This is a genomic window from Paraburkholderia sp. BL25I1N1 (genome assembly GCF_003002025.1).
GTDB lineage: Bacteria > Pseudomonadota > Gammaproteobacteria > Burkholderiales > Burkholderiaceae > Paraburkholderia.
Genome location: NZ_PVZB01000012.1, coordinates 1 through 55,466 on the forward strand (window position 1 = coordinate 1; position 55,466 = coordinate 55,466).

Annotated in this window: 59 protein-coding genes and 1 pseudogene (1 of these 60 running past the window's edge); 27 read left to right on the top strand and 33 right to left on the bottom strand. The window is 60.6% G+C overall.

Annotated features, from left to right (window positions below; all coding sequences use genetic code 11):
• Positions 1-460: 460 nt before the first annotated feature.
• The 10 genes from B0G73_RS18590 to B0G73_RS18635 form a co-directional block, all read right to left on the bottom strand.
• Entirely contained in the window at positions 461-772 is a 312-nt protein-coding gene (locus B0G73_RS18590) for a DUF4148 domain-containing protein (RefSeq protein WP_106282784.1), read from the bottom strand.
• Positions 773-1,038: 266 nt separating this feature from the next.
• A complete protein-coding gene (locus tag B0G73_RS18595; protein WP_106282785.1) occupies positions 1,039-1,347 on the bottom strand; it encodes a helix-turn-helix transcriptional regulator in 309 nt (102 codons plus the stop codon).
• Positions 1,348-1,517: 170 nt separating this feature from the next.
• A complete protein-coding gene (locus B0G73_RS18600; protein ID WP_258193358.1) occupies positions 1,518-2,372 on the bottom strand; it encodes an SDR family NAD(P)-dependent oxidoreductase in 855 nt (284 codons plus the stop codon).
• A gap of 116 nt (positions 2,373-2,488) precedes the next feature.
• Positions 2,489-3,400, bottom strand: coding sequence for a LysR family transcriptional regulator (locus B0G73_RS18605; RefSeq protein ID WP_106282787.1), 912 nt, complete (start codon positions 3,398-3,400; stop codon positions 2,489-2,491).
• Between the two features lie 177 nt (positions 3,401-3,577).
• The gene (locus B0G73_RS18610) at positions 3,578-4,549 is read right to left on the bottom strand and encodes an aldo/keto reductase (protein WP_106282788.1); all 972 of its coding nucleotides are present in this window, start codon (positions 4,547-4,549) and stop codon (positions 3,578-3,580) included.
• A gap of 93 nt (positions 4,550-4,642) precedes the next feature.
• Positions 4,643-5,434, bottom strand: a complete 792-nt coding sequence (locus tag B0G73_RS18615) for an IclR family transcriptional regulator (protein WP_106282789.1) — start codon at positions 5,432-5,434, stop codon at positions 4,643-4,645.
• Positions 5,435-5,470: 36 nt separating this feature from the next.
• Entirely contained in the window at positions 5,471-6,280 is an 810-nt protein-coding gene (locus B0G73_RS18620) for a sugar phosphate isomerase/epimerase (protein ID WP_106282790.1), read from the bottom strand.
• Positions 6,281-6,324: 44 nt separating this feature from the next.
• On the bottom strand, positions 6,325-7,191 hold the full coding sequence (locus B0G73_RS18625) for an intradiol ring-cleavage dioxygenase (RefSeq protein WP_106282791.1): 867 nt from the start codon (positions 7,189-7,191) through the stop codon (positions 6,325-6,327).
• Between the two features lie 10 nt (positions 7,192-7,201).
• Positions 7,202-8,287 carry a maleylacetate reductase gene (locus B0G73_RS18630; RefSeq protein WP_106282792.1) on the bottom strand — a complete coding sequence of 362 codons (1,086 nt, stop codon included), beginning with the start codon at positions 8,285-8,287 and terminating at the stop codon, positions 7,202-7,204.
• Positions 8,287-8,886, bottom strand: coding sequence for a nuclear transport factor 2 family protein (locus tag B0G73_RS18635; protein ID WP_106282793.1), 600 nt, complete (start codon positions 8,884-8,886; stop codon positions 8,287-8,289). The genes B0G73_RS18630 and B0G73_RS18635 overlap by 1 nt, the downstream gene beginning before the upstream one ends.
• A 199-nt stretch (positions 8,887-9,085) precedes the next feature.
• On the opposite strand from B0G73_RS18635, the gene B0G73_RS18640 reads away from it, so the two are divergent.
• A complete protein-coding gene (locus B0G73_RS18640; RefSeq protein WP_106282794.1) occupies positions 9,086-9,841 on the top strand; it encodes an SDR family NAD(P)-dependent oxidoreductase in 756 nt (251 codons plus the stop codon).
• A 59-nt stretch (positions 9,842-9,900) separates the two neighbouring features.
• Positions 9,901-11,301 (top strand): MFS transporter, encoded by a 1,401-nt coding sequence (locus B0G73_RS18645; protein WP_106282795.1) that lies wholly within the window; start codon positions 9,901-9,903, stop codon positions 11,299-11,301.
• Positions 11,302-11,329: 28 nt separating this feature from the next.
• Here B0G73_RS18645 and B0G73_RS18650 read toward each other — a convergent pair whose 3' ends face one another.
• Positions 11,330-11,716 (bottom strand): MerR family transcriptional regulator, encoded by a 387-nt coding sequence (locus tag B0G73_RS18650; RefSeq protein WP_106282796.1) that lies wholly within the window; start codon positions 11,714-11,716, stop codon positions 11,330-11,332.
• A gap of 86 nt (positions 11,717-11,802) precedes the next feature.
• On the opposite strand from B0G73_RS18650, the gene B0G73_RS18655 reads away from it, so the two are divergent.
• Both B0G73_RS18655 and B0G73_RS18660 read left to right on the top strand, forming a co-directional pair.
• The gene (locus tag B0G73_RS18655; protein ID WP_106282797.1) at positions 11,803-12,711 is read left to right on the top strand and encodes an alpha/beta fold hydrolase; all 909 of its coding nucleotides are present in this window, start codon (positions 11,803-11,805) and stop codon (positions 12,709-12,711) included.
• 25 nt (positions 12,712-12,736) lie between these two features.
• Positions 12,737-13,636 carry an alpha/beta fold hydrolase gene (locus B0G73_RS18660; protein ID WP_106282798.1) on the top strand — a complete coding sequence of 300 codons (900 nt, stop codon included), beginning with the start codon at positions 12,737-12,739 and terminating at the stop codon, positions 13,634-13,636.
• A gap of 49 nt (positions 13,637-13,685) precedes the next feature.
• Here B0G73_RS18660 and B0G73_RS18665 read toward each other — a convergent pair whose 3' ends face one another.
• A complete protein-coding gene (locus tag B0G73_RS18665) occupies positions 13,686-14,588 on the bottom strand; it encodes a LysR substrate-binding domain-containing protein (protein ID WP_106282999.1) in 903 nt (300 codons plus the stop codon).
• 138 nt (positions 14,589-14,726) lie between these two features.
• On the opposite strand from B0G73_RS18665, the gene B0G73_RS18670 reads away from it, so the two are divergent.
• The 6 genes from B0G73_RS18670 to B0G73_RS18695 all read left to right on the top strand — a co-directional run bounded on the left by B0G73_RS18670 (position 14,727) and on the right by B0G73_RS18695 (position 20,623).
• Positions 14,727-16,049 carry an FAD-binding oxidoreductase gene (locus B0G73_RS18670; protein ID WP_106282799.1) on the top strand — a complete coding sequence of 441 codons (1,323 nt, stop codon included), beginning with the start codon at positions 14,727-14,729 and terminating at the stop codon, positions 16,047-16,049.
• A gap of 29 nt (positions 16,050-16,078) precedes the next feature.
• On the top strand, positions 16,079-16,819 hold the full coding sequence (locus B0G73_RS18675) for an amino acid ABC transporter ATP-binding protein (protein WP_106283000.1): 741 nt from the start codon (positions 16,079-16,081) through the stop codon (positions 16,817-16,819).
• Positions 16,820-16,868: 49 nt separating this feature from the next.
• Positions 16,869-17,687 (top strand): ABC transporter substrate-binding protein, encoded by an 819-nt coding sequence (locus B0G73_RS18680; protein WP_106282800.1) that lies wholly within the window; start codon positions 16,869-16,871, stop codon positions 17,685-17,687.
• Between the two features lie 80 nt (positions 17,688-17,767).
• Positions 17,768-18,556, top strand: a complete 789-nt coding sequence (locus B0G73_RS18685; RefSeq protein WP_106282801.1) for an amino acid ABC transporter permease — start codon at positions 17,768-17,770, stop codon at positions 18,554-18,556.
• Positions 18,557-18,583: 27 nt separating this feature from the next.
• Positions 18,584-19,921 carry an FAD-binding oxidoreductase gene (locus B0G73_RS18690; RefSeq protein ID WP_106282802.1) on the top strand — a complete coding sequence of 446 codons (1,338 nt, stop codon included), beginning with the start codon at positions 18,584-18,586 and terminating at the stop codon, positions 19,919-19,921.
• Between the two features lie 9 nt (positions 19,922-19,930).
• A complete protein-coding gene (locus tag B0G73_RS18695; RefSeq protein ID WP_258193359.1) occupies positions 19,931-20,623 on the top strand; it encodes an SDR family NAD(P)-dependent oxidoreductase in 693 nt (230 codons plus the stop codon).
• A gap of 388 nt (positions 20,624-21,011) precedes the next feature.
• Here B0G73_RS18695 and B0G73_RS18705 read toward each other — a convergent pair whose 3' ends face one another.
• Both B0G73_RS18705 and B0G73_RS18710 read right to left on the bottom strand, forming a co-directional pair.
• Positions 21,012-22,301: an MFS transporter gene (locus B0G73_RS18705; RefSeq protein WP_106282804.1), complete on the bottom strand. Its 1,290-nt coding sequence runs from the start codon at positions 22,299-22,301 to the stop codon at positions 21,012-21,014.
• A gap of 75 nt (positions 22,302-22,376) precedes the next feature.
• The gene (locus B0G73_RS18710) at positions 22,377-23,777 is read right to left on the bottom strand and encodes a M20 family metallopeptidase (RefSeq protein ID WP_106282805.1); all 1,401 of its coding nucleotides are present in this window, start codon (positions 23,775-23,777) and stop codon (positions 22,377-22,379) included.
• Between B0G73_RS18710 and B0G73_RS18715 the strand changes: the two genes are divergently transcribed.
• Positions 23,758-24,819: a LysR family transcriptional regulator gene (locus B0G73_RS18715; protein WP_258193360.1), complete on the top strand. Its 1,062-nt coding sequence runs from the start codon at positions 23,758-23,760 to the stop codon at positions 24,817-24,819. The two genes, B0G73_RS18710 and B0G73_RS18715, sit on opposite strands and share 20 nt — an antisense overlap.
• 32 nt (positions 24,820-24,851) lie before the next feature.
• Here B0G73_RS18715 and B0G73_RS18720 read toward each other — a convergent pair whose 3' ends face one another.
• From B0G73_RS18720 to B0G73_RS18730, 3 genes are all read right to left on the bottom strand, one after another.
• On the bottom strand, positions 24,852-25,325 hold the full coding sequence (locus B0G73_RS18720; protein ID WP_106282806.1) for a hypothetical protein: 474 nt from the start codon (positions 25,323-25,325) through the stop codon (positions 24,852-24,854).
• A gap of 582 nt (positions 25,326-25,907) precedes the next feature.
• On the bottom strand, positions 25,908-27,485 hold the full coding sequence (locus tag B0G73_RS18725) for a methyl-accepting chemotaxis protein (RefSeq protein ID WP_106282807.1): 1,578 nt from the start codon (positions 27,483-27,485) through the stop codon (positions 25,908-25,910).
• A gap of 280 nt (positions 27,486-27,765) precedes the next feature.
• Positions 27,766-28,275 (bottom strand): Lrp/AsnC family transcriptional regulator, encoded by a 510-nt coding sequence (locus B0G73_RS18730; protein WP_106282808.1) that lies wholly within the window; start codon positions 28,273-28,275, stop codon positions 27,766-27,768.
• 159 nt (positions 28,276-28,434) lie between these two features.
• Here B0G73_RS18730 and B0G73_RS18735 point away from each other — a divergent pair, with 159 nt between their 5' ends.
• Together B0G73_RS18735 and B0G73_RS18740 are read left to right on the top strand one after the other, a co-directional pair.
• Positions 28,435-29,451 carry a 1-aminocyclopropane-1-carboxylate deaminase gene (locus B0G73_RS18735; RefSeq protein ID WP_106282809.1) on the top strand — a complete coding sequence of 339 codons (1,017 nt, stop codon included), beginning with the start codon at positions 28,435-28,437 and terminating at the stop codon, positions 29,449-29,451.
• 128 nt (positions 29,452-29,579) lie between these two features.
• The gene (locus tag B0G73_RS18740) at positions 29,580-29,783 is read left to right on the top strand and encodes a hypothetical protein (RefSeq protein ID WP_258193361.1); all 204 of its coding nucleotides are present in this window, start codon (positions 29,580-29,582) and stop codon (positions 29,781-29,783) included.
• A 304-nt stretch (positions 29,784-30,087) separates the two neighbouring features.
• Here the strand turns inward: B0G73_RS18740 and B0G73_RS18745 are convergent, their stop codons facing one another.
• A complete protein-coding gene (locus B0G73_RS18745; RefSeq protein WP_106282810.1) occupies positions 30,088-30,810 on the bottom strand; it encodes an IS6 family transposase in 723 nt (240 codons plus the stop codon).
• Positions 30,811-31,051: 241 nt separating this feature from the next.
• Entirely contained in the window at positions 31,052-31,963 is a 912-nt protein-coding gene (locus B0G73_RS18750; RefSeq protein ID WP_106282811.1) for a LysR family transcriptional regulator, read from the bottom strand.
• Positions 31,964-32,064: 101 nt separating this feature from the next.
• On the opposite strand from B0G73_RS18750, the gene B0G73_RS18755 reads away from it, so the two are divergent.
• Positions 32,065-32,391 (top strand): nuclear transport factor 2 family protein, encoded by a 327-nt coding sequence (locus B0G73_RS18755; protein ID WP_106282812.1) that lies wholly within the window; start codon positions 32,065-32,067, stop codon positions 32,389-32,391.
• Positions 32,388-33,170, top strand: coding sequence for an SDR family oxidoreductase (locus tag B0G73_RS18760; protein WP_106282813.1), 783 nt, complete (start codon positions 32,388-32,390; stop codon positions 33,168-33,170). The genes B0G73_RS18755 and B0G73_RS18760 overlap by 4 nt, the downstream gene beginning before the upstream one ends.
• A 196-nt stretch (positions 33,171-33,366) precedes the next feature.
• Here the strand turns inward: B0G73_RS18760 and B0G73_RS18765 are convergent.
• A pseudogene (locus tag B0G73_RS18765) lies at positions 33,367-34,027 on the bottom strand (IS6 family transposase).
• Positions 34,028-34,527: 500 nt separating this feature from the next.
• On the opposite strand from B0G73_RS18765, the gene B0G73_RS18770 reads away from it, so the two are divergent.
• From B0G73_RS18770 to B0G73_RS18790, 6 genes are all read left to right on the top strand, one after another.
• Positions 34,528-35,160 (top strand): cytochrome b/b6 domain-containing protein, encoded by a 633-nt coding sequence (locus tag B0G73_RS18770; RefSeq protein ID WP_258193362.1) that lies wholly within the window; start codon positions 34,528-34,530, stop codon positions 35,158-35,160.
• Between the two features lie 2 nt (positions 35,161-35,162).
• Positions 35,163-35,936: a molybdopterin-dependent oxidoreductase gene (locus B0G73_RS18775; RefSeq protein WP_106282814.1), complete on the top strand. Its 774-nt coding sequence runs from the start codon at positions 35,163-35,165 to the stop codon at positions 35,934-35,936.
• A 48-nt stretch (positions 35,937-35,984) separates the two neighbouring features.
• A complete protein-coding gene (locus B0G73_RS18780; RefSeq protein ID WP_106282815.1) occupies positions 35,985-36,596 on the top strand; it encodes a DUF5666 domain-containing protein in 612 nt (203 codons plus the stop codon).
• Positions 36,597-36,834: 238 nt separating this feature from the next.
• On the top strand, positions 36,835-37,299 hold the full coding sequence (locus B0G73_RS40055; RefSeq protein WP_181196582.1) for a hypothetical protein: 465 nt from the start codon (positions 36,835-36,837) through the stop codon (positions 37,297-37,299).
• A 154-nt stretch (positions 37,300-37,453) separates the two neighbouring features.
• On the top strand, positions 37,454-37,861 hold the full coding sequence (locus B0G73_RS18785; protein WP_106282816.1) for a nuclear transport factor 2 family protein: 408 nt from the start codon (positions 37,454-37,456) through the stop codon (positions 37,859-37,861).
• A 231-nt stretch (positions 37,862-38,092) separates the two neighbouring features.
• Complete coding sequence (locus B0G73_RS18790) at positions 38,093-38,509, top strand: alpha/beta fold hydrolase (RefSeq protein ID WP_106282817.1); 417 nt, start codon at positions 38,093-38,095, stop codon at positions 38,507-38,509.
• A 7-nt stretch (positions 38,510-38,516) separates the two neighbouring features.
• On the opposite strand, the gene B0G73_RS18795 is transcribed toward B0G73_RS18790, so the two are convergent.
• From B0G73_RS18795 to B0G73_RS18810, 4 genes are all read right to left on the bottom strand, one after another.
• Positions 38,517-38,960 (bottom strand): VOC family protein, encoded by a 444-nt coding sequence (locus B0G73_RS18795; protein WP_106282818.1) that lies wholly within the window; start codon positions 38,958-38,960, stop codon positions 38,517-38,519.
• Between the two features lie 93 nt (positions 38,961-39,053).
• Positions 39,054-39,860, bottom strand: coding sequence for a TetR/AcrR family transcriptional regulator (locus B0G73_RS18800; protein WP_106282819.1), 807 nt, complete (start codon positions 39,858-39,860; stop codon positions 39,054-39,056).
• Positions 39,861-39,948: 88 nt separating this feature from the next.
• Positions 39,949-40,860, bottom strand: coding sequence for an SMP-30/gluconolactonase/LRE family protein (locus B0G73_RS18805; RefSeq protein ID WP_106282820.1), 912 nt, complete (start codon positions 40,858-40,860; stop codon positions 39,949-39,951).
• Between the two features lie 50 nt (positions 40,861-40,910).
• Positions 40,911-41,675 (bottom strand): enoyl-CoA hydratase/isomerase family protein, encoded by a 765-nt coding sequence (locus B0G73_RS18810; RefSeq protein WP_106282821.1) that lies wholly within the window; start codon positions 41,673-41,675, stop codon positions 40,911-40,913.
• Between the two features lie 359 nt (positions 41,676-42,034).
• Between B0G73_RS18810 and B0G73_RS18815 the strand changes: the two genes are divergently transcribed.
• The 5 genes from B0G73_RS18815 to B0G73_RS18835 all read left to right on the top strand — a co-directional run bounded on the left by B0G73_RS18815 (position 42,035) and on the right by B0G73_RS18835 (position 47,632).
• The gene (locus B0G73_RS18815; RefSeq protein ID WP_106282822.1) at positions 42,035-43,372 is read left to right on the top strand and encodes an MFS transporter; all 1,338 of its coding nucleotides are present in this window, start codon (positions 42,035-42,037) and stop codon (positions 43,370-43,372) included.
• Positions 43,373-43,422: 50 nt separating this feature from the next.
• A complete protein-coding gene (locus B0G73_RS18820) occupies positions 43,423-45,810 on the top strand; it encodes a xanthine dehydrogenase family protein molybdopterin-binding subunit (RefSeq protein WP_106282823.1) in 2,388 nt (795 codons plus the stop codon).
• A complete protein-coding gene (locus B0G73_RS18825) occupies positions 45,807-46,667 on the top strand; it encodes a xanthine dehydrogenase family protein subunit M (RefSeq protein ID WP_106282824.1) in 861 nt (286 codons plus the stop codon). The genes B0G73_RS18820 and B0G73_RS18825 overlap by 4 nt, the downstream gene beginning before the upstream one ends.
• Positions 46,668-46,681: 14 nt before the next feature.
• The gene (locus B0G73_RS18830) at positions 46,682-47,155 is read left to right on the top strand and encodes a (2Fe-2S)-binding protein (protein WP_258193363.1); all 474 of its coding nucleotides are present in this window, start codon (positions 46,682-46,684) and stop codon (positions 47,153-47,155) included.
• 162 nt (positions 47,156-47,317) lie between these two features.
• A complete protein-coding gene (locus tag B0G73_RS18835) occupies positions 47,318-47,632 on the top strand; it encodes an EthD family reductase (protein WP_106282826.1) in 315 nt (104 codons plus the stop codon).
• 338 nt (positions 47,633-47,970) lie between these two features.
• On the opposite strand, the gene B0G73_RS41900 is transcribed toward B0G73_RS18835, so the two are convergent.
• Positions 47,971-48,222 (bottom strand): alpha/beta hydrolase, encoded by a 252-nt coding sequence (locus B0G73_RS41900; RefSeq protein ID WP_374957020.1) that lies wholly within the window; start codon positions 48,220-48,222, stop codon positions 47,971-47,973.
• Between B0G73_RS41900 and B0G73_RS40540 the strand changes: the two genes are divergently transcribed.
• Positions 48,119-48,409 carry a hypothetical protein gene (locus B0G73_RS40540; protein ID WP_181196583.1) on the top strand — a complete coding sequence of 97 codons (291 nt, stop codon included), beginning with the start codon at positions 48,119-48,121 and terminating at the stop codon, positions 48,407-48,409. The genes B0G73_RS41900 and B0G73_RS40540 overlap by 104 nt on opposite strands.
• Here B0G73_RS40540 and B0G73_RS18845 read toward each other — a convergent pair.
• The 8 genes from B0G73_RS18845 to B0G73_RS18880 form a co-directional block, all read right to left on the bottom strand.
• Positions 48,396-49,466 carry an SDR family oxidoreductase gene (locus B0G73_RS18845; protein WP_106282827.1) on the bottom strand — a complete coding sequence of 357 codons (1,071 nt, stop codon included), beginning with the start codon at positions 49,464-49,466 and terminating at the stop codon, positions 48,396-48,398. The two genes, B0G73_RS40540 and B0G73_RS18845, sit on opposite strands and share 14 nt — an antisense overlap.
• Positions 49,467-49,538: 72 nt before the next feature.
• On the bottom strand, positions 49,539-50,618 hold the full coding sequence (locus tag B0G73_RS18850) for a maleylacetate reductase (RefSeq protein WP_106282828.1): 1,080 nt from the start codon (positions 50,616-50,618) through the stop codon (positions 49,539-49,541).
• Positions 50,615-51,478: an intradiol ring-cleavage dioxygenase gene (locus B0G73_RS18855; RefSeq protein WP_106282829.1), complete on the bottom strand. Its 864-nt coding sequence runs from the start codon at positions 51,476-51,478 to the stop codon at positions 50,615-50,617. Before B0G73_RS18855 ends, B0G73_RS18850 begins: the two co-directional genes overlap by 4 nt.
• 21 nt (positions 51,479-51,499) lie before the next feature.
• On the bottom strand, positions 51,500-51,784 hold the full coding sequence (locus B0G73_RS18860) for a YciI family protein (protein ID WP_106282830.1): 285 nt from the start codon (positions 51,782-51,784) through the stop codon (positions 51,500-51,502).
• 30 nt (positions 51,785-51,814) lie between these two features.
• Positions 51,815-52,723 (bottom strand): NAD(P)-dependent oxidoreductase, encoded by a 909-nt coding sequence (locus B0G73_RS18865; protein WP_106282831.1) that lies wholly within the window; start codon positions 52,721-52,723, stop codon positions 51,815-51,817.
• A gap of 4 nt (positions 52,724-52,727) precedes the next feature.
• The gene (locus B0G73_RS18870) at positions 52,728-53,798 is read right to left on the bottom strand and encodes a 2,3-butanediol dehydrogenase (RefSeq protein WP_106282832.1); all 1,071 of its coding nucleotides are present in this window, start codon (positions 53,796-53,798) and stop codon (positions 52,728-52,730) included.
• Between the two features lie 57 nt (positions 53,799-53,855).
• Positions 53,856-54,827, bottom strand: coding sequence for an ABC transporter permease (locus B0G73_RS18875; RefSeq protein ID WP_106282833.1), 972 nt, complete (start codon positions 54,825-54,827; stop codon positions 53,856-53,858).
• A protein-coding gene (locus B0G73_RS18880; RefSeq protein WP_106282834.1) for an ABC transporter permease crosses the window boundary here: on the bottom strand, positions 54,824-55,466 show its 3' portion. Its footprint extends 311 nt past the window's final position; 643 of the gene's 954 nt are visible here — the last part of the coding sequence; its start codon lies beyond the right edge, outside the window — the gene reads right to left on this strand; it ends in the stop codon at positions 54,824-54,826. The genes B0G73_RS18875 and B0G73_RS18880 overlap by 4 nt, the downstream gene beginning before the upstream one ends.

The following is a 55,466-nucleotide window of genomic DNA, read 5'->3' on the forward strand; positions in this document are numbered from 1 at the left end:
ATCTCTGCACCAACCTCCTGGTCCGGGACATTCGCTATACGCGCGATCTGCAACACGGGCTGAGCTGGGACATTTATGCAGGCGAAACCGATCAGACTGCATGTCACCAGCCTTAACACCCTCCCCGGGAGCATTGCAGCTCGCCGAAGCGCCGGACACCTGGTCGTAAGCATGTCAGATTCCCGGAAAATGCCCAAGAGTCTAGCGTTAATGCCGCTCACTGTTGGCGGACGTCGGGCGAAAGATGGCCTCGTACGCGGACTGTTCGTTCTGCGCTGCTGGAACTACGTCCTCGGGAGATGGATGCAACTCTCAGATCTGATCTAGTAGCTTACCCGCGTCATACCGAAGAAAGTAGCGATCCGAGTGCCGCAATATTGTCGACGAACGGAGCGATGGCGTCGAACGACCGGAAGTGGCGGTCCCGTGACATCCGAGTCAGATCCGCGATCTCTCGGTCTCAGCCGGGCTGAAGGTGCTGGCACTCCGTTTGGAACCAATAATCGACCAGGCGCTGCGCCGCTTGTAGATCATCCGGGTAATACGGATCATTAAACCAGGGTGACGGGTCGTAGCCCGCTTTCCTTAAGGCGGCGAGTTCGCTTTGGTGCTGCGCCATCGTAGGGGGCGCGTTTGTCTTGAGTGCCGCCAGGTCGCGGCACTCGATCGGAGTGAGGTGCGGCCCGGCATACGGCATGCCACCAGCGACACAGCCGGCGAGCAAAATCACCAGGACGGGAAGTATTGACCGCGTTCCAGGCCGATTTCTCATAGTACGTCTCCTTTCCTGCGCCGCGTCGTGAACCAACTCGTAGTGCCTTCTCGCCCAGTTTGCGCCCTTCGGCCCTATCGCGCTCCTTCGGTCGATTCACCGCAGGAGACGCAAGCATCGTTCCTCCCGGCTATGGCGGAGGTTGGTCAGCGAGGCTGCGCCGCGAATAGGTTCGCCGGCTGCGTTCACAGGTAAAGCGGCCATCCGTCTTACCGGCAGTGGACCAGAAAGACCATGCGTCCGTATCACTGATTTTTGTATCCTCCTTACCGGGAAAAAGGAGTCCTTGCGGAGTCAGCAAGGCAGATTTCAGTCAAAAAGTCGATAACTCCATGAATGGCATCCAGGCCCGCCGAATAATAGATGAAGGTCCCTTTCCGGTTACTGGATACAAGGTTCGCGCGCGACATGTCCTTTAGGTGGAAAGACAGGCTGGACGGAACAATTCCTAACTGCGCAGAAATCTCTCCCGCCGGCAACCCACCAGGCCCCACTGCAGCGAGCAGCCGAAAGATAGCCAATCGCGAGCGGTGTGCTATCGCGCTCAAAGCAAGCAATCTGGCGTCTTCGTCCATTTCCGTAGCTCAGCCGTTGTCGAAGGTCGTTTGCTCTCGCAGACGCGCGCGGCGACAACGTGGGAACCGCGTGCGAATGCTGTTGCGCCCGCACGCGCTCCGGACCGACGCGCACGTCTGCGAGCGAATCAAGCGTTGCGGCGTGCGAGCGAAAACGCTCGTCGGTTTCCTCAGGCAATCCATCCACCATCGACCGTCAGACTCTCGCCGGTCGTGTAGCCTGCTTCGGGGCTCGCGAGATAAGCTACAGCCGCGGCGATTTCCACCGGTTTGCCGAAACGCCCCACGCTTGCGAGCTTTGTCATCGTTGCGTGGTCTTCTGTGCCGGGCTGCGGAGCCAGTTCTGTATCGATCGGGCCGGGCTGGACGGCATTCACGGTTACGCCATATTTGCCGAGTTCGCGCGATAGCCCGCGAGTGAAGCCTCTGAGGGCGAACTTCGATGCGATGTAGAGCGTCACACCAGGCAGTGGCGCGGCTTCGCCAAAGGCCGAGCCCACGTTGATAATGCGTCCCCAGCCGGCCGCCACCATTCGCGCTGCCGCGTCTTTTGCCAGTTCGATCGGCGCACGAACATTCAAGTTGAAGTGCGTGTCGTATGACGTCTCCGAAGAATCAAGGAAGGGTCCATACTCCACCGTGCCAGCGTTGTTGACAAGAATGTCGAGCCGCCCCTCGAAGCGGCCACCGAACGCGCCGTTCAGCGCCTCAATGAGACTCTTGACGCCTTCTGGTTGCGACAGGTTGGCGCCGACAGCTTCAGCCTCGCCGCCGGCATCGCGGATCTCCTTGACAACTGCGTCGGCCCGCGCCTGACTCGACGCATAGTGAACGATCACCGATGCGCCGTCCCGCGCAAGACGTGCCGCAATAGCTGCACCGATTCCACGCGAAGCGCCCGTAACAAGAGCAAGTTTGCCTTTCAGAGCCTGGGTCATGTTTTCCTCAACAGATAGGATTCGAAGCGGTCCTCCGGGCTGAACAGCCGGAAGGGACTGCCACATCGGAGCCAATGTTTCGTGCATTGGTTGATGCGTATCCTCCGCTCAGGTGGCGTCGCCCGGTAGTCGCGGGTGAGGAATAGCTCCTATTCCTACTGCGAAGAGGCAGCCCGGGGCATTGGCGCCCCGGTACGCAGCGGCTAGGCGGTGAGATCCTCGCTGGAGCGCTCATTGAGAAGGTGCTCGACAAACATGACGAAGGCACGCGCCTTCATGGTCGCCATGCGGCCGGACGGAAATACTGCCCACAGGTCAATCGGCGGCAACATCCAGTCAGTCAGGACGGCCTGAACCGCGCCGTTCGAGAGTTCAGGAGCGAACATCCATTCCGAAGCGACAGCAAGGCCCATGTGAGCGAGTACCGCCGTGCGCATGCCTTCAGCTGCGTTCACGCTTATTCGGCCGGACAAGGTTACGTTTGAGTCGGAACCGTCACTCCGGCTGAACAACCACGATTCACCGCCGCCTCGCACCGAGTAAACGACCGCCTGATGACGGCTAAGGTCGCCAGGCGTTTGCGGAAACCCCGCCTCCGCGAAATATGAGGGTGTGCCGACGACGACCCGCCGCCCGGTGGAGATGCGACGCGCCGTCATGTTCGAATCGTCCAGGGCACCCATACGTAACGCGACATCGACACCCTCTTCGAGCAAATCGACCGACCGATCGTCAAGTACGATATCAATGCTCAGATTGGGGTGTTGATCCAGGAAAGACTTTAATGCGGGCAAGACGTGTAGCCGGGCGAAGGTGACGGCTGCGCCAATGCGCAGTCGTCCGGACAAGCCATCCGACGAATCACGTACGGCCTGTTCTGCCCGCTCCGCCTCATCAATGGCCCTGAGTGCGTGATCGTAGAACCGTTGACCGGCATCGGTCGGCGCCAGGCCACGTGTCGATCTCAATAGCAAACGGGCCCCCAGACGTTCCTCCAACTGTGCGACTGTCTTTGAGACGGCCGGTTGGCCCAGCTTTAACCGGCGTGCCGCGGCGGAAAATGAACCCGCATCGACAACAGTTATGAAAGTCTCCATCGCCACCATGCGGTCCATGTGCAGCCTCCTGCCAGGTTGTCAGCGAAAGTGCGCAGTGTAGCGAAACGACGAGCCTCTTCGGACAATGCACGCGGTATCGCGCGCCGGCGGCCCGTAGCGCAATCAGATGCGGCGGACCACTTGTTGGCCCTTCCCGAATTGAAGCAATTAAGCTCCTTCGCAACCTCCGGATAATCACCCTTCCCAATCTTTCGTCTCGACGAGGAATGCGTCCATCTCCTGCCAGAACTGATCCGACAAGCGTTCAGAAAGACGCGCGAACGATTCGTTGAATTCATCCGCGTTCTTTGCGCCGAAAACGATCGTGCTTACCGCTGAATGCCGCAACGGAAAAAGCAGGGCAGCGGTAGCCAGCGACACGTGATGGCGACGGCAAATGCGTTCGAGTCCTTCCGTCTGCAACAGGGCTAGCCGCGTCGCGGGCCGCATGTTGTAGAAGGCGTCGGGACGCGAACCGGTTGCGAGAATGCCCGAGTTGAATGGCGACGCCGCGATCCAGGCAATGCCTTTCTCGACGCAGTGATCCAGCAATGCGGTGCTGCGCGTGCGAAGCAACGAGTACTCTCCCGCCGGCATGACGACATCTACGTCGGCCAGTTCGGCGAAGTCCAGACAGGCCTGCCAGTCCATACTGGCGACGCCTATCGCGCCGACCACTTTTTCATCCTTCAGGCGCTGTAACGCGGGAAACGCACCTTCAACGGCCGCTTTGAGTTCCTCACGATACGCCGTCCGGGCAAAACCGGGATCCAGATCGTGAATAAAAACTGCATCGAGACGATCGACATTGAGTCGCGACAGGCTGCGCTCGACCGATCGGAGCGTCGTATCGTATGTGTAGTCCAGGTAAAAGTCGCTACCGCCTGGCAAGGAGCTTGCGCCAGGCTGGCTCAAGTACCTGCCGAGCTTGGTCGATACATACAACTCGTCTCGCGGAAACGCTGCCAGCGCAGCGCCAAGCCGTTGCTCGCTTTCGCCGCCAAGATAAGCTGCCGAGGTATCGAAATGTCGAACGCCGCTCGCCCATGCGGCGTGAATCATGTTGAAGAACGCCTGCTCGCCCGCGGCGTTTGCGAGGCTGCCGGCTCCGACTCCTACCCGAGGAAACTGAACGATTCCATTCGGCTCCGAAATTCGTGCGTTCATCAAATTCGATATCCTTCATCAATAGTTCAGAGAATCGCAATCGACTTAGTTGCGACCACAAAGACAAGGGCCGCGGAAAATGTGTCAATAGGCTTACCGGGTATGTTCGTTTGCGGCGATGTAATCGCGGCGCACGCGTTCCGCGGAGGCCTTGAGAACGGCGACGGCCCGCGCGCCGACACGTTCCGAATAACGCACCGACGGAATCGCGACGTTCAGCGAGCCGAGCGGAAAGCCCGACGATGACAACACGGGCACGCCGACGCCAACGATGCCCGGTGTGTATTCGTCCATCGAATAGGCGACCCCGGTGTGTCGGATGGTTTCGATCTGTGCAAGCAGCGCCTTTTTTGATGTGATCGTCTTCGGCGTGATGGCTTGCATCTTTACGGTCTTGATGTACTCGCTACGCATCTGATCCGGAAGAAACGCGAGAATCACCTTTCCCCCGGACACTGCATACAGCGGTGCAAGATCGCCGAGTCGCAGATGGGATACCAACCGTTGCGGGCTGGTCACTGTCGCAACGACTTCCACCTGATCGCCCTTGATCTGATTGAGCGCGCACGACTCCAGCGTCTGCTGGGTGATCTCCGCCAGCACCGGCTGCGCGCAGCTGACGAGCGAGCGGCTATGCGTGGATTGCTGCGAAAGCCGGATCAGCGCTTCGCCGAGGCGATAACCCTTGGTGACAGGGACGAATTCGACAAATCCACGAGCCGTAAGATTCTTGAGCAGCTTGGTCAGCGAACTCTTCGGTATATCCAGCGCTTCCGCGATTTCCGTATGGGACATCTCGCGTCCCCATCTCGCGAGCAACTCGATCACGTCGAGCACGCGATCCGCCGATTTGACCACTGCATTCGATTCGTCTTCCAACAACATATCCGGCTCCTGTTTATGTATGGAAACATACTAGCATCAGGACACCGGACCAGCGAGAAACGTCCGCATGCGTGCATGGATGCGTCTCGCCTGTTCTTCGAACGGCAGGCCACGTAGCGCGAGGGTCGGCGCCTCGACGGCGAGTGGAAGATCGGACCGCAGTCTCGACAGCAGTTCGCGCAGCGGCAATTCACCGTCGCCGGGCAGCAGCCGGGCCGTCCTCGCTTCTTGTCGCCGTGCTTCGAGGGACTGCGGTGCGGCGCTCGGTGCATCGCAAATCTGGATGTATTCGATCAGCGCCGGGTCGATTGCATCGATCTGCTCGCAGGTCGCGCCCGCACGGAAGTACTGCAACGCGTCAATGAGTATTCGCGCGTTCGGCTGTCCGCTGTCTCGCACGACCCCGAGCGCGTCGGCGGGCGTACCCACCGCGCAGTATGTGATCGCTTCGAGCCCGACCGAAAGGTCAAAGCCGTCGGCCGCTTCGCACAGGCGGCCGAAGTTGTCCCGCAGGCGAGCGCGTTCGGTGTCGTTGCCGACGCAGAGCACGTGCCGCGCACCGAGCATACGACCCGCTTCGAGTGCGGGCAGTAGTGACGCGACATCCGTCTGCGGACTCAGCCAGATCGCCTCGATATCCAACAGCCTGACGCCGGTTGCGTCGAGTCGCGCGCGTAACTCGCGGATGAGTGCGGGATGGTTCGCGACATCCACGATGGCGTCGGCGGCGGGGGGCGCGACCAGCCGCAAGCCGCAAAACTCAAATCCCGCAGCGGCGGCCGCATCGACGAGTTGCAGCGGATGCGCGTCAAGGATGGTCAGATGATGCAACGATAGTTCATGCATGGGAACACGTCCGTAACATAAAAATGGCTCGTGGCGCACTGCGGTCAGTTCTGCGGCGGCAGCACGAAATCATAGGCAAGCAGGGCACTCGGAACCTCGACGAGATGACCGGCCGGGCTCAGACCCGGTGCGAGAGGTATCAGTGGTTCAATCAGTGCGTCCTTCACGCCGAACACGACGTCCGAGTCCAGGTAGATGTCGCCGCTCACGAACACATGCGTAACGAGTGTCTGGAAGCCGGGTGCACTGACACGGAAGTGCACATGAGCCGGGCGGTACGGATGCCGCCCCTGCGCATCGAGCATGCGGCCAACCGGGCCGTCGTTCGGAATCGGATAGGCCGCGGGTACGATCGAGCGATACCAGAATGCGCCTTGCGGATCGGTCAGGAAGCGCGCGCGCATGTGCAGGTTCTCCCTGCCCGCCGCCTTCTGCACATCATAGAAGCCGTGGCTGTCCGCGTGCCACGTCTCGATCAGTGAGCCCGCGATCGGCTCACCGTTCAGATCGCGTACGGTGCCCTCGACCAGCAGAGGGTCACCCGGCTCGCCATCGGCGATCGAAGCGCCTAGCGGCAGAATAGCCGCTTCTTCCACATAGAATGGACCGAGCACGGTAGTTTGCGTCGCGTCGCCCGGATAGCGATGATTAATCGCGTCCACCAGCATCGATACACCGAGCGTGTCGGAGAGCAGAATGAACTCCTGCCGGGTGTCGCTGCACATCTGCCCCGTCTGCGTGAGAAAGCGGATCGCGGCGGCCCATTCGTATTCGGTGGGCTCGATCTCCTTCACGAACGCATGCAGATGACGAACCAGCGCGTCGCTGATCTGGTGCACGCGTTCACTCCTGCTTCCCGCGAGACGCTCGATTACCGCAGCAGTGATGTTGTCTTCGTCGAAATTGCGCATCGCGTGTTCCTCACAGCGAATCGGGTTGTGGTGCCGCGCCGCGCCATGCCCTTTCGAGCATTGCCCTGATCGAGTCATAGTCCGGCGTGCGCGGGTTCGCATAGGCCTGTTGCAGCACCAGATCGGCCGCGCGCCCGATGCCATCGTGCGGCATGCCAATCTCCGCAAGAGACTGGGGAACGTGCAGCCTTGCAGCGAGCGCGTGCAGCCCGGACCATGCGTCGTCGGCTTCAAGCGCGTGTGCGATGCGGCGCATTGCATGCGGCGCCGCGCCAGCCTGGTAGGCAACGACGTGCGCAAGCATGATCGCATGGGTGTCGGCATGCGGCAGATCGAAGGTGCCGCCCAGCACATGACAGACTTTGTGATGCAGCGCCATGCCGACGGAGCCGAGGCACGTTCCGCACAACCACGCACCGTACTGGGCGCGGTTGCGCGCATCAAGACTGGCGGGATTGGCGAGAATCTCGGGCAGCGCAGCGGCGAGGGCCGCGATACCCTGTTCAGCCATGATCGACGTGACCGGATTGGCGTCGACGGAATAGAGCGCTTCCACCGCGTGAGCCATCGCGTTCAGACCGCTGGTCGCCGACAAGCGCGCGGGCAGCGTCAGAGTGAGTTCCACATCGTAGATCACGGCCTCCGGCAGCACGTCGAGCGTACGACGCGTACGTTTCTCGCCGTCCTGCGTTTCGCCGATGATTGGTGTGACTTCAGAGCCGGCGTACGTAGTGGGCAGCGCGATTTGCGGCAGGCCGGTGCGCAGTGCAAGCGCTTTGGCGAGGCCTATCGCCGAACCACCGCCGACAGCAATCAGGGAGGCCACGCCGGTCTCCTGCACGAGCGCGAGTGCACGCGATGTCACGTTCCACGGCGTGTGCATCGCGGCCTCGGGAAAGATATGCGCCGGCGAACCGGTGAACAACGACGCGATGGCATCGGCCAAATCCTTCTGCTCCGGTGTGCAGACGATCAACGGATGCGCGCAGCCCAGTTGCCGGGCGACTTCAGGCGTTTCCCGACGCCTGCCCGCGCCGAACAGCACGCGCGCCGGCAGCGCCCGGTAATCGAAGCGCATCGGCGAGACGTCTTCCATCATAGCGCTCCGTTTTGCAGATACTGGCGGCCGCGCGCATAGAGCGCTTCTACCTCCGGACCCGTCAATGCCGGCATGTCGCGTTTGACCTTGTAGCCGATTCGGGTCTGCATATAGGCGAGATGCCGGTAACCAACGGGGAACTCGGCCAGCAGCGCCGCGTCGAGAACGGGACGGGCGTCCGGCTTGACCGGATCCAGACGATCCTTTTCGTAGATGGGCTGTCGAAGCAACAGCAGCCATCGGTCGCCGACCTTCTCGAAGAAGTCGTAGAAGCGGCCGGTGCACACGACGTCGCATAACGTGTCTTCCACTTCTCCACGCTGCGAGATGGTCATCTTGGTTTGCGCGACGGCACGCGAGCCGCTCACTTCGATCGACGTGCCGCCCAGAAAATGCAGGATGCTCACGCCGTTGGCCCAACCGGCCTTCGTCACTTCGATGAACTCACGGCCGCTTCCCTGAAACCACGTCGCCATCATGCGGCCGTCCGGATGCCAGAGCGTCGCGAAACGCTCCCAGTCTCCCGCATCTCGCCATACCGCCCAGTTTTCGATCGCCTCGCGGATCGTCAATCGATCCATCATCGCCTGCTCCATGTATCGCTCCTCGTTGTTCACGTATAGAAATCAATTTCTATGTTGGTACTCGTGACGCCGTGCGGTCAAGCGGTTTTTATCGCGAACCGGGACATTCCCTGGTTTGTTCCCCTATGTGAATGAATGGTGGGATTGCCGTTGACGAGCCGGAACATCGTTTCTAGGATAGGAACTACGTTATATACAGGAACAAACGGAAATGGAAAAGCAATCGATAAATCAACGAAGATTTGAATCGCGCACAGCCATCGTGACGGGCGCCGCGCGTGGCATCGGGCGGGGTATCGCAGAGCGACTTGCGGACGAAGGCCGCCGGATCGCCTGTTGGGATGTCGATTGTTCATCGCTCGAAACAAGCGGCGACTCGTTCGCGGCGCTGGTTCAGGCCGTCGATCTTGCCGACGCGCGTTCCGTTGAGGCCGCGTTCGCTGTCACGCTCGAGTCGTTCGGTCATGTCGACATACTCGTGAACAATGCCGGCATCAACGGCCCGGTCGTGCCGATCCAGGACTATCCGGTCGACGCATGGAACCGCGTTCTCGCCGTCGATCTGAACAGCGTTTTCCACACCTGTCGCCTCGCCGTGCCGCACATGCGCGGACGTGGCGCGGGACGCATCGTCAACGTGGCGTCGATCGTCGGCAAGGAAGGACATCCGAACATTTGCGCTTATGCCGCGGCGAAGGCGGGTGTCATCGGTCTGACGAAATCGATCGCGCGCGAGTTGGCCGGAACGGGCGTCACGGTCAACGGCATTGCGCCTGCGATCACCGAAACGGATCTTTTCCGGGAGATGACGGAGGAGCACATCGAGGCCAGCAAAGCGCGCATTCTGATGGGGCGGTTTTTGACCGTTCCGGAAATCGCCGCCATGGTGGCATGGATCGCAAGCGACGAATGCAGCTTCACGACCGGCTTCACCTTCGACCTGTCAGGCGGCCGCGCGACGTATTGAGCGCAGACGGTACGCGAGCCCGGTTCACGACGGCCGACAAGACACATGCAGGAGACGAAATGACAGCAACGCATCAGCAGAGCAGTAATCAGGCACGAACCGCCACCGCGAGCGCGTGGATCGGCTCGGCGCTGGAGTACTACGACTATTTCATTTATGCGCAAGCCGCCGCGCTGGTTTTTCCGCAACTATTTTTTCCGTCCAGAGACAGTCGCGTTGCGATTGCCGCGTCGCTCGCGACGTATGGCGTCGGCTATCTCGCACGACCAGTCGGCGCATTGGTGCTCGGCCGTCGTGGCGATACGCATGGCCGCAAGAACCTGCTTCTCACCTGCATGTTCATGATGGGGTTGTCGACGCTCGCTGTGGGTCTTCTGCCGACATTTGCGCAAGTGGGTTTCGCAGCGCCGATCCTGCTCGTGATCCTGCGGCTCATCCAGGGTTTCGCGGTCGCCGGGGAGATATCCGGTTCCAGTTCCCTCGTGCTGGAGCATGCGCCGCTCGGCCGTCGCGGCTACTTTGCGAGTTACGCGATGCAGGGCGTGACCGCCGGCCAGGTGTTCGCGGCGGCCATCTTCATGCCGCTCGCCTACTATCTCCCCGAGAAGCAGTTTCTGGCGTGGGGTTGGCGCGTACCGTTCCTGCTGAGTGTGCTCGTGCTCGTAGCCGGCTATGTGATCCGGCGGAAAGTGTCGGAGACACCGGCTTTCGTCGATGAAGCGCAACAGCGGCAAATTCCCGCGTCGCCCGTCAAGGAAGCATTGCGCGACGGCTGGCGGGATATCGTCCGCATTGCCGAAATCGCGTTGATTGCGATCATCCTCGCGGTGACTTCTATCTTCGGCGCGGCCTATGCGGTACAGCCCGCTTACGGTATCGGTCTTTCGAAAGGATTCTTTCTCTGGATTCCGCTGCTCGCCAATCTGACCGCGATGTTCTTCATTCCCTTCGCAGGCAGTCTGTCCGATCGATGGGGACGCCGGCCGCTCATCATATTCGGCGCGCTTGCCTCGGGTCTGCTCTCTTATGCGTATCTCTATGCGATCAGTCTGCACAGTGCCATGCTGACGATCGTCATCGCGATCGTGATGTGGGGCGTGGTGTATCAGTGCTTCAACGCGGTCTATCCGAGCTTCATGCCTGAGCTGTTCCCGACGCGTATCCGCGTTACCGCCATGGCGATCGGCCAGAACATCGGCACGGCCATTACCGCGATCGTGCCGGCGTTCATCGCAGCCGCCGTGCCGCCCGGCACGCAGCACATCCCGTTGATCGTGGGGACGATCACGCTGGCCGTCTGCGGCATCGGCGCGCTAGGCGCATGGACGGCGCGCGAAACCTACCGGCTGCCCGTCAACGCGCTCGGCCGGCGAGATGCAGCACCGATCAGTCAGGAGGAATACGACAGCCTGCGAGCGGATATTCGCAGGAAGAAAACGGCGTCCAACGTTCCCGTTTGAGGGCGATTTTCGTGTGCCGCGGTCCGAGTCAGTCGACGGGCGGCACCGCACCTTCGAGCAAGGTCTTGATGAGCCGCGCGCGACGCTTTTCGAGGTCCGCGATCTGACGATCGATGGCTTCGAGCCGTATCCGCTGGACGTCGGTGATCTGGTCGCACGAGCGGGCGCCTTCGATCAGAAGCATGCAGTCCGGAAAGCCGCGAATATCGTCGATGGTGAAACCGGTCGCGATCATGCGCTGAATCTGCTTGACCTGCGTGACTGCCTTCTCGGGGAACATGCGATAGCCATTGTTCGCACGTACCGAGGCGAGCAGACCGTGTTCGTCGTAATGACGGACCGACCGCACGCTCGCGCCGGTGCGTTGCGAGAGTTGTCCGATTGTTAGCAGTTCCTGTGGAGGCTTGTCTTTCATGAAAAGCAGGCTAACACAATTCGCTTGACTCTCACATTGGTGTGAGGGTTGAGACTAGGCGCACTGACACTCTCCACGGAAAGGCAATGAGCTTTCGAACGTTCCCTCACTTTCTGATTTCCGCGCTCTCGGCGGCGACGTTGTTCGCGTCCGCAGGCGACGCCATCGCAGCGCCGACCAGTTATACAGTCGCATCGACGGATGGTGTAAAGCTGGCGGTTCAGGAAAGCGGTAACCCGAACGGGCCGCCCATTGTTCTGGTGCATGGGCTGCTCGGCAGCCGCCTGAACTGGGACGCGCAGGTGCGGAGCCCCGAATTGCGCCAATACCGGATCATTACGTATGATCTGCGCGGCCACGGTCTGTCGGACAAGCCACCCGGCCCGGAGCCATATCACGACGGAACCCGCTGGGGGGACGACCTCGCAGCGGTGATCCAGGGTTCACACGCGCTCAAGCCTGTCGTAGTCGGATGGTCGCTCGGTGGCGTGGTGATATCAAACTACCTCGCCAGGTATGGCGATCGCGCAATCGCGGGCGCCGTGTATGTCGATGGCGTGGTCGAGCTCGCTCCCGGTCAGATCGTCGATCACCCCGACGTCTATCGGGACATGAATTCTCCCGATCTGCAGACGCATCTCGACGGTGAGCGCACCTTCGTCGGCCTTTGTTTCAACCATCGGCCTGACGCCGACACGTTCGACCGGCTGCTCGCGAACGCCGCCATGGCATCATGGGACATGCAAAAGGAAGTGCCGACGATGACGGTCTTCGCCGCGGAGGGGCTCGGCAAGGCGCGTGTGCCGCTGCTTTTTATTTACGGCGGTCATGACGCGCTGGTCGACACCCACGCGACGCTGGCCCGCGCGACCGCGCTGAATCCGCACATCGTCAGCAAGGTCTACGCGGAGTCGGGGCACGCGCCGTTCATCGAGGAAGCCGAGCGTTTCAACCGCGATCTGGCCGAGTTCGTCAGGTCGGCGTCGCAGCAATGAAGTCACGTTTTACGAGGAGATAACCATGGAGCATGAAGTCGGGAAGGACTTCTTTCCGGGCTTCGCGATGCTTGACGTCGAAGCAGACGATGTCTCGTTTCGCGGCAGGATCGGCGGGAGCGGACCGCCCGTTTTGCTTTTGCACGGGTACCCGCAAACTCACGTCGCGTGGCGATTGATTGCGCCGACGCTCGCGAAGTCGCACACCGTCATCGTGCCGGATTTGCCAGGGTACGGCGACAGCCGCACTCGCAACGATCAGCCGCGATGGAGCAAACGTCGCGTAGCCGACGCGCTGGTCGCGCTGATGGGCCGGCTCGGGCACGAGCGCTTCGCAGTGGTCGGGCATGATCGGGGCGCTCGGGCAGGATACCGGCTTGCGCTCGACCATCCTCGACGCGTCGCCGCATATGCCTCGCTGACCGTGATACCGACGCTCGATGCATTCGCAACTATCGACAAGACATTCGCGTTGAACGCCTGGCACTGGTTCTTCCTGGCACAGCCGGGCGATCTCCCGGAGCGGATGCTTGCGGCCGATCCGGACGCTTATCTCGACACCGCACTGGCGAAGATGGCGGGCGGTCTTGAGCGGATCGATCCCCTGGTCCTCGACGTCTATCGAACGGCCTTCAGGAATCCGCAGGTGCGCCACGCCATGTGCGAAGACTATCGCGCCGCTGCTTCCGAGGACCTGGAGCACGACGCGAGCGATTTGGCTGCGGGCCGAAGGCTCGCCTGTCCGGTCCTGGTACTGTGGAGCGAGAGCGAACAGAAGGCGAGAAGCATCCTGCCCCTCGACGCGTGGTCCCGATGGGCAGCTAACGTGACGGGCAAGGGATTGCCCGGCGGCCATCTGCTGCCCGAGGATGCGCCGGATGAGGTGTTGGCGTCTCTTGAGAATTTTTTGGTCGGACAGGTTTAGGGTTGGCTACCGTGAAGACATTGACGATTCGGAGATCGATGACCCTGCACTACTGTGCAAACCGCTCGACCATTTCGCGCATCGTTTCGGCAGTCAACGCCAGAAAAGCCCCGATAACCGGATTGGTGTGCTGCAGTTGCGGGCAAACGGTAAACCCACGGAACATCACGTCGGGTGAAAACGGACGAAACACGATGTGCTCCGGGTTCGCGTCCAGCGTGGCAAGCGGATTCACAATGCCCACCCCCAGCCCGCGCGACACCATCGCGCAAATCGTCGCGCCATAAGGTGTTTCTATAGTCGGCACCTGGTTCGTTTCCGCTTGCCGAAGCACGCGGTCGAGCGACGAGCGCGTGTCGTCGGCATACGACGGCAGGATCAAACTCTGACCGCGCAAATCGTGCGCGCGAATCTGCTTGCGCGCGGCGAGCGGATGCGCGGCGGGCAGCGCGCACACGCCCGGCAGCCGATAGAGTTCGGCGCTGGTGACGCCGAACGCATCCGGCGTGGTGGTGGCGAAACCGATATCGCAATACGCCGCCGACGCCCAACGCTGGATCGTCCCTTCGCTGCGCATTTCCAGCGACACCGCAATGCGCGGATACGCCGCGAGAAAGCGCTCGAGCACGGCCGGCACGAACGACAACGCGAGCACCGGCGCAGCCACGAACCGCAAACGTCCCGTGCCGAGCTGGCGAATCTCTCGGGCCGAATGCGCAAGTTTCTCCAGCCCGACGAAACTCCGATCCACCTCGCGATAGAACGCGCTGCCGGAATCCGTGGCTTGTATCCGCCCGCCGTTACGGGTGAACAACGCGAGGCCGGTCGATTCCTCCAGTTCGGCAATCAGGCGGCTGATGCTCGGCTGCGACGTGCCGAGTTCCTCGGCCGCGGCCGTCATCGACCCGCGCAGCATCACCAGCCTGAATGCCTCTATTTGCCGCTGATTCACGCTGTTCACCCTGCCGGTTACGACAACATGCCGTTCAGCATGCCATATCAAAAATGAATGGCAGACGTTTTTGGCCGTATTTGACCGGATAAACGACGCAAACCTACACTGGGTCGCAACAGTCAACCGCGAGATTCCATGCGACCCGACGCGCTGCTTTTCCACGACGATTTCAAGGTTGCGCCTTACTGGTGGGATGCAGCGCCGCCCGAAACGGCGCGCGAGCCGTTGCCCGAGCGTGTCGATCTGGCGATCGTCGGCGGTGGTTACTGCGGCCTCTCGGCAGCAGCGGAGGCTGCCCGCCAGGGCGCGAGCGCAGCCGTGCTCGACGCCGCGGAAATCGGCGCGGGCGGCAGTACGCGCAGCGGCGGGATGGTGTCGAGCGGGCAAAAGCTCGCACTGACCAACGCGATTCGAGGCGTCTCTCCCGAGCGGCTGAGCCGTTTGATGCACGAGTCGATGGCGAGTTTCGAGTACCTGCAACACATCATCGCCGACGAAGCGCTCGACGCCGATCTGCAGATCACCGGCCGTTTCTTCGGCGCGTTCACGCAAGGGCATTTCGAGCATCTGCGCAAACAGGGTGAACTGCTGCACGAAAAAACCGGCGTCACGGTGCACGTGATTACTCGCGCGGACCAGCGTGCGCTGATCGGCTCCGACTATTACTACGGCGGCATTCTGGTCGACGAATACGGCGGTCTGCATACGGCCAAATATCATCGCGCGCTGCGGCAGCTGGCGCGACGCCGCGGCGCGAGTCTGCATTCGCACGCCGCAGTGCAGCGAATCGAGCGGCACCGCGCGGGCTTTCTCGTGCATACCGCCCGCGGCCGCATCGACGCGAAGCAGGTACTAATCGCGACCAACGGCTACACCGGTCCGCTGCTGCCGTTCCTGTCGCGCCGTGTGCTGCCGGTGGCGAGTTACCAGATCGCGACCGAGTCGCTGCCCGCCGGACTGATGGCCGCGCTCAACCCCGGACGCAGAATGATCAGCGACTCGAAACGCAATCTGTTTTACACGCGGCCTTCGCCGGATGGCACGCGCATGATCTTCGGCTCGCGGCCGGCGATTCGCGAAGTGAGCGAACGCGAAGCCGCGCGAATTCTGTACGCGAAGATGATCGAGCTTTGGCCGGCGCTGCGCGACGTGCGCATCACGCACGCATGGAAAGGCTATGTGGCAATGACTGGCGACCGGCTCGCGCATATCGGCGTGCACGACGGCATCTACCATGCGCTGGGATGCAACGGCAATGGCGTCGCGCTGATGAGCTATCTCGGGCAGCGCGTCGCGCGGCACCTGCTCGGCGTCGACGCCGAGCCGGGCGCATTCGGCGAAGGCGCATTCCCGGTGAGCGCCGCGGGCATCGCAAGCCGTTGGGTCGTGCCGGTCGGCACCGCGCTTTATCAACTCGACGACTTGTGGGACGGCCGCGCACGTGCCGCGCTGTCATGAAGCACGTCATTGTCAACCAGGAGCCGCCGATGATTTCGCTGCAGAACGTGTCGAAATGGTATGGCGAACATAGAGTGCTGAGCGATTGTTCGGCGCACATTCAGGCGGGCGAAGTCGTCGTGATCTGCGGACCGTCCGGCTCCGGCAAATCGACGCTGATCAAGACCGTCAATGGACTCGAACCGGTTCAGCAAGGCGCGATCGTGGCGGCGGGCATCGCGGTGGCCGGTCAACCGTCCGCGCTGAAAAAATCCGCGCTCGCCGAGCTGCGCACTCGCGTTGGCATGGTGTTCCAGCAGTTCGAGCTGTTTCCCCATCTCACCGTCCGTGAGAACTTGATGCTCGCGCAAACCCGCGTGTTGAGGAGAAGCCGTGATGAAGCCACCGACAAGGCACGCGTGCTATTGCAACGCGTGGGCATGCGCGCTCACGAGGACAAGTTTCCGTCGCAACTTTCGGGCGGCCAGCAACAACGCGTCGCCATTGCGCGAGCGCTTTCGATGGATCCGGTCGCGATGCTGTTCGACGAGCCCACTTCCGCGCTCGATCCGGAAATGGTGAACGAAGTGCTCGACGTCATGACCGAACTGGCGCAGGAGGGCATGACGATGCTTTGCGTCACGCACGAAATGGGTTTTGCGAAGCGCGTGGCCGATCGCGTGGTGTTCATGGATCAAGGCGCCATCGTCGAAGACGGCACGAAGGATGCATTTTTCGACCGTCCGCGCTCGGCGCGCGCACGCGATTTTCTCTCGAGGATCTTGCACTGATTTCGCCGTCATTCTTTTCACCCGTGGTCTCTTCGTCGGAGCAAACATCATGCGATTTCGCCAATTCCTAAGCCTCGTTGCGATAGTCGTCCCGCTATCGCTCGCAGCCGCTGTCCCCGCGTTTGCCGACGACGTCGGCACCTTGACTCCCGGCAAACTGGTTGCCGGCGTGGATGCGAACAACAAGCCGTATTCTTACGTCGACAACGGCACGATGACCGGTTTCGACGTCGAACTGCTGCGCGCGATTGCCGGCAAACTCGGCCTGAGCGCCGATTTCCGCGCGCAAGACTTTAGCGGCCTGCTGCCGAGCGTGGTGAATCAGCAGATCGATCTGGCCGCCGGGTCGATCTCGATCACCAAGGATCGCCTGAAGATGGTCGATTTCTCCGAGGGCTACCTGACCGGACTGCTCAGCGTCGCGACGTTGTCCGACAGCCCGATTTCGAGCGATCTGGCGTCGGTGAAGGGCAAGCGGATCGGCGTCATACAGGGCACCATCGAAGACACGTACTCGGACAGCTACCTGCCCGGCGCGCAGATCGTGCGCTTTCCGAATCTGAACGCGGGGTTCCTGTCGCTACGCTCGAAGTACATCGACGGCTACTTCGTCGACAAGACGCTGGTGGCGGGGCTGCAGAGCAAGTACCCACAAGTGAACATCGCCGACAAGCTGGATATCTCCGCAGTGAATCTGCCGGCCGGTTTTCCGGTCCGCAAAGGCAACGCGAAGCTCGAAGCCGCGTTGAACAAGACGCTCAACGAACTGGTCGCGGACGGCACGTGGCTCAAGCTCTACCAGCAATTCCACCCGGGCTATCCGAAGCCGACCAGTCTGCCGCCGTATGCTATGAAAAGCGGCAGCTAAGCTGAGCTGACGATTCAACCGGACGATTAGTGGACGAGACGGCAACGCGCTTGCCGCCGACGCACAGACTGGAGCGCGTCATGAATGCATTCCTGCAGAACTTTCTCGACTGGCCCTTGCTGATCGGCTCGCTGCCGTCGCTGCTCTGTACCGGTCTCGTCAATACGCTGGTGCTGTCGGTGTTTTCGACGTTGCTCGGCATTGTCGCGGGCATGGTTCTCGCGTTGATGGCGGTATCGCACACGCGTTGGCTGATGCTGCCCGCGCAGGTATTCATCGACGTGTTCCGCGGTCTGCCCGCGGCATTGGTCATTCTGCTGGTGGGCCAGGGTCTGGCGCCGGTGGGCCTGGCGATTTTCGGGCCCAATCCTTATCCGCTCGCCATCGTCGCGCTGGGCCTGATTTCGTCGGCCTATATCGCGGAGATTTTCCGTTCGGGCATTCAAAGCGTCGGGCGCGGCCAGCTCTCCGCCTGTCAGGCGTTGGGCATGACGTACTGGAGCAGCATGCGTCACGTGATCGTGCCGCAGGGCATCCGGCGCGTTCTGCCGGCGCTCGCCAACCAGTTCATTTCCATCGTGAAGGATTCGAGTCTCGTCTACTTTCTCGGTTTGCTGACATCGCAGCGCGATCTGTTCACCATCGGGCAGAACACGTCGGTGAATGTCGCCAATCTATCGCCGCTAGTGGCCGCTGGCGCGGTCTATCTGTTGATTACCGTGCCGTTGACGCACGCGATCAATCACATCGACCGCTGGACCAATCGCTTCGCGAATCCCCGTCAAGGCAGCACGCGCCGCAAACAGCGAAAGGCGCAGGCCGCCGAAACCGAAACACCTAATGCCAGCATCGCCAAACAACCTCAATAACCGCTATCGGCAGGGCAGCAAAATAATATGGGACCACAAGTCGACGTCGTCGCCGACGACACGAACGTACCCGCGGAAGTGGATGTCGTCGTGATCGGCGGCGGGATTATCGGCGTGAGCACCGCGCTGTCTCTCAGCAATAAGGGCTTGCGCGTGGCGCTCTGCGAGAAAGGCCATATCGCGGGCGAGCAGTCCAGCCGCAACTGGGGATGGGTGCGCGTGACGCACCGCGACATGCGCGAGTTCGAACTGAGCATTGAAAGCCTGAAACTGTGGCGCAAGATCGACGAAACGCTCGGCATCGAAACCGGCTTCAACCAGTGCGGCATCCTTTATATGACCGAGGACGACAAGGTCATGGAAGGTCATCGTACGTGGCTGGACGACGCTCGGGGCATAGCGGGCAACGCGTTCGACACGCGGCTGGTGGACTCGAAAGAGGTTGCCGCGTTGTTGCCGGGTGCGGCAAGAGCATTCAAGGGCGGTTTATATACGCCCGGCGACGGCCGTGCCGAGCCGCAAAAGGCCGCGCCTGCCATCGCCAATGCGTTGCGCAAACGCGGCGTCAGGATTCTCACGCCCTGTGCCGCGCGCGGCATCGAAACCAGCGGCGGACGGGTCAGCGCGGTCGTCACCGAGCACGGCACGATTCGTTGTCAGAGCGTGGTGGTGGCAGGCGGCGCGTGGTCGCGGCTGTTCTGCGGCAATCTCGACGTGGATCTGCCGCAACTGCTCGTGCGTGCGTCGGTGCTGCGTACGGAACCGATTGCGGGCGGCCCCACGTGCAGCGCCAGCAACAAGCATTTCGCGTTTCGCAAGCGCGCGGACGGCGGCTATACGGTGGCACACGGCTTTCGCACCTATAGCGATCTGACGCCCGACAGTTTCCGCCTGTTTTTCCAATACATCGAGGCGTTGAAGAGCCAGTTGGGTTCGCTGCGGATCGGCATCGGCGCGCGCTTTTTTGACGAATTGCGTCGTCCGCGTCATTGGGCGCTCGATCGGCCCACTGTTTTCGAACAGACACGCACGCTAGATCCCGAGCCGATCGCCGCTTATGTGGACGGCGGCCTGCATGAGTTCGTCAAGGTGTTTCCGCACCTTGCCGGCGCGCGTATTGCGCAGCGTTGGGCCGGCTATATGGATGTCACACCGGATGCCATTCCCGTGATCTCCGGCGTGGACGCCGTGCCGGGGCTCTTTATCGGCACTGGCTTTTCGGGCCACGGTTTCGGCATCGGCCCGGCGGCGGGCCAACTGATGGCGGACCTCGTCACCAACGACACGCCGCTCGTGAATCCTCACGCATTTCGTCTGAACCGCTTCAGCGACGGCACGAAAATCGTGATCGACGCGGGCTTCTAGGGAGCAGCCATGCAAACCGTGCAAAAGGTAGCGATGATTTCCGGCGCGAGTCGCGGCATCGGCCTCGAGATCGCGAAAGAACTGGCGCGGCGCGGCTATCGTTTGTCGCTGGGCGCACGCGATCCGGCCTCGCTCGCGAACCGTTTCGACGCGTTCGTCTGCGCTTACGAAGCGCGTGATCCGCAGGCGGGGCGCCGCTGGGTGGCGGCGACCGTCGAAGCGTTCGGCCGCATCGACGTGCTGGTCAGCAATGCGGGCATTTGCAAACCCGTCGGTCTCGAAGACGGCACCGACGAGATGCTTGAAGAAACGCTGGATATCAACGTGAAGGCGCCGTACCGTCTGATTCAGGCGGCGTTGCCGCATTTACGTCGCGCCGGCGCGGCTCGCGTGGTGCAGATCGCGTCGTTGTCGGGCAAGCGTGTGAAGAACCTCAACGCTGGTTATCAAATGTCGAAGCATGCGGTGATCGCGCTCAACCACGCGGTCAGGCGCGCGGGCTGGGACGACGGCATTCGTGCGACCGCGATCTGCCCGGGTTTCGTGAACACGGAAATGGCGGCGGGGATCGCCGACCTGGCGCCCGAAGCCATGACACAACCGGAAGATTTGGCACGCATTGTCGCTAATACGATTGAACTGCCGAACTCGGCGAGCGTCGCGGAAATCCTCGTCAATTGCCGGCATGAGGATCTTTTTTAGGCGAGCGGGTCAGGCGTCGGTTTAAAGCAGATCTTGAGCGTGCCATCGCGGCAATGTGCGTTGAAATGCTGCTTGACGGAGAGTTAAGCAGAACTTGCGCTGTGAGGCGGCGCTGCCCGCGGCGGCTACGTCAATCGCGTCAGCGTCGCTCACGCCTACCGCCAATCCACGGCGGATCCGCAAATACCTCCGCCATCCAGTCGATGAACGCGCGCACTTTCGCCGGCGTGTACTGCGCCGATGCGCGAATCACATGCATCGTTTCATTGCCGGCAACCCAATTTCCGAGGTCAGCGAGAAGCGGGCGGTCGTCGTCGAGTCGAATCATGCTTAAAAGGCGGGTGCATCGCCCCTGTGAGCATGCAAGTCAATTCGCAGGATGCCGGATTTAGCGCAACCGCAACACGGTTTTGCATTTCCACAATGCCGCTAGACTCACTACGCCGAGAAATGCCAGATAAAAGGCAGGTGAAAGCTTGTTGCCGGTGAGTTGAATTAGAGAATCAACGATTAATGGCGCGAACCCGCCGAAGACCGTTACACCGATGTTGTAGCTGACTGCCATACCGGTCGCGCGTGTTTCTTTAGGAAAGGCGTCAGACATCAATGCGGGCAGAGCACCAAAATATACGCCTTTCAGCAAACCGACCCACGCCATCATTGCCATTAACGCGCCCAAGGTCGGATGACGGATCAATGCGTCAAACACCGGGTAAATTGACAGCGTGAAGATTACGCCAGAGGCCGCCATCAAGCGGATTCGGCCCACCCGATCGGAGAGAACGCCAACAAATGGCGGTACGAGCATCAGAATTGCACCTGTCAAGACAGTCGCTGTGAATCCGAACGACGATGGCATGTGGAGTTGCTTGACCGCATAGGTCGGGATATAAAGAATTACGTAGCTCGTGCCGGTCGAGGCGGCCAACACGCCGATCGAGAGCAGCATACGCAGCTTCTGATGCGCTAGAACGGTCCTGACAGGCGTATGGGAAACAGGCGATTTGTCCAGGCTATGCTCGTCCTTCAACTGCCTGCGAAGGTATAGTCCGACTGGACCGATCAGAATTCCAAAGAAAAACGGAACACGCCAGCCCCATGATTCCATGGAGGCCGTGTCCAGGGTGCTGGTCAGCACCGCGCCGAACCCCGCAGCCAGTAGGTAGCTTAGCCCTTGACTCGCGAACTGGAAGCTCGCCATAAAGCCGCTTCGGTGCGGCGCCTGCTCGACCAGAAACGCGGTTGTACTTCCAAACTCGCCTCCCGCGGAAAAGCCCTGCAGCAGACGGGCAGCAAGCACAGCGATAGGTGCGGCCACGCCAATTGCTGCGTATCCTGGCATGACGGCGATGGTCAGTGTGCCGATCATCATCATCGTGATCGATACCAGCATCGACGCTTTTCGACCGTGCCGGTCGGCGTAGGAACCAAGTGCCAGCGCGCCAATGGGTCGAACAAGATAAGAAATGCCGAAAGTACCAAGCGTAACCAGCAGCGATAGTGACGAACTGGATGCCGGAAAAAACGTCTTTGCAATTGTCGTCGCAAAGAATCCATAAATCAGGATATCAAACCATTCCAAAGCGTTTCCGATAGTTGCAGCAAATATGGTTAGGTAAAACCTGGTTTTCGTCGGCTGAGAAAGAAAGCTGGTGCTCACGCTTGCGGGTGTATCCATGACATGCTCCATATAGAGAAATCGATTTGCCCGTTCGACGGCGCGAGCTCAGACCAGTCCATCGATCGTTTACTGTCATAACCTCCGGGCAAGAATGTCGGCACCGTCTTCGCCGAGGTCCCAAAACAAACCAGCCATCATTTGCAGTGCTTCTCGGGCAACGCTGCCGAGCAAGTGTTCATTGGGGGCGTGCTGGCAGCAAGCGCCATACGAATGGGGAATCCAGAGCGTTGGTAAGCCGAGAACATCGGCAAACGCGCTGTTGGGTATTGAGCCGCCGAGGTTAGGTAACAGGTCCACCTTCTTGCCGGTCGTTGCCTGAATCGAGTCGATCGCCCAGTTGACCCACGCGTCATCCGGAGATAGACGCGTAGCGGCCATGCGATCGCCGACTTCGACCGACACGCAGTTGAAGCCGTGGTCGTCCAGGTGGCGACGTACGATCGCCTCGACGTCGTCGCACTGCGTGCCGACCACATATCGAAGCTGGCAATGGGCGCGTGCCGTGGGCGGAATGGCTCCCACGGGATTGGTTGGATTGCCAGTCGTGAAAGCCAGCACTTCAAGCGTATTCCAACCATAAACTCGTTCGGACGGGCTCAGTGTGATTTCTCCCCAGTCCGTATCGACGACGGGATCACCCGGGCCGCCGCCCACGGCTATGTCGCGCAACGAAGTGCGCACCGCCTCCGGTATACACTGCGGACGCAACGCATCGACCAGTATCCTGCCGCGTGCATCCACCAATGCGGACAGCGCGTTAGCGAGCACGGTTCCCGGATTGCGCAGCAAACCGCCCCAGTTGCCTGAGTGATGCGCACCATCGCGCAGTTGCAGCGAGAGCGTGAAGTTAACAAGGCCGCGCGAGCCTAGAAAAATGCACGGCCGGTCCGCCTGGGCCCTGGGGCCATCCGACGCGATGAGTAGATCAGACGCGAGCGCGTCACGGTAGCGCTCGCAAAACTGGTCCAGCCCCGGCGAGCCGGTTTCCTCACCGGTCTCCATCAGCAGCTTGACGTTGAAGCCGAGTCTCCCGCCACGTGCCTGCAAAACCGTCTCAAGCGCGGCCAGGTTGATCGAATGCTGTCCTTTGTTGTCCGCAGTGCCGCGGCCGTACCAACGATCGCCTTTCACTGTCACGCACCACGGCGAAAGTCCTGGCTCCCATTGATCATCCTGGCCTCTGACTACGTCCGCGTGTCCGTAGAGCAAGACTGTAGGCAGCGACGGATCCTCGATACGGCTGCCAAGTAACATTGGACCGCCGCCTTCGACGGGATTGGCGAGCACCACGCCGCTGAATCCGAGCGGTTCGATACGCGGCAGTATCTCATCGCGCAAATATTCATGGAGAACAGGCATTCCCGAGGCGCATTGACTTTCGGTGCGCATGCGAACCCGGCGATCCAGATCTGCGAGAAATCTTCCGGAATCGAAGCAGGAGGCGGCGTTGCCGATGCATTTACTGCGTGTCATGATGGACCTCCGTTTCTCGACTCTAGACTTCCGATTGACCAGAGCAGCGTACGAAGACAAAACTTGCATCGCAATTGACTTATTTGCAGGGTCCCGTTTCTTAATTTTCAAATGCGCCACCACGATCATGCTCAGTACACCGATGCGCTACTTTCTATCCGTCGCCAACACGCGTTCGCTTGCGGAAGCATCCGAGCAGATGCATGTCACCATTTCCGCTCTCAGCCGTCAGATCGCAAGGCTCGAGGAGGAGGTCGGGAGCAAGCTGTTCGACCGGCAGCCGCGCGGAATGGTGCTTAATCCGGCGGGGCGGTTGCTTGCAAACTACGTGCGCCGAACTTTGCTGGAAGAGAAGCAGGTGCTGGACGAAATCCATGCGCTTTATACGTTCGATCGAAGCGTAATCAAGATCGCCGTGTCTGAAGCATTCGCACGCGACGTGGTGCCGCGGACTATCGCGTCGTTTTCCGAGCAGTCTCCCGGAACGCGTTTCGAGGTCTCGGTGGTCGCACCGAAAGAAGTGACCATGCTTGTCGGCAGTGGGAAAGTGGATCTCGGACTCACTTTCAGCGTTAGCAGGGACGAGGATATCGTCGTCCTGCATTCCAGACAGGCGCCTATCTACGCGCTCATGCCGCGCTCTCATGCCCTCGCTGACATGGCGCGGGTTTCCCTTGCCGACCTTCATTCATTTCCGATTGCACTGCCGGACCAGGACACCACGATCCGGCAGATTTTCGAAATGACATCGATTCTGGAAGGGTTGAGATTCGATCCGATATTGACCTGCAACAATACCGGCATGCTGTACGTATTTACCCAACTGGCTGGCGCCATTTCGCTAACGAGCCTCCTGACCGTTAAAGCTCGCCTTGAAATGGACGGACTGATCGCGATTCCAGTCGATCATCCGGCCATGCAACTGCGCAGTGTCCAGTTGCAATCGCTACGCGGAAGATTCCTGTCGGGCGCGCTCGAAACATTCAGTACGATGCTCGTCGAGGAGCTTGAAAACGCTTCGGGCGGAGCAGTCAGCGCTTAGCAACGAACCTGCTGTTGATACGTCCGATGTGGTTAATAACCGGTCGCTACATTGCACTTTACGACTTCGCGGAGAACAGCAAAGACTCGTTCGATTCCGAACCGAATAGCCGACGCCTCGTCCGTATCTATTCGATAACGCGTGTGCAAGACAGGCTGCCCGTAAATACCGCCGAGCCAATCCAGCTCTTCCGGCGCACTGGACCATAGCAACAGTTTTACTGCTCGGGATAACGGTCGCATCGATTTGGCGGCGTCCCCTGTCACCGTGGCCACGGCGGATGTCTGGTGCTCGCTGTATTTACTCCATTCTCGATGCAGATGTGCAGGCTCGGGAATTCGCAGCAGCGAGACTTGAGGCACTGCGGAGAAACGCTTCGCCAGCGCCTGAGCAGCCGGAGTCGGAATGCTCTGGTCAACGACGATGCACAGTTGCGTAAATTCCGATGCCGGTAGTATCCAATCCCAATTCACGCTCGACATATCATGCGAATCGAGGCTACCCATTGCACCCTCCGGAAAGGCTAAGCTATTTTTAAAACGCCTCGCAAGCTAAAGGCGATTAACAATGGGCCGATCAGTAGACTTGCGTTCATCGCCGCGTAGCGTTCCCCACACTTTGCGAACACTGGACTTCGCCCGCAAGGTGCGCATTCAGCCGTATTAGGGATGAATTGATGGAGGGCCGAAAGCAAGTAGGTAGCGAGGGAAGCATCTGAGACTCATGGTTCGAATTCTCGACATGTCGATGACTTTCGCTCGCAGCTTAAAAGGGAAGATAGTTGCTGTACGGCGCATCTCTGAACCAAATTGTAAAGAACTTTTCGAGAAATCTCATTGCGAAGAAAATACTAGAAATTTACTTTAGGACATATCGCCGAGCCCGCAATGTACGAAAATTTTGTGTAAATGAATATTCGCACAATAAAAAGATGCACAGATCGACCGAACCGACGCCGCCCGTGTACCTGACCAACGGTGTCGATCGAGAGACTCTCCGCCAGCCCCGGAAGGATGGGGCGATCCCGAATGTATCGCTCGCCGTTCAGGCGAAATCACAGTGCGCTCGAAACGGTCATCGCATTTCGCTCAACCCAGCGACGTGGCAACATCTGCGCTGCTGAGCTTGAAGATCGAGACGACCTGTACGAGTTCGTGTGACTGGTTGCGCAGGCTATTGGCCGCGGCGGCCATTTCTTCTACGAGAGCCGCGTTTTGCTGAGTGGCCTCGTCCATCTGGGTGACCGCTTCGCCGATCTGCGCCACGCCCAGGGATTGTTCGTTGCTCGCGGCATCTATTTCACCCATGGTGGCGGTGACGCGGCGAATGGAGCGGACGACTTCAGTCATGGTGAGACCGGCTTGTTCGACCTGGGCCGAGCCTTCGGCCACGCGCTCCACGCTTGCGCTGATGAGCTTTTTGATTTCCTTGGCCGCGTCGGCCGAACGTGCGGCCAGACTGCGTACTTCATTGGCCACTACCGCGAAGCCGCGGCCCTGTTCACCGGCACGGGCGGATTCCACCGCGGCGTTCAAAGCGAGGATGTTGGTCTGAAAGGCGATGCCGTCGATGACGCCAATGATGTCGGAGATTTTGCTGGAACTGTCGTTGATACCTTTCATGGTATCAACGACCTGATTGACGACTTGGCCACACTGGATGGCGACTTCAGATGTGTTCATGGCCAACTGGTTTGCCTGGCGGGCATTGTCGGCGTTTTGGCGCACGGTGGAACTGAGCTGTTCCATGGCGGCGGCGGTTTCTTCCAGGGCGCTGGCCTGGCTTTCAGTGCGGGCGCTGAGATCATCGTTGCCCTGGGCAATTTCGGCACTGGCGGTGGCCACGGTTTCTGAGCCGGAACGGACGTTGGAGACAACTCGCACGAGGCTGGTTTGCATGTCTCTGAGGCTGTTGAGCAACTGACCGACTTCGTCGGCACCGCTGTTATCGATACGGGCGGTCAAATCGCCTTCAGCGACCTGGCGGGCCACCCCGGTGGCTCTTACCAGTGGCCTGGTGATACTGCCGGAGATCAGCCACGCACACACCATGCTCAGCAGCAGGCTGACCACTCCAAGAGCGATCATCAGCGTGCGGCTGAATTCGTAGTTGGCCTGGATCCGCGTGGCCACCCTGTCAATTTCATCGCGCTGCTGCTTCACTAACGCGTCAACCTTCGCCACAAAGAGCCTGGCGGCCGGGATAAACTGTTGCTCCAGCAACTGGTTCGCCTCCTCGGCTTTGCCTGCCTTTTTCAGCGCATAGATCTGGTCGCGGGTAGCGAGAAAGATTTTGCGTTGTTCGCCAATCGCGGCAAACAATGTCTTTTCCTCTTCAGAGGTCATCAAGACTTCTATCGAATTTTGCAATGCCCCTGAAACCTTGGACGAAGCCTTTGCTTCTTCCACGAAGTAACTGGCAAGACCTGGGTCGGTGCTCTTGGCAATCGCGGTGGTGCGGGTGACGGCGGTATTGATATTGCGCGACCAGTCGTTGACAAGCCGTTCGGTCCGTATTGGGTTGGCAACTAGATCGCGGGTTGCTCGCGCCACTGACGACAGGCGCGCAAGCCCTATGACAATGCTGATCATCGACATGATCAACACCAGAACAAAGCCCGCGCCCAGTCGCTTGGCAATGGGCAAATTGGAAATAAATGTTGGCATAATCAGTTTGCTCAGTAACTAAATAGTCAGATAGCCGCCGAAAATGCCGACTGCCGCTGTTCGTTCCTTAAGGTATACGGCTGCAAACGTCGAACGCTGAAGTGCTCATTCGATAACATGCGTGACATGGAGGTAGGGATAACCTATAAGGCAGCTGCCGTGAGTAGCCCGAATTTTTGGTAATGGATGCTTTGAGGGCCGCCCATCGAGCTTGGTCCGCAGCATCGCGATCCGGCGCAGTGTTGCCCGCTTTCGATACACGATGAACGTTTGCTTTACGCTAGATGGGGAAACTGGTTGTCGATAGGATTTCCTTCAGGACCATGAAGGTCCTGACCTGCCGGACACCGGGCAAGTACAACAACTGTTCGGCATGCAGGCGGTTAAAGCTCTCGCTGTCGCGCGTGCGTACCAGCATGAAGCAGTCGAACTCACCCGTCACAATGTGACACTCCATGCATCCCGAAACCTTCTGCGCGGCTTTTTCGAATGCGGCGAAGGACTCAGGCGTAGAGCGATCCAGCACTACGCCGATGATGATCATCATGCCTGCGTTGAGCTTCTTTGGCTCCAGCAACGCCACGATTCCCCGAATCAGACCTGCTTGTTTAAGCCGGTCCACACGGCGTAAGCACGCTGGCGCGCTCAGGTTCACCTTGGCCGCAAGCGCAACATTTGATATGGATGCGTCGCGCTGAAGCAGCTTGAGGATCGCGCGGTCGACGCGGTCCAATTCAACGCCCGGATGATCGCTCCCACGCGCGTCGGTGCGAACTTTTGTTGCGCTCATCACTATTTCTCCGCACAGTAATTACGTTAGCCAGACATTCATTCAATGAGAATTAAACAAACAACAATATATTCGCAACCCAAATTCCGGCAAAGTTTTTTACCATACTTCTCATCGACGCAAGCTATGCGACGACTTGGTTGATCACCGGAGCGATACATGAACCTAAAGAAATTTCCTCGCCACGCGCTCACATTCGGGCCGACGCCGATCCAGCCGCTCGCACGGCTGTCAGAACATCTTGGCGGCAAGGTCGAGCTCTATGCCAAGCGCGAAGACTGCAACAGCGGCCTCGCATTCGGGGGTAATAAAACGCGCAAGCTCGAATACCTGATTCCGGAAGCGATCGCACAAGGCTGCGACACGCTGGTTTCTATCGGCGGGATTCAGTCGAACCAGACGCGTCAGGTCGCAGCCGTTGCCGCTCACTTGGGCATGAAGTGCGTGCTGGTGCAGGAGAACTGGGTGAACTACTCGGACGCCGTGTATGACCGAGTTGGCAATATCCAGATGTCGCGCATCATGGGCGCCGATGTACGCCTGGTTGCGGATGGTTTCGACATCGGCTTCCGCAAGAGCTGGGAAGACGCGCTGGAAAGCGTGCGCCAGGCCGGCGGCAAGCCTTACGCGATTCCGGCAGGTTGTTCCGACCATCCGCTAGGTGGCCTGGGCTTCGTGGGTTTTGCGGAAGAAGTGCGCCAGCAGGAGGCGGAGCTTGGTTTCAAGTTCGACTACGTGGTGGTCTGTTCGGTCACGGGCAGCACGCAGGCCGGCATGGTCGTGGGTTTTGCGGCGGACGGACGCGCGGATCGCGTGATTGGTATAGACGCATCGGCGAAGCCTGAAAAAACCCGTGAGCAGATTCACCGGATCGCGCGGCACACGGCCGAACAAGTAGAACTGGGACGTGACATTACGTCGAACGATATCGTGCTGGACGAAAGGTATGGCGGTCCCGAATACGGCTTGCCTAACGAAGGCACCCTTGAGGCTATCCGCCTGTGCGCAAAGCTGGAAGGTGTGTTGACCGACCCCGTCTACGAAGGCAAGTCCATGCACGGCATGATCGATAAAGTGAGACGTGGTGAGTTCCCTGAAGGCTCGAAAGTGCTGTATGCGCATCTTGGCGGCGTGCCGGCGTTGAACGCATATAGCTTTCTGTTTCGCGAAGGTTGATGCGAGGAACTACGAAGGTACGCTTGGGCGAACGTTGCTAGGCGGCGGGATTAACCCGCACAGCGACAGCGTTAGACGCGCCCGCGCGGGGCGGCAGTGTTAGTTCGCGCGGCGATCGGCTGGGCTGAATGACCGACTTGCCCTCGTCAATAAATGTCTATGCGTATCGAACGCTTGTTTGGGACATCTATGTTGAACGCGTAGTTTCAACTCGCGACGGCCGGTTAGCAAATGAGCAGAAGATCGCCGCCGCGCTGCCGCGTGCGGCTGTATGTTTAGCTAAGCTAAAAGGAGCGAAAGCTGTCGCGCAGGTGGTCGATGTACTGCGTTAAGCGCGATGCGCCGAAGCGCAAGTTGCAGATCCTGTCGAACAGTAGTTCTTGTGCGCACATCCAGCGTTGACCAGCACGCGGCGGACCGATTGCAATCATTAACCCGACCAAAATCGTGCGGCGGGAAAATTTGTGACTGCAGCACGAAGTTGATGGTTGCGCCGGCACGTTGCGCGCCTCACCTGCTACCGACGAGCCATGAAGAGCGCGGCTGAACTCGAGACACTGCTGCCTGTGATACTTGCCGAGGCTCTGGCGCAAATGGCTAGTCAGGGCTGAGTTTTTTTCTATCGATCTGGATACCTTATCGATTGAACAGAACGGTATTCCAGACAGCGAGCGCAGCGGGATCTTTAAGCCCGAGCATGGAGAAGTTGAACTGCCCCTTGCGAATGCGATGCATCAATTCGATGCCTGAAATCGTGGTCATGGCATTCCTGAGTCGTTTGAAGCCGAGCATCACATTCGTTCTGGACTTGATGTTTCGATGGTCCTGCTCGATCAAATTGTTCAGGTACTTCGAAGACCGGATATTCGTGTCCTCAGGCAGCAAGCCGTCGGCCTTCATCTCGCCCACAGCGCGGTGCGAGGCGGCATATCCATCGAGCGTGATCGTCTCCGGCGGCTGGCCCTGATGTTTGATTGCCTTGCTGAAAAAGGCTTTGGCCGCGGTCACGTCGCGCTTCGCTCTGAGCATGAAGTCTACCGTCTGGCCGGCTCGATCTACCGCACGATACAGATAAACCCATTTTCCACGAACCTTAAGGTAGTTTTCGTCAACACGCCATGACCGCCCTGTGGGTATGCCAAAACGATTCCAGCGCTTGACGAACTCCGGCGTGAAGCGCTTCACCCAACGCATAATCATGGTGTGCACCAGCGACAAGCCGCGCTCGGCCATCATCTCGACCAGATCGCGCAGAAGACTGAGCTTGTAGCGAAGGTACCAGCGCACGCGGAGAATGATGATCTCCCGATCAAAATGCCGCCCATCAAAGAACGCCTCCAGGCCATTGCGCTTGCTCATCACCGACCACCAGATTGTTGGGCTGAATACATTAACCGATTCGCCGAGCTTATTTGCACCAGAACCATCGCGCACGTGTTGGAGGCCTTCATAGCCTGAGATCGTGGTTTCAAGAGGGGAGGGCAGGTAACGCCCAAGCCACCAGTGAAGTGAGGCTTGGAGGAAGATCGGGTGTCTTGGCGCGAGTCTGTGCACAGTTCAAGTCTTGACACGTCGTCGCTCTTCGACACCTCCCTAGGGCCTAGGGCCGATCGAACGGTTTTCGATCCAATAGACAGTCGATGAACGCACCGAGGAGGGCTGGGCGATGCTGCCTGTTCGGATAGTAGAGGAACAGCCCCGGGCGCGAAATTGACCAGTCCGCGAGGACTTGGACTAGCCGTCCCTGGGCCAAAAGCTCACCCACGCCATCTCGTTCAAAGTGATAGGCAATGCCGAGCCCGTTCACCGCGGCAGCGACGCCGATGTCAGCATGATTGGTGACGACGGGGCCATCCACCGCCACTTCAAGCCGCTGCCCCCGCTTCTTAAACTCCCATCGATAGTGCCTGCCGTCCATCTGGAGCCGCCAGTTGATGCATGTATGGTTATGCAAATCGGCAGGTGAGTTGGGTGTTCCTCGACGCGCGAGGTAGTCTGGGGACGCCACGGCAACCATGTTCAGATCCGGCGTGAGGCGGACGGCCACCATGTCTTTCTCGAGGCGGTTACCTACGCGGATGCCCGCGTCAAAGCGGTCAACAACGATATCGGCCAGCGCGTCGTCGACCACGATGTCGAGAACCACGTCAGGGTGTGTTTGATGGAAGCGTGAAAGCCGGGGCGCAATGATGGTTCTCGCTGCGATCCCCAGCGTGTTGATGCGAAGCGTGCCGCGCATCTGTCCTGTCGCCTCACTGGCCTCAGCGACTGCAACAGCCATCTCTCGAAACAGTGGAGCTATACGTCTGTACAGCAGCTCGCCACTTGTCGATGGCGCGACGCTTCGCGTCGTGCGATTCAAAAGACGTGCGCCGATGCGGCCTTCGAGCTGACGGATAGTCTGGCTGAGTGCCGAAGGCGACAGGCCCAGATGCTCTGCGGCCCGTGCGAAGCTCTGACGCTCCACGACGGCCACGAATGCCTTCAGCTCGGCAAAGTCGGATCCACGCATTATGTATTCCTTTCTACACAACCTATCAAAATTATAGGATATTCTCTAAATTCAGTTCGGCGTGCATCCTGAGGCCTTTACTCACCCATGGAGCCGAAGCCTTGAACACCTTGCCCCTTCCTGAGCCAATTGCCGCGTACTTCGCGGCCGAACACAGCCCTGAAGCCTTGACGCACTGCTTCATGGCGCAGGCCGTGATGAAGGCCGACGGTCTCACCCATACGGGCATCAACGCCATCAAGGCCTTCATGGCCGAGGCATCGGCTAAGTACAGCGCGACGAGCGTGCCGTTCGCCATTGAGCGGGAGGACGGCTTCCACCTCGTCCGCGCCAAGGTCACCGGCAACTTCCCTGGCAGCCCGATCGTTCTGTCCTACCGCTTTCGTCTGGAACGCGGCCTGATCGCATCGCTGGAAATCACGGTATGAGCTTCGACCTTCGCTTGGATGGCCTGCGGGCAGTGGTCACCGGCGGCACGCTGGGCTTGGGCGCTGCCGTCGTGAAAACCCTTGCGGAGGCCGGCGCTCGGGTGATGACATCCGCGCGCACTGTGCCAGCGCAGCCGGTGGCGGCCGTCACCTACGTAGCTGCCGACCTGTCGACGGCAGAAGGGACGAGTCACCTTGCCCAGACTATCCTGCAGGATTGGGGCGGCGTCGACATCTTGATCAATGTGCTCGGCGGCTCGAAGACTCCCGTCGGCGGTTTCTCTGCGATCAGCGATGAACACTGGTTCGCCGAGTTGAACCTGAACCTGATGCCTGCCGTACGTCTGGATCGTGCGCTGCTGCCGGCGATGCTGGCTCAAGGCTCGGGGGTCATCATCCATGTCAGCTCCATCCAGCGCGTGCTGCCTCTGCCCGAGTCCACTACGGCCTACGCCGCAGCCAAGGGAGCCCTCACCACCTACAGCAAATCGCTGGCACGAGAGGTGACGCCAAAGGGAGTTCGGGTGCTGAGCGTTGCGCCGGGCTGGATCGAGACGGAGGCTTCCGTAGCGTTTGCCGAGCGGATGGCTGCACAGGCCGGAACGGACTACGAGGGCGGCAAGAAGATTGTGATGGATTGGCTGGGAGGAATCCCAGTGGGCCGGCCCGCCACACCACACGAGGTTGCCGATTTGATCGCTTTCCTGGCGTCCCCGCGATCCGCTTCGATCGCGGGGTCCGAGTATCGGATCGACGGTGGCACTGTTCCCACTCTGTAGCCAACAGCCGCAACCGGCTGAACGACGGCGAACCCCGCGCCCGGCTCTCTCGCACGACGACCGCGGCGATGTTGAGCCGCTCGACACGGATGGTGGCCTTGCAGGCGCGGGCCAAGATCGGTGCCGGCCAGCGCGTGGCGGGGGGGCTGGTGCAAATAATCGTTAGGGTCGATTGTTTTCTGCAGGTAAGGATGGCTTATTGAACTGACAGCACCGCATTCCAAACCACGGGTGATGCGAATTTTTTGAGGCCGGGCTTCGCGAGATTGAACTGGTCTTTGCGAATGTGTTGCATCAATTCAATGCCGGCCAAGGTGATCGCTGCGCTCCTGAAACGTTTGAAACCAAGCATGACATTTGTCCGGGACTTGATGTTGCGATGGTCCTGCTCGATCAGATTATTGAGATTTTCGAGGATCGAACCTTTGTGTCTACAGGTGTCAGGCCGTCGCCCTTCATCTCGCGCGCGGCGCGGTGAGAGGCGGCATAGCCATCCAGCTTAATGGTCTTCGGTGGTTGGCCCCGATGCTTGAGGGCTTTCCTGAAAAAGGCTTTGGCCGCCTTCACGTCGCGCTTTGCACGGAGCATGAAGTCAACTGTCTGGCCGGCCCGATCCACCGCCCGGTAGAGATAGACACACCTACCGCGGATCTTCAGGTACGTTTCATCGACGCGCCATGATCGTACCGTCGGCGTGCCAAACCGGTTCCAGCGTTTGACGAACTCCGGCGTATAACGTCGCACCCAGCGCAGGATCGTCGTGTGTGCCAGCGACAAACCCCGCTCTGCCATTATCGCCACAAGATCGCGCAGACTGAGCTTGTACGCAAGTACCAGCGAACACACCGAATAATCACCTAGCGATCGAAGTGACGGCCTGCGAACAGTTCCTCAAGGCTCTCCGGCTCGCTCATCGTCAGCTCTCTACTCGTTCAGCCCGACACTCTAACCGATTCGCCAGCGCCATTTGCACCAGAGCGAGATGGCGATTGCAGCTATCTCGCCTCGATGATTGTTGTCCGGTGGGGAGTCGGCGATGAACAAGCCGAAGAGCCTTGAGCAGAGGTCCGCAAGCCGTCGTTCCGGTCGCGAGGTGAGATCTGCGCGCCAGTATGATCGATCGCCTGCGCGCTTGCGCGCTGCCTTGAGCGTCCGGGTAGAGGGCACCCGGGTCGGTCATTTGTCCGATACCGTTGTGCGTCCTCGCATGCGACTCTTGCCGGCGGCCAAGACACCCGGATCCAAACGGTGACCGGGCAACGTGGTAAATCTTTTACGCGTCCGGATTCGAGGTGGGGCTGCGCGGACAGGCCCGCGATGCGCAGTTGTTTCCCCTCGCCGCCAACAGTCGCAGGACATGCCTTCCACTTTCAATACCGTCGACAGTGAGGTCGCCTTGACGCACACAACGATACATCCCGTATGGGTCCGCATCTTCCACTGGATCAATGCGGCCGCTGTCATCGCCATGTGCCTGAGTGGCTGGCAAGTTTATGAGGCGTCGCCCATCTTCCTGGCGATCCGGTTTCCAGCGTCCATCGCGCTGGGTGGCTGGCTCGGTGGCGCACTGCTGTGGCACTTCGCGGTCATGTGGATACTGGTCGCAAACTTTGTCGCCTATCTGACTCTGGGCGTGGTCACAGCCCGACTGCGAAAAAAGTTCTTCCCCCTTGGCCTTCGCGCGATTGCCAGCGACCTGGTTGCCGCACTGCGCGGCAAGCTCAGCCATGGTGATGTCAGCCAATACAATGCGATACAGAAGCTTGCCTATCTCGTCGTGATCGCTGACATCGGGATCGTAGTGCTCTCAGGCTTGGCTATCTGGAAGTCGGTTCAGTTGCCGTTGCTGCGCACGTTGATGGGAGGTTATGACAACGCGCGCATCGTCCACTTCTTCGCGATAAGCGTGCTCGTCGGTTTCTTCGCGATACACGTCGTGATGGTCGCGCTGGTGCCGCGATCGTTGCTCGCCATGATCCGGGGCCGCTAGCCATGACTTCACGAAAGTCCGTACGCCCGCTCGACGCCGGATCGATCATCAAGGATGCAGAAAAGGAACTGCAATCGTCTGCACGCCGCCTGTTTGGCAAGCGAATCCTGACCTTGGGCGGACTCGCGCTACTGTCGGGCTGCGATCTAAATAACGACAAATCGGTCAACACGATGCTGCGCAGGATGTCTTCATTCAACGATGGTGCGCAAGCGCTGCTGTTCGATCCGCGCGAACTGGCCCCGACCTATCCGGAATCGATGATCACGCGGCCATTTCCGTTCAATGCGTACTATGACATCGACCAGGTGCCCGAGGTCGACGCGCAGACTTACCGCCTTGAACTCACTGGTCTCGTAAAAGGCAAGCGTATCTGGACGCTCGAAGAACTGCACGCGTTGCAGCAGCAGAGCCAGATTACGCGGCATATCTGCATCGAAGGCTGGAGCGCGATCGGCAAGTGGGGTGGTGTGCAATTCTCCGACTTTCTCTTGCGGGCCGGCGTCGATACAACTGCAAAATACGTCGCGCTACATTGCGCCGACAACTACTGGGCCAGCATCGACATGCCGACGGCGTTGCATCCGCAGACACTGCTTACGCTGACCTATGACGGCAACATCCTGCCCGCGAAGTATGGCTTTCCCATGAAGCTTCGCATGCCAACAAAGCTCGGCTACAAGAACCCGAAGCACATCCTCGCCATCTCCGTCACCAACGAATTCCCCGGCGGCTATCGGGAAAACCAGGGTTACAACTGGTTCGGCGGATCCTGAGCCGCAAGCCGCAGATACCTCTAACCGCAATACACTCAAGGAATTTCCATGGCCATTCGCTTCAAACTCGCGGCTTCGCTCGTCGCACTCACGCTCACCAGCGCAGCCTTCGCGCAAACACCGGCAGGCAAGCCGGAACGGATTCGCGGCGACATCGTGTCGCTGACGGGCAGCACGCTCACGGTGCATCGTCGCAGTGGCGACACGGTGACGATCCAGCTGAGCGATAAGTCCGTCGTGAACGGCGTCAAGGCGATGCAACTCGCCGATATCAAGCCGGGCTCGTATGTTGGTGCCGCGGCCATGCCCGGCCCTGACGGCAAGCTGACCGCGAAGGAAGTGCTGGTGTTCCCGGAAGCCGCACGCGGCATGGGGGAAGGTCGCTACGCATGGGACCTCGGCGTCAACACCTCGATGACCAACGCCAACGTGGACACCGTCGTCGAAGGCACCAACGGGCGTGATCTGAAGCTGTCGTACAAGGGCGGCAGCAACACCATCAGCGTGCCGCCGACGGCGCCGGTCGTGACGCTGATTCCCGCCACGCGCGACGAACTGACGGCCGGCAAGAAGGTGTTCGTGGTGGCGACCTCGAACGGCGGCAGCTACGCCGCGCAATTCGTGGTGGTCGAGAAGGACGGCGTCGTTCCGCCGATGTAATCCTGCAAGGGGTACGGCGCGCCTCCGTCCGGCGCCGTGCCTATAGGAGTCTGTGGTCCGAAAGGAGGCCGCTTGACAGGCCTTAGCCTCAAAAGCAGTCACCCATAACGGATATATACGGTTCGTCGCCGTCGCGATGCGGTTGTTTGCGTTCGTGAGCACTTGCGAGGCTAGGTCTTGAACCGCCCCGGGGCAGTTCAAAGCGAGTCTGATACGAAGGACGCAGGAGAAGGATGGTATGCGCCGAAACAGTCGTTTTCCGTATGAGCACGCCCGAATTCTCCCCTTGGAAAATCGCGATCGTTCTACGCTTCATCTCCCATCACCGGACAGCCATTTCTATTCGCGGAAGATAGTCATGTCGTCAGGCCTCAGTGTGAACTATCAGATCGCATCGCTATGGACTTTCGGGGTGTCCGTGACAGGCGCCGGTGTAGGTTCACATTACGGACGCCCGGTGCTACCGGTTGCAGGAGCCGCTGATGCGAAGGCCAGTTTGATCGTGCTCAACACAAATCCGACCATTACGTACAAGCCGCTGCGCAACCTGTCGATTGGGGCATCTCTGGTAATTGGATTCGAACAGTTGTGGCTGAATGGCATACTTGCGCCAGCGCTCCCACATTACCGCTTCCTGGCTTTTCGTGTAGTAGATTCGCCGTCTCTGTTTCATTTCAATACCTCCGCTGCTCTGGCAGCCTAGGGTATTGCGTCGACCGGTTGAATCCAGGCGCGGACTATGACGTCAACTTCCAAATGCCGCTGGTGCAAGACGCATTGACGCTGCCATCCGGTCGAGGAAAACGCTGACGGGCTTATCTTGACCTTATCAATCTTTTTTAACTAGAGGTGCTCGCATGATCGCCCGCAGCCCTGAGCACGCCATTGCGCTCATCGACAAAGCCTTCGAGGAAGCCGATATCGACACGCTCGTTGGCTTGTACGAAGAACACGCCGTCTTGATACCGACTGCGACTGTAGTCCGGCAGGAGATCCGCGGCCGCCAGCAGTTGCACGACTTTTATTCAGGCTTGCTAGCGCCCGGTCGCTTCACCGTCCGCCAGCATCAGACGCACGTTGTTCAAGTCGATGATATCGCTCTTGTAACCATACGGTGGACCTTAAGTGCGAAGGATCGGCAGCCCCAGACCCTGATCGCGACGGTCGTATTTAGAAGGCAAGCTGACGGTGCCTGGATGGACCTGATCGACAGCGGCCCCGCCGTTCTCGACCAAAGTGATGGGATCGAGTCGCTGCAAATGTAACCTGACTTCTCCTTTGATTCCCGGTCGGAATATTCGATTTCTGGTGTCGTCGACCTCATCCAAAACCCATCGCGGAACTCATAACCTACAGGCGTGCAGCGTTTTGTAGTGCTCCTGCCGCCTTCGCCGGTGTAGGCGTGTCGGGCGATGGTGGTGCGTGCCTCGCGGCCGGCGCTTGCGCGAGTGGTTACATGAGGAATCGGACCCGACGAGCGCGGAAGGAAAGCATTGATGAAGCAACAATTTATCCAGGCAAACGGAATTAACCTGCATGTCGTCGAGGTTGGCAGCGGCAAGGCCGTTCTATTCTGCCATGGCTTCCCGGATACCTGGCGTGGCTGGCGGCGTGTGATGAGAGCTGTTGCGAAGGCAGGGTATCGCGCCACCGCGATGGATATGCGCGATTATGGCAGGAGTTCGGCGCCTGACGATCCAACGCTCTACACAATTCTGCACACGGTAGGCGATGTGGTCGGCGTACTGAATGCACTCGGCCTCGATCAAGCCGTCATCGTCGGGCACGATTTCGGCGCGTCGGTTGCCTGGAACGCAGATCTGATGAGGCCCGACCGGTTCCGTGCCGTGTTCGGCATCAGTGTTCCATTCACGCCTCGCGGCGAGAAAGCATTCCTCAGAGCGTCAGACTGACCGAATATTACGGGTACTGCAGGATGTTGACGATCGTACCGTCGGGGTCTCGAACCATCGTCGATCTCAAGCCATCCCCAGAGAGAGGCTTGAGTTTCCATTCGAAGACTGCGCCTTCGTTCTCAAGGTGCGAAGTGACGGCGTCGAGGCTCAATGTGCGAAAAACGATGGCCTTCGCGCCGGTCCGGTCGATGTGTGGCCCGGGCACGATATCCGCGTCAGGATTGCGAACGGTTGTCGCACGCGAGAGAAGTTCGATCCGCATGTCGTCTCTTTCGAGTATCTGGAAGTCAGCCTCGAGCGGTTCGATGTACGTGCAATAGCCTCGGCGGAAACCAAAGAGGCGTCCGTACCAGTCTGCGGATCGATCGATGTCAGTGACTGAGATGGCGACGTTGTCAAATTCAAGCAACTGCTGTGTCGGCAAATCGGATTTGCTGGGGTCCATCATTGTGTACTTCTCCTGTCAAGTACCGAGCGGCGTCAGATGGCGGGGCAACGCTCCGACCGGTGTATTAAGTTGAGCCAATTCGGACGGCTCATGCTATGAGTCGGTGGGTATACGAAGGTTGCGGCGTTTCGTTTTTGTTGTTTCACCTGTCGCGTACCTAGAAACGCGGGCTTGTGGCTTTTTCGATCCTGTTGTCGTACCTGTATCGTTGCGCACCAACTCACGTATGCCCGCCGCCGCGAAGCGCACGAGGTCGGAATAGTGTGCCGTCGACTTCCTGGCGCGGTCCCGTGCGCCCAGTCTCATCGCCCGGCCATTGAGTGCATGGGCTTGCTGCCGCGCTCCCACCGAAAACAGATACGCCCACACCGCCTGCTCGCGTGCAATGCCAGGCATGACCGTATGCAGGGCGTCGATGAATCGCTCCGCGATCGGGTCATAGTAGGTTTCGCGAATGCGACGTGAACGCTCGTCGCTGCCGAGACTGACGGACGCCACGAGTTGCACGTAAAGCGCCAGATTCACCGCATCTTCGCCATGAAAAATTTCCGATAGCGGGGTGAAAGCGATCGTCAGCACGTCTTCGACGGTCGCGGTGCGTTCGCTCGCGAAGAGAGCGTCGAGCAGCTTGCCACGGTGCTGATTAATCGCCGACGACCGTCGCTCGAATACAGCCTCGTAGAGCTTGTCCTTGGTCGCGTAGTGATAATGCACGAGCGCCTGCGCGACGCCCGCTTCCTCCGCGATGTTTCGCATGCTCGCGCCGGCGTAGCCGTGCTCGCCAAACACCCGTTCGGCCGCATTCAGGATCGCGGAGAGGCGCGTGCCGGGCGCGTGGTCCGGTTCCTGAGCACCGTTGGCGGTGCGAGCTGACGCCTTCTTTTCGCGTTCTGTCTTCATCTAAGCGACTCCCTCACCGTACTATTCGATCGATCAGTCAGTATATCGCGATCCTCACGCGACGCGATATACCGGGCAGCGCATGCCGTTACCCAAGAAATTCCGGCTCGGGCAGTCCCTTTACGCCGGGACGTACCGCGAGCACATTGCCGGCGAGCGGCTGCTGCGCGAGTTCCTTCTCACTCATGCGCCGGCGCGCCGTGGTGATGAAGAGGGTGTCGAGATCCGGACCGCCGAAGCACAGGCTGCTCACGCGCCGCACCGGGAGATTGATGACCACGTCGATTCGTCCCCGCGGGTCGTAACGCGTGACGCACCAGCCGTCCATGTTCGCGCTCCAGAAGCACCCGTCGGCATCGACGGTCGAGCCGTCGCAGATGCCACGTCCGAGCGGAACTTCAGCGAACTTGCGACGGTTGTAGATGGCGCCGTCGGCGGAATCATAGTCGAACACGTCGATCTGGCAACTGAACGAATCGGTCATGTACATCAGGCGGTTATCCGGGCTGAAGCTGAGCCCGTTGATGCAGGTGATGCCTTCCATGACGAGTTTCGGATTCAGATCCGGATCCAGCCGGAAAAGGCGTCCGCGCGGGGTGTAGGCGGCCGCTTCCACGGTGCCGGACCAGTAGCGGCCGTGCCTGTCGCACTTGCCGTCATTGAAGCGGTTATTCGGGCGCTCGGCGTCGGGGCGCGCCACTTCGGTCAGCTCACCGGTTTCGGGCGAGAAGAAGTAGAAGCCCGAGCGCATGCCTACGAGCAGACCGCCTTTGGCGCGCAGGCCGATGCTGCCGATCTCTTCCTGCATCGGCCAGCTCTTCTTGGCGCCGCTTGAAATGTCGAGGCGATGGATCGATTGACCGATCCCGTCCACCCACCAGAGAAGCTGCGTTTTCTCATCCCAGATGATCGATTCACCGAGCACGTCGGGCGTGGAATCGACCACATCGATGACCGAACCTACCATATCGATCGGTCTGGTAATACTGCTGACAGTCATGCTGCCTCCTTGATTTGTGAAGTTGATACGGGTGAGAAGCCGGGTCCCGTTCAGGCAGCCGCTTCTTTCATACGGGCGATGCCTTCCAGCGCGAGTCCGTATCCGAGCACGTCGTGCAGTCGTGCCTTCAGTTCGTGATTCAGGCAGGTGCGCGTATAGCGTCGCACGAGACGGGGCTGCCTGAGCATCAGTTTGGCGAGTTCACGGGCGCGCGGCAAAAGCTCGGCCGAGGGCAGCACTTCGTTCACCAATCCCATTTCAAGTGCCGCGCTTGCGGAAATGCTCTGACCTGTCAGCAGAAAGTAATGGCCGCGCGCGCGGCCCATCAGCAGCGGCATGATCAGATGCATGCCGTCGCCCGGCACCATGCCTCCCTGGAAGTGTGCGGTGTCCTGGATCGCCGCGGTGTCGGATGCGAGCACGATGTCGCCGAGCAGCGGAATCTCTGCATGACGCACGGCCGGGCCGTTGATGACGCTGATCACCGGTGCCTCGATATTGAGCAGGTTGATGAGCAGATGCTTTGCTTCCCAGTAGATCGGATCGTAGATCGTGGGCGTCATCGAATTGCGGTTCTGATGCATGCCGGGCGCAATGGCGGGGCCGCTGAAGGCATCGCCCGTGCCGGTCATGATCACGACCTCGTTTTCCCGATCGCGTCCTACATCGAGAAATGCCTGCTCGAACTCGCGATGGGCTGTGAGATTCCATACCAGCGGTTCGCCGTGCGTGTGGAAGTGCATCTCCAGTACGCCCTCGGTACGTGTCATGCGGATGGTCTCGAATTTGTCTGAGTACTCGTTGAAGGTGCTCACGGCTCTTTCCTCTGATGAAGGTTAAAAATCACTCCGACGCCTGTCGCGAGGTGCATCTCTTCGCCAGGCGATGCATTCAGCTGCCGATACTAGTCCTGACTGATCGATCAGTCAACAAGGGAAAATCCCCGGCGGATTAGCCGCGTTTTCCGTTGACCGGAACCTGGCTCCTCGGATACTGTGCTGACTGTTCGATCGATCAGTTTTCGATGCGAGCGATCCGCCGCCTTCGGGCGCGCCCCCAGAAAGAGCAGACGCCGCCGGACCATCTGCGCCGCGACAGGCTCAAGGAGACAGCCTCATGAAACGCTTCCCGTCATTCACGTGCCGTTCCGTTCAACCCCATTGAGAGGATCATCATGTTGCGCAAAATCACTCTCGATGCACACGCTCCCGCTCAGGTAACGGCCCCGGAAGATTCGCAGCGCGCGCTCTATCTCAAGGTTGCGATACGGCTCGTGCCGCTTCTGATCGTGTGCTATGTAATCGCGTATCTTGACCGCATCAACGTCGGATTCGCCAAGTTACAGATGCAGGACGCACTCGGCTTCAGCGATGCGGTGTACGGGCTCGGCGCGGGAATATTCTTCATCGGCTACTTTCTGTTCGAGGTGCCGAGCAACCTGCTTCTGCAACGCATCGGCGCCCGCAAGACCATCACACGCATCATGGTGTTATGGGGTTTCACCGGCTGCGCAATGGCAACCGTATCGAGTCCAACCGCATTTTATGTACTCCGCTTTATGCTCGGCGTGTTCGAGGCGGGCTTTTTTCCCGGCGTTGTCTACTTCCTCAGTCAATGGTTCCCGCGCAACCGGCGCGGGCAGATTCTCGGTCTCTTCATGACCGGCTTCCCGATCGCGGGGATGATCGGCGGCCCGGTATCGGGCTGGGCGATGTCGCGGCTCGCGGGCGTCGCAGGTCTGGCGGGCTGGCAGTGGCTCTATATCGTGGAAGCGGCACCGGCGGTGCTGCTCGGTATCGTGACGTGGTTCACGCTTTCGGACGACATCGAGCGGGCAAAATGGCTGACGGAACCGGAGCGCGACACCTTGCGCCACGCGTTGCGCAACGCTGGCGACGAGGCCGGCGCGGAACATGCCGGGCAGCTTCGGCAGGTCATTACCGACCCGAAGGTGTACGTGATCAGCTTCGCCTACTTCACGTTTATTTGCGGCACCTATGCGTTGAGCTTCTGGGGGCCGACGGTACTGAAGAGCGCCGGTGCGACGAGCCTGGGGCGCATTGGCTGGCTCTCTGCCATTCCGTACGGCATCGCCGCGATCGGCATGGTGCTGATCTGCCGCAACTCGGACAGGCTTCTGGAACGCCGCTGGCACGGCGCACTGGCGGCCCTGGCCGGCGCGACGGCACTTTCACTGCTGCCGCTTCTGGCGCATGATCTGACTGCGACCATCGTGCTGCTGACGATCGCATCGACCACGGTGTTCGTCACGATTCCGCTGCTGTGGTCGCTCGCGTCCGACTATTTCGCTGGGTCGCCGGCCGCCGCTCCCGCGATCGCATTCGTCAACAGCCTCGGTCTGCTCGGCGGATTCGCCAGTCCGTTCGCGATGGGCTGGCTCAAGACGCTGAGCGGCACGCTCACCAGCGGGCTTTTTCTGATGACGACATTGCTGGCGCTCGGCGCATGCGCGATGCTGTGCGTGCGGGTGGGTGGCCAGGCGAGCCGATGAGCAACGAACGAACGGCGAGGTCCGGGCAATCGGGCCGTCGCGCAACAAACATGAAACCGACCTTCAAGAATGCCTCGCCTGGCAGCCTGCTTGGGGAAAGCGTGGCGCGTCTGGACGCAGAGCGCTTCGTTTCAGGGCGCGTCGATTACAGTGCCGATCTCGTTCCCGAGGGCGCGCTCCATCTTGCCATCCTGCGCAGCGCTCACGCGTGTGCATCGATCGTCTCGATCGATCTGTCGGACGCGCTCGCCATGCCGGGTGTGGTCGCGGGTCTCACTGGAGAGGACGCAGCGCGCATGAGCGATGCGATGCCGCCTGCCATGGATCTGCCCGCACAAGGCGCGCGCGGTCCTTTGCAGAGCCGTTGCCTTGCACTCGGTCAGGCAACGTATTTCGGCCAACCGGTCGCGGCGCTCGTGGCGACGTCGGTGCACGACGCGCAAGCCGCGCTCGCGAAGATTCGCGTGGAATACGCGGTGCGACCGGCAACTGCGAACGCATGCGACGCGCTGCGCGAGGGTGCGCCGGTGGTTCAACCCGGCTGGGATACAAACCTGTTTGTGCGCGACCGCATTCGTGCGGGGGACGCCGATGCCGCATTTGGGCGCGCAGCGCACATCGCACGAGGGGAACTGACAGTCGGCCCGTCGACCAGTGCACCGATGGAAACGCTGTGCTACGTCGCAGAATGGGACGCGCGCGGCGAGCGCTACACGCTGACGGGCACGTTCCAGAACCCCCATACGAGCCGCTGGCTGATTGCAGCGGCCTTGCGCGTAAAGGAGTCACAGGTCCGCGTGATCGCGCCGCGCATTGGCGGGACCTTCGGACTCAAAATGGCGGGGCATCCCGAAGAAGTGCTGGTCGCGCTGTTCAGCCGGATGACGAAACGCCCGGTCGCCTGGGTCGAGGAACGGCGCGAAACCATGCTCGCCGGCGCGCGTTCGCAGCATCACAGCTTCGAGATCGCGGCGGATGATCAAGGCAGGCTCATCGGCTGGCGTGACCGCATCATGGTGGATGTCGGCATCATCGGCGCGGGTCATAGCTGGGCGATGGCGCTGGTCACGCCGGCCGTCTTTCCAACCGTCTACACAATTGAGCACTGCGACGTCGAGTGCTCCCTGGCGATCACGAATCAACCGCCGTGGCAAGCCATACGCGGTTACGGCAAAGAGATCGGCAACCTCGTGCTGGAACATGCAATCGATCTGCTGGCACGACAAACCAGTATCGATCCGGTCGAATTGCGACGGCGCAATCTGGTCGCGCGAGAAGCCTTGCCGCGTTTGCTGCCGTCCGGGCTGAACGTGGATAGCGGCGACTATCCGGGCGGCCTTGAGCAGTTGCTGACGATGTTCGATTACGAGCAATGGCAGGAGCGCGCAAGCGCGGCGCGTACCAGCGAGCGTCGCATCGGTATTGGCATTGCGTTCGAATTGACGCCGGAAGGCGGCGCGCGGCCCGGTAACTTCCCAAATGGATACGAGACGTCCACCGTTCGCATGATGCCGTCGGGCGACGTGCAGGTGCTGACGGGCGTGACGTCTCCGGGCAGCGGCAGCGATACCGGCATTGCGCAGATGGTTGCCGGTGAGCTCGGCCTGCGCGCGGACCAGGTCTGCGTGATCGAAGGGGACACAGACGTGACGCCGCTCGGCACCGGCAACGCGAGCAGCCGTGCGCTGATGTACGGCGGGACCGCCGCGTATCTCGCCGCGCGGGAGTTGCGCGCACGGCTCTCTCAGTGCGCCGCCAACATGCTCGGCGGTGCGCCCGACGACATTTCGCTGCACGACGGCCACGCATGGCGTGAGTCGAACGGCGCGCGGATCGCGGTGGCCGAACTCGCGCTCGGGGCGCATCTGCGGCCATTCACCGTGGCAGCCGGCGTGACGCTGCCGCTCGAAGTGACGCGTAGCTTCGCGCCAAAGAACGTACGCGTGGAGCCGGATGCGCAAGGCCGCATCGCCACGTACCCGACATTCTCATATTCCGTGCATGCCGCGGCGCTCGAACTCGACATGGCGACCGGCAATAGCAGGCTGCTCGACTATGCCGTGGTGCACGACTGCGGCGCGATGGTCAATCCGGCGCTCGTCGAAGCGCAACTAAGAGGCGCGGTGGTGATGGGCATCGGTGCCGCGCTGTGGGAACTGATCAAGTTCGATGAACATCAGCGCATGATTACCGATCGCTTCAAGAGTTATTTACTGCCTCGCGCTAATGATCTTCCGCCCATTCGCGTCGGACATCGCGTGACGCTAAATCCGTTTCATCCGCTCGGCATGAAGGGGGCGGGCGAATCGGGGCTCGGCGGTGCGCTCTCAGCGGTGAGCAATGCCGTGACGAATGCGCTGGGTGACGATGCGCGCCTCACACACGTGCCAGCGACACCGGCGCGCGTGATGGCGTCCCTCAGGGAGGGACACGCGTGATCGGCCATTACTTCGATTTTCACCAACCGAGGGACCTTGACGAAGCGGCTGCCTTGCTAGCCGCCTTTCGCGAGGATGCGTCGGTGCTCGGCGGCGGCACGATGCTGGTGCCGTCGATGTCGGCGAATCTCGTGTGTCCCGGACATGTCATCAGTCTCGGCGCGCTCCGTCTGGATGAAATCGCGCTCGACGATACGCATCTGCACATCGGCGCGATGACGACCTATGCGCAATTGCTCGCTTCACGCCTCGTGGCGCGCCATGCGCCGTTGCTTGCGGCGATGGCCGCGCAGGTCACGGGTGGTGCATCGATCGTCAATCAGGGCACGCTCGGTGGGGCAGCAAGCTTCGCCAATCCTTCGTCCGACGCACCGGGATGTCTCGCGGCGCTCGAGGCAGAGTTCGAATTGCGCTCGTCGCGGGGCGTGCGTCATGTCGATGCGAAAGACTTTTTTATCGACGCCTTCTGCACCGCGCGCCGCGCAGACGAGTTTCTCGTTGGCCTTCGTGTGCCGCGCGATACGACGCTCGTAGCGTATGAGTACCAGAAGTACAAGGCGAGTGCGAGTTCGTGGCCCATCGTGACTGTCGCGTGTTCCCTGCATCGGGGCGAGCAGATCAGTGTGCGACTCGCCGTCGGCGCGGCCGGCCGACGGCCGGCGTATCGCCGCTTCGCGAGCGACGAACGGACGTTGCTCGCGCCCGATGCGTTCATCGAGCATGCGGCGATGAGTGCGCGGGATCTTGTCGGCGAAGGCTGGAGCGATGAACTTGCGGACGCGGATTATCGTCGCGCCATCGTGCCGGACGTCGTAAAACGGCATTTGCGCATCCTGCTCACGGGAACGAAGACATGAAAGGAACGATCGAGGTGCGGCTGACGCTCAATGGCGAGCCGCGTTCTGAACGAGTGAACTCCCGGCTGCTGCTCGTCGAGGTTATCCGCAATGCGCTCGATGCGAAAGGCACGCGTATCGGATGCCTGACCGGCGATTGCGGCGCGTGCACTGTGTTGATCGATGGCGAGGTAAGGAAGTCCTGTCTTGTGCTTGCGGCGTCGATATCCGGAAACGACGTGCGGACGATCGAAGGCCTCAGCGGAATCGAGGCGCTGCAGGAGGCGTTTATTGCGGAGAACGGGTTTCAATGCGGATTCTGCACGAGCGGCATGCTGATCGCGGCGGCGGACCTCCTGAGGTATAACTCGTCGCCGAGTCACGAAGAGATACGTCACGCGATTAGCGGCAACCTGTGCCGGTGCACCGGCTACGAGAGCATCGTCAATGCGATCCATCGCGCGGCGCACGGCGACAAGACGTGCGCCCCGGCCGACGACCCAGGCTAGCAGCGTTCTCGCGGTCTTTGTCACGATGCCGATCGGTCCGCCGCGATAAACGGTGAAGCCGCGAGACCCGCCTGAATCTGGCATCGGCACCCGCGCGCGACATCACCGGTGCGACGCATCCGATCGATGCCAACTTTCACGCCTTAGTCACTGGAGAACAGCATGTCGAGAGATACCAACGTCACGATCTATGTCACCTACGAAGGCGAGACCGGTGCACGCTTCGATCGCGCGTATTACGTCGACCGTCATTTGCCCCTTGTGATGCATCACTGGTCACGCCACGGCCTTGTCGGGGTCGCGGCCTTTTTCCCCGCCGAGCAGCAGGCCGGAACGCTTGCGATTTGCGAATGCAGGTTTCGCGACGAACCATCGGTCGATGCGGCTTTTACGTCGCCTGAAGCGCCCGCCGTGATGGCCGACGTGACACGCTTCACGGATATTGCACCGCGCCGCCTGCGCGCGATGGCGCTTTAAAGAAGACGATGCGGGGAGCACTCCGTTGCGGCGCTCGCGCCAGCCAGGAGATGACTCATTCGCCAGACCAGGACAACGCACTATACGGTCATTGGCTGACACGGCGCGTCTGGAATGCAGAAGAACAGATACGAAAATCGACATTCTTCGGACGGGCCTGATGGGACGCGCGTTGGCCCCAACACCGCGTATTGGGACGCGCATTCCGTCGGGATCATAGTGGCTTGGGACAGGTGAGCCCTGCAGCACGAGATATGCAGCTTGACTTCCAGCCACAAAGGCTTCCTGATGCGTCAGTGCAGTGCGCCGCGCCTATTATGTTTCAAGACCGATCTTGGTCACTTGGTGTTCGAACGCGACTCACTGCCAGAGGGCGACTGCTGACGTGCCGCTTCTATAATGAAGTTTGCAACTTCTGCCGGATGCGATACGAGCACGATGTGACTCGCCTGAATCTCGATCGTGCGCGCATGCATGCGTTTCGCCATGAACCGTTCAAGCTCAGAGTTTATCGTCCTGTCGTCGCTCGACACGATGTACCATGCCGGCTTGTCGCGCCATGCAGCAACGGTTGTCCTGGCCGTCTTGATTTGCTTCCGCCATCGGCTGTTGGACAGCGAAGTAGGTCTCGGCCTCGGTTTTGGGAAGGTCGCCGGCGAAGTCGTTGACAAAAGCTTGCTCGGACAGACGGCCGTAGCCGTCAGACGACCACTGCAATCCATTCGAGGCTGGCGCGAATGCCGCTGCTTCCCGGAGCAGACGGCTAGGAAGGAATGATCCGTTCGCGCTTCAGTTTATCGAAGAGCGCGAAGAACGCGTCCGGCGTGGACTGATAATCGAGAAAGCCGGCTTTACGGCTCTTGCTCATGTCAGTCAACACTTCCATCGGACGTCCGAGGTCGGCGTCCGTATGCCACCACGACACGAGCTTGCCGATATCCGGTTCCTTCAGTTGGTAGCGGCCCGCGATATCCGCCCATTGCCTGCCCGCATCCTGCATGCGATGTTCGAGCGGACGCGTCTCACCGTCGAAAGGCGCGGGCTCGATGCCGAAATACTGCGCGAGCTGGGACCACATCCATTTCCACCGGAACACGTCGCCGTTGACGACGTTGAAGTCCTCATTGCGCGCGTTGGGAGAGGTGGACGCCCACTCGAGATGCCGCGCGAGCAGGCGCGCGTCGGTCATATCCGTGAGACCGTTCCATTGGGCGACCGAGCCGGGAAACACGAACGGCTGCCCCGTTTCCTTGCATAGCGTCGCGTACACGGCCAGCGTGACGCCCATGTTCATCGCGTTGCCAAGCGCGAAGCCGATGATCGTATGCGGGCGATGCACGCTCCAGCTGAAGTCATATCGACGCGCGGCTTCGAACAGCCGGTCTTCCTGCTCGTAGTAGAAGTTATCGACGGGTTGCCGGCCTTGTTCCTCCCGAAATGGCGTGAGCGGGACATTGCCTTGCGCATACGCTTCAAAAGGCCCGAGGTAATGCTTGAGACCCGTAACGAGCGCGGCGTGCTCGAGCTTGCCGGAAGGGCCGAGCGCATCCAGCACGTGACGGACCATTGCGCCGTTCACTTCGATGTTCTCGCGCTCGGTTGCCTGTCGCGACCATGCGGTAAAGTATACGTGACTGAAATGCTGTCCTTGCAGCGCATCCGTAACGGATTGCGCGGAAGTGAGATCGGCGATGACGGATTCGACGCCGTCGGGCGCTTGGGTGCGTCCGCGCGAGAGACCCGTTACGTTCCAGCCTCCGCATGCCAGTAGATGTTGCGCGAGATTGCCGCCGACGATGCCCGTCGCGCCAATGATGAGTGCCCGTTTGTCCATGTAAAGTAAATATCGAAAGTTGCAGTGTTGGCAGGAAGAATCTGCGGATGCGCGCTTCGCCAAGGGACGCGGCTATACGCTCTGGAAGGTCCGGCTGTCGGGCCGTATGCCGTCGAAAGCACACGCCAGCAAGCGATGTACCGCTTCACGGGAGAGCGGCCTTGGGTTGTAGTAGGGAGCCTGCATCGCGGCCGTGGCAGCAGCATCAATATCGGTTGAGCGAAGGCCTAGCACATCGAGAGACGCGGGGGCATCAAGCGAGCGGCCAAGGTCGTGCAGCGCGGCGGCGGGTTCCTGGGTGTCCAGTGCCTTGCACAGGCGTTCGTGGGCGGCTGGCGCGGCCGGCAGATTGAACGCCATCGAATAAGGCAGCATCACCGCATGGGTCTCTGCGTGCGGCAGATTGAACATTCCGCCGAGCGTGTGGCACAGCTTGTGATGCAATGCCATGCCGACACTCCCCAGCACAGTCCCGCACAGCCAGGCGCCATACTGGGCGGCTTCGCGTGCCGCGATATCGTCCGGCTGCCTCACGATGCGCGGCAACGCATTCGCGAGGCTGCGGATGCCTTCTTCAGCAAACAGCGACATCACGGGGTTGGCGTCCTGCGCATAGAGCCCTTCGGCGGCATGCGCAATTGCATTGAGGCCGCTCGTCGCCGACAGCGACGCGGGCAAGGTCAGTGTGAGGCACGCGTCGTAGATCACCGTGCGCGGCAGCACGCGATAACTCTTGCCGGTCTTTTTCTCGCTCGCCGACGTCATGCCGTAGATAGGCGTGACCTCCGAGCCGGCGTACGTGGTTGGAATGGCGATAATCGGCAACGAGGTTTCGAGGGCAATGGCTTTCGCGAGTCCGAGTGTCGACCCGCCGCCCGCTGCGACGAGTCCATCCGCGCCCGCTGCGAGCGCCGCCGCGACGCCTTCCTGCGCGATTTCGACGGGCACGTGCATGACGGCCCGATCGAACATGTCCGCGCATCGCTCGCCCGCGAGCTTGCGCACGCGGTCGGCAAGAAAGCGCTGCTCGGGCGTGCAGAGCACGAGCGCGCGGCGGATGCACAGTTCGTCCAGTTCATCCGCAAGGCGCTCGATCGCTCCCGTGCCGAAGACGATGCGGCCGGCCCGGCTGGTATAGGTGAAGGCAATCATGGGCATTGACTCAGGACGAAGTCGAATGAGAGCGTGCTGAATGGCGTCGCCATCACCGTACCGTCGGGCGCCGTGCCACGCTCGTGGCGAGTCCAGGGCGCAATCAGCGACGAGCGCACGCCGAATACGGCGTCCGAGTCCAGGTAACGATCGCCCTCGCGGAAAACGTGCGTGACGAGCCGTTCATAGCCGGGCGCCGTAATCATGAAATGCAGATGCGCCGGGCGCCAGGGATGACGCCCCAGCGCTTCGAGCATGCGTCCCACGGGACCATCGTGCGAAATCGGATAGGGCTCCGCCACGATCGAGCGAAAGTGATAGCGTCCATCGGCAAGGCTATGCAGCACACCTCTTGCGCGATGCGTGTCGGCGTCGCTCGTCTGGACATCGTAGAAACCATCGGCGTCCGCCTGCCAGACTTCGATGCGCGCGCCGCTTACCGGCTCGCCGCCCTGGCCGCGCACGACACCCGATACGAAGCACGGTTCACCGCGCGCGCCGTTGGCGACGTCGTCGCCGTTACGATATTCGGGCGCATTGTCGACGAAGAAAGGACCGAAAACGGTTGCCTCCGTGCAGCCTTTCGGCTTGCGATGCGCCATTGCCGTCACGAGCATCGACAGCCCGAGCGTATCCGACAACAGAATGAACTCCTGGCGGCGGTCGTCGGTGATATGGCCGACATCGGTGAGAAAGCGGATGCCGGCTTCCCATTCGCGTTCGGTTAAGCCGACTTCGCGGGCGAAGACGTGCAGATGCCGCACGAGGCTTGTGACGATCGTCTTGAGCCGCTCATCGGGCGCGTGTTCGTGGCGTGCAAGAACGGCATCCGTGATGGTGTTCTCGTCGAGGTTTCGCATTGATCGAATCCGTTGATATGACTAGCGGTTGTCGACGCGCTTGAGGAACGGACGGATATCCACGCTGCGCCAGATGCCCGCCTTGTTGAACGGGTCGTTGCTGTTAAAGCGCATCACGTCGCCGATCTCGTCTGCTTCGAAAAGAAAGAAACTGCCGATCATCGTTTGCTGATCGCCTGCCAGCAGCGGGCCAGACATGACCATCCTGACGGGCGAGGTGGCCAGATAAGCCTTGTGTTCTTCGTAATGGGCAAGACGGCGTTCGACCATGTTGTCGTGGTCGAGGCAGTAGACGGTGTAGTGCATTGCAACTCCTGAAAGTGGTGAGAAAAGCGTTCAGCGGGAAATGCCGGCTTGCGCTTCGACGGCGCGCACGATCGAGAAGAAATCCAGATCTGCACCATCGCCCTCTGCGTAGCGCGCGAACTGCTCGCGCACGAGCGCCGCGGCTATCATCGGCACGCCGGCGTCCGCGCCCGCATCGACGACGAGCGACATGTCCTTGAGCATCTGACGCGACGAAAAGGCCGGGGAAAAGTCCCGTTTCTTCAGCGGATCGAGTTTGTATTTGACGAGCGGGGACGCCGCGACGCTATCGCCGATCACCTCCAGCATCTCGGCCCAGTCGAGGCCGCCCTTTGTGCCGAGCGTGAGCGCTTCAGCCAGCAGCACGGCCGTCGAGCCGACCAGATGATTGATGGCGAGCTTCAGATAACGTGCCTGCTGATCCTCACCGACGTAGTACTGGCGCGCCGACATGGCCTGGAAGACGGGAAACGCGCGGCCGTACGCGTCTTGCGGGCCGGATGCGAAAACGGTGAGCTGCGCCTTGTCGGCAAGGGCGGTGCTGCCCGACACGGGCGCGCAGATATAACCAATTCCGCACTTCTGCGCCGCGTCGCGAACTTCGCCCGACGCCGTGGGCGAGACCGTGCTCATGTCGACATAGACGGCGGCGTCGTTTGCGTTTTCGATCACGCCGTGTGCGCCGAGCGCGATCTTACGCAAGACGGCATCGTCGGGGATGATCGAGAACACGAGCGGGGCCGAACGCGCGACGCTGGCGAGATTCTCAGCGCGGCGGGCACCGAGTCGAACGGCTTCTTCGACGCGCGCTGCGTCGACGTCATACACGGTCACGTTGAATCCTGCGGCGAGCAGATTGCGCACGATCGGCGTGCCCATCTTGCCGAGGCCGATCCAGCCGATCTGTGGTGCGTTGTGTTTCTCTTGCGTTTGCGGCATGTCGTCACCGTCCTTGGGGATTGATGAGAATCTTCATCTTGTCGCTGCCTTTGTCGCTCAGCACGTCAAAGCCTTTTTCGACGACATCGTCGGCATCGATCAGATCGTGGATGAGCTTTTCAACCGGAAATTTGCCGTTCGCGATCATGCCGATGATGCGCGGCCAGATCGTCACGGGGTAACACCACGTTCCTTCGATGCGGATGTCTTTAAGCGACCATTTCATCGGATCGACACTCGCTGTGCCGACGTGCAGACCTGCCTGGACCACGGCGCCCGCCGAACGCACGGCATCGACACAGGCGTTCAGCGCATGCTGGTTGCCCGCGCATTCGATCGCGACATCGACGCCCACGCCTTCCGTCAAGTCGCGAATCTTTTGCGGCAGGTCGCCGTCCGATGGATCGAAGATTTCAGTCGTGACGCCGAAGCCGGCCATCTTCGCGGCGCGCGCCGCGTTGGGTTCGCTGACGAATATCTTCATGGCCCCCGCTGCGTGACAGGCGAGGGCGGCAAGCACGCCAATTGGGCCCGCCCCTGTAATCAGCACCGTGGAGCCGACCGTGACGCCGCCCCGGTCCACGGCATACAGTGCGACGGCAGCCGGCTCGATCAGCGCACCCTGCTTGTCGCTGACGGTATCGGGCAGGCGGTTCGCGTGATAGTCGTTGAGCACGGTGTATTCGGCCATGCCGCCGCCGTCCCAACTGAGCCCGACGCAGCCCATCGTCGTGCACAGATGGCGCATGCCGCGCGCGCAGTAGTAGCACTGGCCGCACGACGCGAGCGGCATCACCGAGATGCGGTCGCCGCGTTGCACGTTCTTCACGTCCTTGCCGACTTCGACGACCTCCGCGCTGAACTCATGACCCAGAACCTGAGGCGCTTTCGCGCCCGTCAATGCATGCGGCTCGGTGGGCACGACGATGGGACCCGCCTGATACTCGTGCAGGTCGGTGCCGCAGATGCCGCACCACAGCGGCTTGACGATCATCTGGCTCGCGCCCATGCTCATCGGGTCGGGTACGTTTTCGACCCGGATATCGTGCGCACAGTGAAAACGCACTGCTCTCATATTCGACTCCTTGGTTGAACTGGCCATTTCGTATGGCCTTATATGGATCTGGAAGATTCAGCGTTGCCGGCGGCTCACGTAGCACGCGGATGCGCCGATGATGATGACGCCCTTGACAATGATCTGCGCCTGCACGGGCATGCCGATCAGCAGCACGATGTTGAAGACGATGACGAGGATGGCTGCACCCGCGAGGCCGCCCAGCAGCGAGCCGCGGCCGCCGGAGAGCGCGAGCCCGCCCATCACGGCGGCGACGATCGAATCGAGTTCGAAACCGCGCCCCACCCAGTTGTCGACGATGCCGACATAGCCTGACAGGATCAGTCCCGCCAGCCCCGCAAGCAGCGCACTGATCACGTAACACGCGATACGCACGGTGTCGGGACTCACGCCGACCAGTCTCGCGGCAACGGCGTTGCCGCCCACCATGTACACGCGCCGTCCGAACGTGGACAGATGGAGCAACGTGCCGAACACGATCGTGCACACGAACAGCAACAGCACGTTGACGGGCACTGCCGCGATCGAGCCTGTTCCCAGTACGTGAAAGAGCGGTGGTACGTTGCCGGAAGGCGCGCCCTGCGTGTAGGCGAAGCGCAGGCCGTCGAGCACGACGGCGGTGGCGAAGGTCGCGAGAAACGGTGACACCTGACGCTTCGTGACAAGCAGGCCATTGAGCAGCCCGGCACCGATGCACAGTACGAGCGTGACGCCAAAGACGGCTGGGGCTGAATGGTTCGTGTCGTCGAACGCAGTGGCGATCACGGCCGCCGTCGCCATCACGGAGGCAACCGACAAATCGAGTCCGCCCACGAGAATCACGAACACCTGGCCAATCACGACGATGCCGAGCGGCGCGAACTGCACCAGCATGTTGACGACGTTATCGGCGCGAAGGAAAGTGGGCGACCACGCGCCCGAAACCGCAATCAGCACCACGAGAAACAGATAGATGCCATAGCGCTGCACGACACGCAGCGACAGCGTGCGAACCGGTGTGGCGTCGCTGCGCGGAGCAATCGAGTTCATGCGAGCCTCCGTTTCTGCTGAACGTTGACGCAGACGGCCGCGATGATCGCGATGCCCTGCACGATGAGCTGATACTGGGACGGCACGCCGGCAAAGTTGATCAGATTGTTGAGCATGCTGAGCAGGTACACCCCAAGCAACGTGCCGACGACACCGCCGCGTCCCCCGCTCAGAATCGTGCCGCCGACGACCACGGGCGTTATCGATGCAAGCGTGTAGTTGGCGCCGAGATACGGTTGACCCGAGCCGAACTGGGCGGCGAGATAAATGCCCGTGAGGCCGGCGCAGAGCGACGAGAACGTGTAGACGGATAGAATCACCCGTTTGCGCGGAATGCCCGAGAGCGTTGCCGCGTTGTCGTCGTCGCCTACGAGATAGACGTACCGGCCGAGGCGCGTATTGCGCATGAAGTACGACACGCCGGCATAAAGAAGCAGCACGACGGTGGCGGTGACGGGCACGTTGGCGTAGCGGCCGTAAGCCAGCGCGTCGAAGCCGTCCGGCACGCTGCCTGCGGGGCCGTTCGCGTAGTACAGGATGCCGCCTTGCAGAATGGCGCCCATACCCAGCGTAATGATCAGCGGATGCACGCGCAGCCACAGCACGAGCAGGCCATTGGCCAGTCCCACCGCCACGGAC

Bases quoted from the DNA above. Each gene is read 5' to 3' on its own strand.
- B0G73_RS18590 (WP_106282784.1), bottom strand. From the start codon at position 772: ATGAGAAATCGGCCTGGAACGCGGTCAATACTTCCCGTCCTGGTGATT.
- B0G73_RS18595 (WP_106282785.1), bottom strand. From the start codon at position 1,347: ATGGACGAAGACGCCAGATTGCTTGCTTTGAGCGCGATAGCACACCGC.
- B0G73_RS18600 (WP_258193358.1), bottom strand. From the start codon at position 2,372: ATGCACGAAACATTGGCTCCGATGTGGCAGTCCCTTCCGGCTGTTCAG.
- B0G73_RS18605 (WP_106282787.1), bottom strand. From the start codon at position 3,400: ATGGACCGCATGGTGGCGATGGAGACTTTCATAACTGTTGTCGATGCG.
- B0G73_RS18610 (WP_106282788.1), bottom strand. From the start codon at position 4,549: ATGAACGCACGAATTTCGGAGCCGAATGGAATCGTTCAGTTTCCTCGG.
- B0G73_RS18615 (WP_106282789.1), bottom strand. From the start codon at position 5,434: ATGTTGTTGGAAGACGAATCGAATGCAGTGGTCAAATCGGCGGATCGC.
- B0G73_RS18620 (WP_106282790.1), bottom strand. From the start codon at position 6,280: ATGCATGAACTATCGTTGCATCATCTGACCATCCTTGACGCGCATCCG.
- B0G73_RS18625 (WP_106282791.1), bottom strand. From the start codon at position 7,191: ATGCGCAATTTCGACGAAGACAACATCACTGCTGCGGTAATCGAGCGT.
- B0G73_RS18630 (WP_106282792.1), bottom strand. From the start codon at position 8,287: ATGGAAGACGTCTCGCCGATGCGCTTCGATTACCGGGCGCTGCCGGCG.
- B0G73_RS18635 (WP_106282793.1), bottom strand. From the start codon at position 8,886: ATGGAGCAGGCGATGATGGATCGATTGACGATCCGCGAGGCGATCGAA.
- B0G73_RS18640 (WP_106282794.1), top strand. From the start codon at position 9,086: ATGGAAAAGCAATCGATAAATCAACGAAGATTTGAATCGCGCACAGCC.
- B0G73_RS18645 (WP_106282795.1), top strand. From the start codon at position 9,901: ATGACAGCAACGCATCAGCAGAGCAGTAATCAGGCACGAACCGCCACC.
- B0G73_RS18650 (WP_106282796.1), bottom strand. From the start codon at position 11,716: ATGAAAGACAAGCCTCCACAGGAACTGCTAACAATCGGACAACTCTCG.
- B0G73_RS18655 (WP_106282797.1), top strand. From the start codon at position 11,803: ATGAGCTTTCGAACGTTCCCTCACTTTCTGATTTCCGCGCTCTCGGCG.
- B0G73_RS18660 (WP_106282798.1), top strand. From the start codon at position 12,737: ATGGAGCATGAAGTCGGGAAGGACTTCTTTCCGGGCTTCGCGATGCTT.
- B0G73_RS18670 (WP_106282799.1), top strand. From the start codon at position 14,727: ATGCGACCCGACGCGCTGCTTTTCCACGACGATTTCAAGGTTGCGCCT.
- B0G73_RS18675 (WP_106283000.1), top strand. From the start codon at position 16,079: ATGATTTCGCTGCAGAACGTGTCGAAATGGTATGGCGAACATAGAGTG.
- B0G73_RS18680 (WP_106282800.1), top strand. From the start codon at position 16,869: ATGCGATTTCGCCAATTCCTAAGCCTCGTTGCGATAGTCGTCCCGCTA.
- B0G73_RS18685 (WP_106282801.1), top strand. From the start codon at position 17,768: ATGAATGCATTCCTGCAGAACTTTCTCGACTGGCCCTTGCTGATCGGC.
- B0G73_RS18690 (WP_106282802.1), top strand. From the start codon at position 18,584: ATGGGACCACAAGTCGACGTCGTCGCCGACGACACGAACGTACCCGCG.
- B0G73_RS18695 (WP_258193359.1), top strand. From the start codon at position 19,931: ATGCAAACCGTGCAAAAGGTAGCGATGATTTCCGGCGCGAGTCGCGGC.
- B0G73_RS18705 (WP_106282804.1), bottom strand. From the start codon at position 22,301: ATGGATACACCCGCAAGCGTGAGCACCAGCTTTCTTTCTCAGCCGACG.
- B0G73_RS18715 (WP_258193360.1), top strand. From the start codon at position 23,758: ATGCATTTACTGCGTGTCATGATGGACCTCCGTTTCTCGACTCTAGAC.
- B0G73_RS18710 (WP_106282805.1), bottom strand. From the start codon at position 23,777: ATGACACGCAGTAAATGCATCGGCAACGCCGCCTCCTGCTTCGATTCC.
- B0G73_RS18720 (WP_106282806.1), bottom strand. From the start codon at position 25,325: ATGGGTAGCCTCGATTCGCATGATATGTCGAGCGTGAATTGGGATTGG.
- B0G73_RS18725 (WP_106282807.1), bottom strand. From the start codon at position 27,485: ATGCCAACATTTATTTCCAATTTGCCCATTGCCAAGCGACTGGGCGCG.
- B0G73_RS18730 (WP_106282808.1), bottom strand. From the start codon at position 28,275: ATGAGCGCAACAAAAGTTCGCACCGACGCGCGTGGGAGCGATCATCCG.
- B0G73_RS18735 (WP_106282809.1), top strand. From the start codon at position 28,435: ATGAACCTAAAGAAATTTCCTCGCCACGCGCTCACATTCGGGCCGACG.
- B0G73_RS18740 (WP_258193361.1), top strand. From the start codon at position 29,580: ATGACCGACTTGCCCTCGTCAATAAATGTCTATGCGTATCGAACGCTT.
- B0G73_RS18745 (WP_106282810.1), bottom strand. From the start codon at position 30,810: ATGAGCAAGCGCAATGGCCTGGAGGCGTTCTTTGATGGGCGGCATTTT.
- B0G73_RS18750 (WP_106282811.1), bottom strand. From the start codon at position 31,963: ATGCGTGGATCCGACTTTGCCGAGCTGAAGGCATTCGTGGCCGTCGTG.
- B0G73_RS18760 (WP_106282813.1), top strand. From the start codon at position 32,388: ATGAGCTTCGACCTTCGCTTGGATGGCCTGCGGGCAGTGGTCACCGGC.
- B0G73_RS18770 (WP_258193362.1), top strand. From the start codon at position 34,528: ATGCCTTCCACTTTCAATACCGTCGACAGTGAGGTCGCCTTGACGCAC.
- B0G73_RS18775 (WP_106282814.1), top strand. From the start codon at position 35,163: ATGACTTCACGAAAGTCCGTACGCCCGCTCGACGCCGGATCGATCATC.
- B0G73_RS18780 (WP_106282815.1), top strand. From the start codon at position 35,985: ATGGCCATTCGCTTCAAACTCGCGGCTTCGCTCGTCGCACTCACGCTC.
- B0G73_RS40055 (WP_181196582.1), top strand. From the start codon at position 36,835: ATGCGCCGAAACAGTCGTTTTCCGTATGAGCACGCCCGAATTCTCCCC.
- B0G73_RS18785 (WP_106282816.1), top strand. From the start codon at position 37,454: ATGATCGCCCGCAGCCCTGAGCACGCCATTGCGCTCATCGACAAAGCC.
- B0G73_RS18790 (WP_106282817.1), top strand. From the start codon at position 38,093: ATGAAGCAACAATTTATCCAGGCAAACGGAATTAACCTGCATGTCGTC.
- B0G73_RS18795 (WP_106282818.1), bottom strand. From the start codon at position 38,960: ATGATGGACCCCAGCAAATCCGATTTGCCGACACAGCAGTTGCTTGAA.
- B0G73_RS18800 (WP_106282819.1), bottom strand. From the start codon at position 39,860: ATGAAGACAGAACGCGAAAAGAAGGCGTCAGCTCGCACCGCCAACGGT.
- B0G73_RS18805 (WP_106282820.1), bottom strand. From the start codon at position 40,860: ATGACTGTCAGCAGTATTACCAGACCGATCGATATGGTAGGTTCGGTC.
- B0G73_RS18815 (WP_106282822.1), top strand. From the start codon at position 42,035: ATGTTGCGCAAAATCACTCTCGATGCACACGCTCCCGCTCAGGTAACG.
- B0G73_RS18820 (WP_106282823.1), top strand. From the start codon at position 43,423: ATGAAACCGACCTTCAAGAATGCCTCGCCTGGCAGCCTGCTTGGGGAA.
- B0G73_RS18835 (WP_106282826.1), top strand. From the start codon at position 47,318: ATGTCGAGAGATACCAACGTCACGATCTATGTCACCTACGAAGGCGAG.
- B0G73_RS40540 (WP_181196583.1), top strand. From the start codon at position 48,119: ATGAACCGTTCAAGCTCAGAGTTTATCGTCCTGTCGTCGCTCGACACG.
- B0G73_RS18845 (WP_106282827.1), bottom strand. From the start codon at position 49,466: ATGGACAAACGGGCACTCATCATTGGCGCGACGGGCATCGTCGGCGGC.
- B0G73_RS18850 (WP_106282828.1), bottom strand. From the start codon at position 50,618: ATGATTGCCTTCACCTATACCAGCCGGGCCGGCCGCATCGTCTTCGGC.
- B0G73_RS18855 (WP_106282829.1), bottom strand. From the start codon at position 51,478: ATGCGAAACCTCGACGAGAACACCATCACGGATGCCGTTCTTGCACGC.
- B0G73_RS18860 (WP_106282830.1), bottom strand. From the start codon at position 51,784: ATGCACTACACCGTCTACTGCCTCGACCACGACAACATGGTCGAACGC.
- B0G73_RS18865 (WP_106282831.1), bottom strand. From the start codon at position 52,723: ATGCCGCAAACGCAAGAGAAACACAACGCACCACAGATCGGCTGGATC.
- B0G73_RS18870 (WP_106282832.1), bottom strand. From the start codon at position 53,798: ATGAGAGCAGTGCGTTTTCACTGTGCGCACGATATCCGGGTCGAAAAC.
- B0G73_RS18875 (WP_106282833.1), bottom strand. From the start codon at position 54,827: ATGAACTCGATTGCTCCGCGCAGCGACGCCACACCGGTTCGCACGCTG.